Source organism: Pseudomonas sp. efr-133-TYG-5, assembly GCF_030209175.1.
In the GTDB taxonomy this organism is placed as follows: Bacteria; Pseudomonadota; Gammaproteobacteria; order Pseudomonadales; family Pseudomonadaceae; genus Aquipseudomonas.
Genome location: NZ_JARVSM010000002.1, coordinates 228181 through 285357 on the forward strand (window position 1 = coordinate 228181; position 57177 = coordinate 285357).

Genomic DNA, 57177 nt, shown 5'->3' on the forward strand with positions numbered 1-57177 from the left:
TGATGGTCGCGACCATGTACACGTGCTTTATCTTCAGTTTCACCGAACTGACCACCGCAATTCCCCACGCCGGCGGGCCGTTTGCCTACAGCCGGCGCGCATTCGGCGAAAAAGGCGGACTGATTGCCGGCATCGCCACGCTGATCGAATTCGTCTTCGCCCCGCCGGCCATCGCCATGGCCATCGGCGCCTACCTCAACGTGCAGTATCCGGAGCTGGATCCGAAGGTCGCCGCCGTCGGCGCATATTTCGTGTTCATGACCCTGAACATCCTCGGCGTCAGCATCGCCGCGACCTTCGAACTGGTGGTCACCGTGCTGGCGGTCGCCGAACTGCTGGTGTTCATGGGCGTGGTCGCGCCGGGCTTCAGCTTCAGCAATTTCGTGCTCAACGGCTGGTCGGGTGCCAACGAGTTCAGCCTGGGCTCGATTCCCGGGATCTTTGCCGCGATTCCCTTTGCGATCTGGTTCTTCCTCGCCATCGAAGGCGCTGCCATGGCGGCCGAGGAAGCCAAGGACCCGAAACGCACGATTCCCAAGGCGTACGTCAGCGGCATCCTGACCCTGGTGTTCCTCGCCATCGGCGTGATGGTGATGGCCGGCGGCGTCGGCGACTGGCGGCAGCTGTCGAACATCAACGATCCGCTGCCGCAGGCGATGAAAGCCGTGGTCGGCAACAATTCGTCGTGGATGCACATGCTGGTGTGGATCGGCCTGTTCGGCCTGGTGGCAAGTTTCCACGGCATCATTCTCGGCTACTCACGGCAGTTCTTCGCTCTGGCCCGCGCCGGTTACCTGCCGAAGAGCCTGGCCAAGCTGTCGCGCTTCCAGACGCCGCACCGGGCGATCCTGGCCGGTGGCGTGATCGGCATCGCGGCGATCTACAGCGATGGCCTGGTCAACCTGCAAGGCATGACCCTGACCGCCGCGATGATCACCATGTCGGTGTTTGGCGCGATCGTCATGTACATCATCAGCATGCTCAGTCTGTTCAAGCTGCGCAAAACCGAACCGAACCTGGAACGCACCTTCCGTGCCCCGGGCTATCCAGTGGTGCCGGCGATTGCGCTGTTCCTGGCGCTGGTGTGCCTGGTGGCGATGGCCTGGTTCAACACCTTGATCGGTTGTGTGTTCCTCGGTTTCATGGCCGCTGGTTATCTGTACTTCCAGCTGACCGCCAAGCAACGCTCCGAGGCCCCGACAGACGCTATGCTCGAAGGTATCTAGTTGCACCGGCAGCGGGCCGAATGCCCGGTGCCCGCTATATAGAAGTGCATGAAGATCCCCTGTGGAGGCGAGCAGGCTCGTCCCCACAGAGGCTCATCTGCGGCACAACAGCAAATTGCAGTAAATGACTGGAGAACACCGCCCCATGGCCGCATTTGCCCATTCCGTCGGCGCCCAGACCTACCGTTTCGACAGCCTCAAGGAGGTCATGGCCAAGGCCAGCCCGGCGCGCTCCGGGGACTTTCTGGCCGGGGTCGCCGCGCTCAACGACGGCGAACGCGTCGCCGCGCAGATGGCGCTGGCCGACATCCCGCTCACGCATTTCCTGCAGGAAGCGCTGATCCCCTACGAAGCCGATGAAGTCACCCGGCTGATCATCGATAGCCATGACCAACAGGCCTTCGCCGTGGTCAGCCACCTGACCGTCGGCGGTTTCCGCGACTGGCTGCTCAGCGACGCCGCCGATGAAACCAGCCTGCGCGCCCTCGCCCCTGGCCTGACCCCGGAAATGGTCGCTGCCGTGTCGAAGATCATGCGCGTGCAGGACCTGGTGCTGGTGGCGCAGAAAATCCGTGTGGTGACGAAATTTCGCGGCACCCTCGGCCTGCGCGGACGCCTGTCGACCCGCCTGCAGCCGAACCACCCCACCGACGAACCGGCGGGTATCGCCGCGAGCATTCTCGACGGCCTTCTGTACGGCAACGGCGACGCGATGATCGGCATCAACCCGGCCACCGACAGCATCGCCTCGATCTGCGCAATGCTGGAAATGCTCGACGCGATCATCCAGCGCTACGACATCCCGACCCAGGCCTGCGTGCTGACCCACGTCACCACGTCGATCGAAGCGATCAACCGTGGCGTGCCGCTGGACCTGGTGTTCCAATCGATTGCCGGCACCGAAGCGGCGAACGCCAGTTTCGGCATCAACCTGAACATTCTCCAGGAAGGCTACGACGCCGGCCTGAGCCTCAACCGCGGCACCCTTGGGCAGAACCTGATGTATTTCGAGACCGGTCAGGGCAGCGCGCTGTCGGCCAACGCCCACCACGGCGTCGACCAGCAGACCTGCGAGACCCGGGCCTATGCCGTGGCGCGGCATTTCAAGCCGTTTCTGGTGAACACCGTCGTCGGCTTCATCGGTCCGGAGTACCTCTACAACGGCAAACAGATCATCCGCGCCGGCCTCGAGGACCACTTCTGCGGCAAGCTGCTCGGCGTGCCGATGGGCTGCGACATCTGTTACACCAACCACGCCGAAGCCGACCAGGACGACATGGACACCCTGCTGACCCTGCTCGGGGTCGCCGGGATCAACTTCATCATGGGCATCCCCGGTTCCGACGACATCATGCTCAATTACCAGACCACCTCGTTCCACGACGCGCTCTACGCGCGCCAGACCCTGGGCCTGAAACCGGCGCCGGAATTCGAGCAATGGCTGGCGAACATGGGCATCTTCACCCAGGCGGACGGCAAGATCCGCTTCGGCAACAACCTGCCGCCGGCCTTCCGCCAGGCCCTGGCGCAACTGGGATGAGTCGCATGGAAAAACCCCCTGTCGATCCACAGAACCCATGGCTGCAGCTGCGCCGCCTGACCCCGGCGCGGATCGCCCTCGGCCGTACCGGCACCAGTCTGCCAACCAGCGCCCAGCTGGATTTCCAGTTCGCTCACGCGCAGGCGCGAGATGCGGTGCATCTGCCGTTCGACCATGCCGGGCTCAGCGCGCAATTGAGCGAACGCGGGCGCGAGACTTTGTTGCTGCATAGCGCGGCGACCGATCGCAACAGCTATCTGCAACGCCCGGATCTGGGTCGCAAGCTCAGCGACGCCTCGGCGCAGACCCTGCGTGACTACGCTGCGGCGCACCCCGGCGGGGTCGACCTGGCGATTGTGGTGGCTGACGGTCTGTCGGCGCTGGCGGTGCATCGGCATACCCTGCCGTTTCTGACCCGCCTGGAGGAGCAGATGAGCGCCGACGGCTGGTCGCTTGCCCCGGTGGTGCTGGTGGAACAGGGTCGAGTTGCTATCGGTGACGAGATCGGTCAGTTGCTGGGTGCAAAAATGGTCGTGATGCTGATTGGCGAGCGTCCGGGCCTCAGTTCCCCGGACAGCCTCGGTTTATATTTCACCTACAATCCCAAGGTCGGGCTGACCGATGCCTTCCGCAACTGCATCTCCAACGTCCGGCTCGAGGGCCTGAGCTACGGCATGGCGGCCCATCGCTTGCTGTATCTGATGCGCGAAGCCTGTCGACGCCAGCTGTCGGGGGTCAATCTGAAGGACGAGGCGCAGGTGCAGACGCTGGAGTCGGCGGACGGCGCCGATATGAAAGGCAATTTCCTGCTCGATCCGCCCCCTGCCTGAACCGTTTCCGCATTGCCTTTGAGCGCCGGTTTGAGGCAGGATCGACGCACGGCCGCAGGGTTTCCCATCGCCGTCAGAGCAGTTGAAGACAGCCACTTGAAGACGAGACCTATCATGCGGATTATTCAAGCGACCCTCGAACACCTGGATTTGTTGACCCCGTTGTTCGTCAAATATCGCGAGTTCTACGGTTCCCTGCCTTATCCCGATTCGTCCCGCGCCTTTCTGGAAAAACGCCTGCGACGCAAGGAATCGGTGATCTACCTGGCCCTGGCCGATGACGACGACAAGAAACTCATGGGTTTCTGCCAGCTCTATCCGAGCTTCTCCTCGCTGTCGCTCAAGCGCGTGTGGATTCTCAACGACATTTACGTCGCCGAAGACGCTCGCCGCCAACTGGTCGCCGACCACCTGATCCGCACCGCGAAGAAAATGGCCAAGGAAACCCAGGCCGTGCGCATGCGTGTGTCCACCAGCAGCAACAATGAGGTGGCCCAGAAAACCTACGAGTCCATCGGCTTCAAGGAAGACACCGAGTTCAAGAACTACGTGCTGCCGATCAGCGACGAGCTCTGACCCCAGCAGCTCGCAGCCGCCGGCAGTGCCTGCGCAAATGCAGGCGCTGCCGAGACTCGGGCCGCGTTCGGACAATCTTCCGGTCTTTCATCAAGCCGAACGCCTGCCTGACATTTGTTCACACCCCGACATCCCCCGCTACAAAACCAACGCGCTTTTCACCTCTCAGACCGTATAATCCCGAGCTTTCCGACTTGTAAGAAAAACTACACCCCGCTGTAGGCTTACACGACGTCATCCGCACAGGCCTGCCGAGTCGGGCCATCACCACAGGTGCCCCCATGGATTTCAACCCGCTCGACCTAATCCTGCATCTCGACGTTTACCTCGACTTGCTGGTAACCAACTACGGGCCGTGGATCTACGCCATCCTGTTTCTGGTGATCTTCTGCGAAACCGGGCTGGTGGTGATGCCGTTCCTGCCGGGCGACTCGCTGCTGTTCATCGCAGGTGCCGTGGCGGCTGGCGGTGGTATGGATCCGGTGCTGCTGGCAGGGCTGCTGATGCTCGCGGCGATCCTTGGCGACAGCACCAATTACGTGATCGGACGAACGGCGGGGGAAAAACTCTTCAGCAACCCGAACTCGAAAATCTTCCGTCGCGATTACCTGCAACAGACCCACGATTTCTACGACAAGCACGGCGGCAAAACCGTGACCCTGGCGCGCTTCCTGCCCATCATCCGTACCTTCGCGCCGTTCGTCGCCGGTGTGGCGAAGATGCCCTACCCGCGTTTCTTCGGGTTCAGCGTGTTCGGGACGGTGTTGTGGGTCGGCGGCCTGGTCACCCTGGGCTACTTCTTCGGCAACGTGCCATTTATCAAGAAAAACCTGTCGTTGCTGGTGGTCGGGATCATCCTGCTGTCGCTGGTACCGATGATTATCGGCGTGATCCGCAGCCGTCTCGGCGGCGCCGGTTCCAAAGCCGAAACGCGCTGAACCGATGTGGTCACTGAGCGCCTGGCGACGCCGGCGCATCCTGGCCAGGCACCCGATTGCCGATGACCTGTGGCAACGGGTGCGCCATCACCTGAGTTTCCTCGATGGCCTCAGCGCGGCCGAAGACCAGTGGTTGCGCGAAGCCTGTGTGCTGTTCCTCGAAGACAAACACCTGACCGCCCTGCCCGGCGTCGAGCTGCATCAGGAACAACGCCTGCTGCTCGCCGCCCAGGCACAATTGCCGCTGCTGCACCTCGGCGATCTGAACTGGTATCAGGGTTTCCACGAAATCATCCTCTACCCCGACGACTTCCTCAGTCCGCAGCGGCATCGCGATGCCAGCGGCGTCGAGCACGAGTGGGACGGCGAGCACAGCGGCGAGGCCTGGCAACAGGGGCCGGTGATTCTCGCCTGGCCGGGAGTGATGGCCAGTGGTGGCTGGGAAGGCTACAACCTGGTGATCCACGAACTGGCGCACAAGCTCGACATGCTCAACGGCGACGCCAATGGCCTGCCCCCGCTGCACGCTGACATGCGTGTCAGCGACTGGGCGACGATCATGCAAGCGGCCTACGACGACCTCAACCGCCAGCTCGACCGCGATCCTGACGCCGAAACCGCCATCGATCCCTACGCGGCGGAAAACCCCGCCGAGTTCTTCGCGGTGACCAGCGAATACTTCTTCAGCGCGCCGGATCTGCTGCAGCAGAGTTATCCACAGGTGTACGCGCAACTCGCCTTGTTCTATCGCCAGGATCCATTGGTGCGACTCAAGCAACTTCAGGCCAGCGACCCGGTCTATCAGGCACACGACTAAGGTCTGGACGACCTTCGGTGCATGGCATCGCAGGTGGAATATGCCTATAATCGCCGCCACTTTTTGGTCAATCCGGCCAAGTGTCTTTGGTCAACTAACGGGGGCAACGCCCAATGAGCTACAGCAAGATTCCGGCTGGCAAAGACCTGCCGAACGACATCTACGTCGCGATCGAGATCCCGGCCAACCACGCGCCGATCAAATACGAAATCGACAAAGACAGCGATTGCCTGTTCGTTGACCGTTTCATGGCCACCCCAATGTTCTACCCGGCCAACTACGGTTACATCCCGAACACCCTGGCTGACGACGGTGATCCCCTCGACGTGCTGGTCGTGACCCCTTACCCGGTTGCACCAGGCTCGGTGATCCGCGCGCGTCCGGTCGGCATCCTGAACATGACCGACGACGGCGGCGGCGATGCCAAAGTCATCGCCGTGCCGCACGACAAGCTGTCCCAGCTGTACGTCGACGTCAAGGAATACACCGACCTGCCAGCGCTGCTGATCCAGCAGATCGAGCACTTCTTCGCGAACTACAAAGATCTCGAAAAAGGCAAATGGGTCAAGATCGAAGGCTGGGACGGCGCTGACGCCGCTCGCGCTGCGATCACCAAGTCGGTCGCTGCCTACAAGGGCTAAGCGACACGACCTGCCGAACGCTTGAAGAAACCCCGGTTGATCCGGGGTTTTTTTATGTCTGCCGCGCCGCTTTAAACAATCCGTTTAAATAACAGGCACAAGTGTTTTGCTTTGTTTAATTTCCCACAGGAAAGCCTTACATCCCGTCGCAAATTTAGCCCGAGTTTTGAACGCCCGGTTTATTCAAACCGCTCTGGCCCGCGCTTAGACTCGTGTTTATGAGAAAGAACACTAGCGGTCCACGATTCAAGGCACTCCTGGAAGCAGCGAACATCACCACCACCGGTTTCGCGAAGTTCTGGGGCACGGAAGCCCAAAATATTCATAACTGGTACACCCGGGGTGTCCCGGCCTACCGCATGGAAGAAGTCGCACGCCTGCTCTCGGTCAACAGCGAATGGCTGAAAACCGGCGAAGGCCAGAAGGACTCACCCCGCCTGCTCGCCAGCGATCCGGGCGGCGACACCTTCGACGCCCAGTCCATCCGCGGCGTCTATACCGTTCCCGCATCCAGCGACATCGAACTGCCGTTCTACAAGGAAGCGCCGATTGCCAGCGGCTGCGGCAAAACCCATGTCATCCAGGACCCGGACCAGTCCATCCGCCTGCCCCGCGCGCACCTCGACGCCTTGGAAATCCGCCACACCGACGCCATCTGCACACACATGATCGGCAACAGCATGGCCGAGAAGATCGAGGACGGTTCCACCCTGGCCATCGACCGCGGCCTGACCCAGGTGGTCGACGGCGAAATCTACGCCATCGAACACGACGGCATGCTGCGCATCAAATACCTGCACCGCATGCCCGGCAATGCCCTGCGTCTGCGCAGCCACAACAGCGCGGAATACCCGGACGAAATCTTCCGCGCCGCGCAGATCGATGAGCAACGCATTCATGTTTTGGGCTGGGTGTTCTGGTGGTCAACGCTGAACAAGCGCCGGCCGGTGCTGCCGTTTCTCTGAACCACACAGCACCCTGGGCAGACCGGCCCGCCCGCGCCGGGGCGCGAACGGTCAGCACAACGGGCGGACTTTTAGCGGATAGATCGCTCTATTCCGCACTCCAGACTGGGAATCCGCGGAAAAAATCAGTATCCTGCGCCGCACATTCGCGCATCCACCGCACTGCGGCCCGGATGACGCCTGACGCGGCAGAACACTGTCTGACCAAGTCCCACAGCCGGACGCAAGATCCGGGTGTACGTTTTGAAGGCTGGCGCGGTTTACCAAAAATAAACCAAGCCCGTCCCCGAGAAGCCGGCCACAAGCCGGCTTTTTAATGCCTGTTAAAAAATGTCCTTAGCCACTCCATAGCTAACGCTCCCCCACTTAGCAGGCGCTAAAAAGTGGCGGTTGATAGTGACTGCGTGAAGCTCCCCGCACGCCAGACGCAGAACTTAATATGCAGGGATGTTGTGTTGCACACAGTCCTTCCGTCAGCCGTTTTACATATGAGTCAGCCGATACATAGCAGCTTACGCTTTCGCGGCACCAACATGGACGTCGATGGCATCCTCATGCGAGCGTTAACTTATACTCGCCCGCCGATCCGTTCAAAAACGCCCATCAGCACAGGGATGCGCCCATGTCCGTTCCAACCTACGATCAGTTCATCGAACCGATTTTGCGATTTCTCGCCACAAGACCCGAGGGTGCGATCGCTCGGGATGCCCATGAAGCGGCAGCCAAAACTCTGCAATTAACAGAAACACAGCGTGAAGAACTGATCGCCAGTGGTCAGGCTACCTATAAAAACCGATCTGGTTGGGCACACGACCGTCTTAAGCGTGCTGGACTTTCGAGCAGTGCCAAACGTGGTTATTGGAAGTTGACTGATGCAGGAGTGCAGTACGCCAAGGAACATGCGTTTCCACTTTCGGCCAAGGATGTGGAGCATCTAGCAATCGGCTACATGAATGTGAAACTGAAAGTCGCGCCTGATGCCGAGCCACTGGATGACCAACCAAATGTGGAACCAGATCCGGCCTCCGCCACCGAAAGCCCTGACGACAGACTGGAGCGAGCGCTAAAAGAATTGCGCGATGCCACGGCGGCCGACCTTTTGGACAACTTGCTGCAAGTCAGCCCCAACCGTTTCGAAGTGATTGTGTTGGATGTGCTTCATCGCCTAGGTTACGGCGCCAGTCGCAACGATCTGCAACGCGTTGGCGGTTCCGGGGATGCCGGTATCGACGGCATTATCTCGCTCGATAAATTGGGGCTGGAGAAGGTTTACGTTCAGGCCAAGCGCTGGCAGAACACAGTTGGTCGGCCTGAACTGCAGGCGTTCTACGGAGCGCTCGCAGGGCAAAAAGCCAAGCGCGGCGTTTTCATCACCACCTCTGGCTTTACAGCGCACGCCGTCGACTTCGCCAAATCGGTAGACGGTATTGTGTTGGTAGACGGGACGCGACTGGTGCACCTGATGATGGATCATGAGGTGGGCGTGACATCCCGTTTGTTGCGGTTGCCGACGCTTGATCGCGATTATTTTGATGAGGAGTAGTGCTATTGACCCCACTAGTCGATTCCCATATTGGGCTTGTGGTTAAAAAAAATGGCACACTAAAATCACAGAGTCTGTTCTACCAACCCCCACGGATCGAGGGTTACATCAGCACGGGGCGAGGCCGGGACTGAATTCAGTTTAGGTTGATGTGTTGGTCAAGGAGACCACTATGTCGGACGTCAGAAACATTAAGGAACAGAAGCTTCTCTACCATCTCACTTCGGTTGAAAACCTGGATGGCATTTTCAAGGACGGTCTTAAACCTCGGGCGACACTTTCCGGATTCACAGATGTAGCCGATCCTGAAATCCTGAAAAAACGCCAACTCCAGCAACTCGACGACTACGTTCCTTTCCATTGGTTTGCTGGAAACCCATTTGAGGGAGCCGTGCAACGCCGCATGCCGGACGCGCAGTTCGTACTGATCTCGGTTTACAGGTCAACGGCAAAGCAGAACGGGTGGAAAATCGTCCCCCGCCACCCCTTGGCAGGCGACTCTATCCAGCTACTCGATTATGAGCAGGGATTTGAGGCGATCGAGTGGGACATCATGAGCTGTCGCGAATACCACGACCCCAATTGCAAGAGCATCTGCATGGCGGAGTGCCTCGCTCCTGGGGGAGTTAAGACCGATGATTTCTTTAAAATCTTCACGCCAAACGAAAATGTCGATGCGCTTTGCCTGGCAAAGATGCAAGCGGCCGGTGTTAAGGTGCTCACGGGCGTGAACCAGAGAATGTTCTATCAATGATCTACACCAACCTGAATCCAGAGAAAGCTCTGATTTGGCGTATCGTCCATCGCGATAACCTGCCCTGGATTCTGGACAACGGTCTGCATTGCGCAAACTCCGACGTACAGGCGCCTCAATACGTAAACATCGGCAACGTCGACTTGATCGACAAGCGCCGCTCTCGTCAGGTGCCTATCCCCCCCCAAGGCGTGCTGGCCGACTATGTGCCTTTCTATTTCACGCCCTTCTCGGTGATGATGCAGAACATTCACTCTGGCTGGAGTGTTCAGCAACGCAGCAACGACGAGATCGTGATTCTGGTCTCGAGCCTGTATCGCGTTGAAGAGCTCGGCCTACCGTTTGTCTTCACAAACGCACATGCCTACCCGAGTTGGACAAACTACTACAGCGACCTGGAGAATCTTGATCAGATCGATTGGTCTATCCTTCAGCGGCGCGACTTCAAGCGCGATCCTGACGACCCTCGTAAAATGGAGCGTTATCAGGCTGAGGCACTGATCCACCATCACTTACCGATTACGGGACTACTCGGCATCATGTGCCACACCGATGCAATGAAAGTACGCATAGAAGCAGACGTCGCAGCTAGAGGCCTGAAGTTGCCCGTCCATGCGCGCCCCAAATGGTATTTCCAATGATCAGATTCACCCAAGGCAATCTGCTTGAAGCCAAAACCGAGGCCCTCGTCAACACGGTCAATACCGTGGGCGTGATGGGTAAGGGCATCGCGTTGATGTTCAAAGAGCGCTTTGCACAAAATTACCGCGTGTATGCAGCGGCGTGTAAGGCCGGGGAAGTAGAAACCGGCAAAATGCACGTGACCGCCACCAACGAACTCGATGGACCGCGCTGGATTGTGAATTTTCCCACCAAGCGTCACTGGCGGAATCCATCGCAAATGGCGTGGATAACCGAAGGTCTACATGATCTACGGCGTTTTTTGCTTGAAAACGACGTGAAATCGGTAGCTGTTCCTCCGCTGGGCGCTGGTAACGGTGGTTTGAAGTGGCCTGAAGTGCGCGAGCAAATTGTAGAAGTGCTGGGTGACCTAGATGTCGATGTATTAGTGTTCGAACCCTCCAATCAGTATCTGAATGTCGCTAAGCGCGATGGCGTTGAGCAACTCACTCCGGCACGCGCATTGATTGCTGAACTGGTCCGGCGTTATTGGGTTCTAGGCATGGAGTGCAGCCTGCTCGAAATTCAGAAACTGGCTTGGTTTCTCGAGCGTGCAATCGAGAAAATTCCAGGTACTGAGAATCCGCTAAACCTCAAATTTGCCGCTCATAAATTCGGCCCGTATGCCAATCGATTGGAGCATCTGCTCAACAATCTGGATGGCAGCTATCTACATTGCGACAAGCGCATCAGTGATGCTGGAATTACCGATGTCATTTGGTTTGATCAGAATCGCAAAACGTTTTTGCAGACCTACCTCAAGACCGAAGCCAAGGAATACTCCCAAGCGTTAGAGCGAACGGCTGAATTGATCGATGGTTTTGAGTCACCCTTCGGCATGGAGTTGCTGGCGACCGTTGATTGGTTGCTGATCCGGGAAAAGATTGCTCCAACCGTTCCTGCGGTACGTAACGCACTGAAGAACTGGAACGGTGGATCCAAAGCTGCGGTGCGTAAAAACAAGTTATTCGATGATCAGGCACTAGGAATCGCGATCACTCGTCTGACATCCAGCAGTTTCAGCCCGGAAATAGCGGCATGACATCGTTATGAAATGGGGCAAGAAGTACTTGCCCCCTTACCGTGCCCTGACTGAAACGCGCATCGCAATAAGCCATTAGCACATCCGCCCTAATTGCCCTACGCCCAACCTCGCCACTAAATTTCCATTCTGTTTTTGTGCATTACAAAAGCGCCAAGGAATGGAGCAACACCATGTCTTCGTTTTTCAAATTCACTCAATCCGTTGTTCTGCTGACCGCACTCCTGACGGCTACCACTTCAGCCATGGCAGAGGAGCAGAAGCTCGTTGGTGACTGGTGGATCATTTACGGCAACGGCATTCCCAACAAGAACATCATGTATGTAGCCGACAGCACTTCAGTCGTGCCGTCGAAGCAGACCAAGGGAGCCAAGTTGGTCGCCGTGACGCTGGTCTACGAGGAACCCGGCAAACCGATGATCGATGCCTACAACCTCGAGGTTCAGTGTTCGACGAACAAGGTCCGAATGCTCAATGGCCAGTCGGTTGATCGCATCGCCTACATGATGCGTAACCTCAAAGTTAACGACCAATGGCAGCAGCCGAAGGAGTTCTGGGTGCAGCGCACCAGCGAGTTTGTTTGCTCACCGGCCAAAAAGGACATGATCGCGCTGGGCAAGATGGAGTACTTGCAGATGATTCAGGGTCTGCAGCAGATGTTCTTCAAACTGGCGCCGATTCAGGAGAAAGGCCAGATGATGGACAACCTCGACTCGATCCTGGGCAACAAGTAAGCGGCGGGAATCACGATGAACCCATGGACTAAAACGTTATTGGCGCTGCTGATAACGCCCGCTGTTTTGCTGATCAATGGTTGCCACTTGATAGCCCAGTCGCGTTGGGAAGGACGCGATGTGCAGGAAGCGCTCGATCTGTTTGGCAAACCCGACTCGATGAAAAAACAGACCGGGGCCAATGGCGAGAATCTCGCTGTGCTCACCTGGTATAAATCGTCCAGTTGGACCACCACGGAAGCCGCCGGTACGTCAATGAATCACACCGGCAACGGGATGGTTTACACCGAGTACTACGAGACGGTCGGACACAGTTCCGATTGCAAACTCGAAGCCACCGTCAACAAGGCGAAAAAGATCGTGCTGTTCAGAATCGAGGACGGAAAGATCATTCACGGCAAGTGCATCAACGTACCGTTCGTGCCCGGATATATTCCGCCGGGATTCTAGTGCAACCCTGAGCCGCTACCTGCTCAGGGATAACTGAACGATTTGACCAACGTCAGCTCACCCACCGCCCGCATCGGCACCATGAACGTTTCCATCTTCTCGCTCGGTGTGCCTTCCTCAGTAATCACCGTCACCTGGGCGGTGGTCAGTGGCTGCACGGCCTCGTCGCCACCGTCGTCATCGGCGCGATAGCCGCCGCCGTAGTAGTTCACATACACCAGGTACTGGCCCTTGATCGGCGCCGGCATGGCGAAGATTTCCGGGCCGTAGCCGGTGGTGACGTCGACGTCGAGGGCGGCGCCGTTGGCAGCGATGCGGTTGCCGTACCAGATGTGCGCGCCGTCGGGGGTGACCAGGTGCAGGTCGAGGTCGGTGCCGTCGCTGTCCCAGGCCAGCAGCACGCGCAGTTTGGCCGGTGTGGCGCCGCCGCGGGCGTTGAGGAACTGCGTGCGGTGGCGTTGCTGGCCGTCGGGGCTGCGCACTTCGACGCTGTTGCTGCCGTTGGGAAACGAGAACGGACGGTCGAAGCGGCCCGCTTCGTCGATTTTCAGCGGCATGCTGACGCCATTGACGATCAGGCGACCTGGTTCGTTGTTCTTCGGTGTGGCGCTGATCTGGCCGCTGATGCGCGCGGTGTTGGCCTGGCCGGGCGGGGTGTTAACCGAAGACGCGGGATAGTTGACGGTCTGGCTGAAGTTTTCGTCCTCGCCTTGCGGTGCGCCGTTGCGCCAGCCGCCGATCGGAGTGTCGAGTTTGACGCCACCTGCGGCCATCGCCGGCGATATCGCGGCGAATGCGCAGAGCAGCAGCAAGACCTGTGGATAACGAGAAGTCATGGTCTATTCCAGCAAGAGGTGACGGGCGAGCCCTTCGATGTAGGTTTCATCCTGGCCGTTGGGGTGTGCCTCAAAGGCCAGGTGCAGATATTCGTGAGTCAGGTCGAGGCGATCCTGCAGGCTGAGTACGCCGCGCACGTAGATGCGCTGACGCTCGCGGTCGACGAACGGTCGGCCGAACGCCAGTTTGCACACGGCGAACGTGCTGACTTCGTTGTAGCCGGTTTCGCTTTCCAGCGTCGGACGCCAGCCGCGACGCTGCTTTTGCAGCCAGTCCTGAGCGGCGGGCAACGCTTCGCAGGACGCCACCGGGTTGTCCCAGCGGCTGAGGCTGGCGCGCGGATACGCGTGCAACAGAATCGCGTCGTAGCGCTGGCCGGCGTTGGCTTGCTCGACGGCTTGCTGCCAGGCCAGTCTGTCCGGGCCGGGCTGATCGGAGTGATAGGTGACGGTGCTGCCAGCCAAAACCAGATCTGCCGTCCACGCGGCGATGTTGCGCGATTCGGCGGAAGCCGGGCGCGGGGCGACGCGCTGGCGGGTGCTGCTGTCGTCGATGCTCAAACATTCGCCGTTGCGCGTGGCGTTCTGCAGCAGATACGTGCGGATCGCCACGGCGAGGGCTTTGGCAGCTTCGGCGGGTTCGGGTTTGACTTCTCGCTGCAACACGCGGGCGACGTACTCTTCACGATCCAGTCGAGCTACAAGCTTGTCGTTGAGCAGAAACAGCTCGCCGTCGCTGTGGATATCCAGCGCATTGCCGTTGGCAAATTCGACGCGATAATCGCCCTGCAACGGGCCGGAGCCGACAACCTGCTGCCCCGTCAGCACGCGGCTGAGCGGATAGCGCGAGAACAGGCCGACCTCGACACAACGCCCCGCCTCTGCCGGCCATGCCGTTGGCAACGCGCTCGCCAGTGCCTGGCCGTAATGGCGCAGGACCATCTGACTGGTGCCGCGCCCACCGGCCCAGATCGGCGTGCCATCCACCGTCCACCCGGCAAAACCGCCCTGCCGCGAATGCCGGTCCTGGTCGCCGAGCCAGCTCCAGGTTTTTACCCGCAGGCGCCCGCCCAGCTCGCCGACGACATTGCCGTCCGCCGCATTCAGCACGACGTCGAGCAAAACCCGGCGCATCTGCTCCTGCGCCGGCAGCAACGCCAGGACGCGCAATAACTCAGGCACCGACACCCGTGTCGCCGGTTGCACGGAAGGCAAGTCCAGCAACCACGACGGCGCCTGCCGCGCCTGCCAATAGCTACGCCAATCAGCCGCGGCAATGCCCAGGCGCGCAGGCTCGAAGTACAACCCGCAGGATTTCACCAAGGCCTGGTCGCGCTCGATGCGACCACCCGCCGCGCAGCAATACACCTCTTCTTTCGATTGCCCGCGACACTCATACGCCGGCTCGCGCGCACCGCTATCCACCAGCCACGCGTAGACGAACAATTTCCACAGGCTGCCCAGCGGCGTATCCAGCGTCGGCGGCAAGGGCTCGCGGGCGATCAATTGCGTGTGATTCAACGACAACAATTCGCCCTTGTACGCCAGCCGCAGCGGCTCATCCTGCGCCGTCGCCAGCGCAGGAATCACACACATCAGCAGCCACAGCAGCGGCCGGCTCATGTCAGTTGACCGTGACCTGACCGAGGGCGGCTTTCGCTTCCTGGGCCTGATGCTGCGGGGCGTAGACCTGAGTGAAACGCACCGGCGGCAGATTGAACTGGCCCTTCTGCGAGAAACGCACCAGATGACGCAGACGCAACTCGCCGCTCAGCGCATCCACCGGCACCGCATACGCCAGTTGCCCCGGCTCGAAGCGGGCCTTTTCCAACGCGGTCGGCTCGGTGCCGTCCTTGCCCTGCAACTTGATGCCCCAGGTGGTGCGCTCGACATCGGCGCCCGGCGGCAGCGGCACTTCGAGCATGCCGTAGCGCAGCGGTTTCGCGGCTTTGCCGGTGAGGATCACTTCGTCCAGATACAGGCTGTCACTGGACAGCGGTTTATTGCCCACCGGCTCCAGTTTGAAGGTGAACGCTTCGTCGCCCGGCACCAGCCGCGACAGGCGCCGGGTAATGCTGACCGGCATTGCCTCGACCGGCGGTTGCTGAGTCTGGAAGCTCAGCGCCGCGCGCAACGGCCGCTCCTGCGTACCGGCCACCGACAACACGCTCGGCAGCGGCGTCGCGCCTTGCCACGTCCAGAACATCTCACCGCTGGCCGCGTAGTTTTTCTTCCAGCCTGCACCCGGCTGCAGCGCGATAGTCGGCGAAGCCTGGGCGATGCTGCGTTGCAGCCAGGTCAGCGCCAGGGCGCGCTCCAGGGTCGATTGCTGGGGCAGCAGACGCTGCAGCAACGCCGTCGCACGTGCCTGATCGAACGGTTGCAGGGATAGGTTCAGCGCCTCGGCGAACGGCTGCGAGCTGACCGCCAGACGCTGTTGCGCCGCGCCCAACTGCCGATTGAAGGCATCCGGCAGAGCCACTTTCGCCTGGGTCGCCAGCGCCGCGGTCAACACCCGTGCCGCCGCCAGGCCCAGCGCCGAATCCGGATCGCTCATCACCAGGCTGTCTTCGCCGCCGTCCATCAGGGTGTCGGCATTGCCTTCACCGGCCTTCGTCAGATCGTCGATCAAACCGCTGAGCAAGGTGTTCACCGGCAGGTGCATCTGTCTGGCGAACGACAGGATCAGCGCCCGCTGCAGCAACGGCGTGTTCGGCGCTTGTTTGGCGTAGACCTCCAGCACCCGCTGCCAGTGCTCTGGCGGCAGGGTCAGGTCCAGCACGTGACTGGCGTTCCAGTCGGCGTAGTAGGCGTACGCGGTGAGGAAGGCATCCGGCTCGCCATCGTAGCCCCACCAAGTGAAGCTCGCCGACGGTCCGGCCATCTGCACCAGGCGCAGACGGCTGTTCTGCATGATCAGACGCAGGCGATCACGGATCTGCGGGCTCGACGCCAGCGACGGGTAAGCGATGCTCAACGGCAGCAAACGGCTGGCGGTCTGCTCGACGCCGCCGTACGGATAGCTGAGCAGATCATCCAGAGCGGCACGGAACAGCGCTTGCGGACTGTCGTCCAGGCGCAGGCGGATATCCGTGGCATCCGCCGGCAGGCTCAGCGGTGTGTCGCCGCTGACCACATCGAGACTTTGCGTCTGCGTGACTTGCCAGCCTTCGCCGGTGGCACTCAGGCGCACCGCCAGGGCATCGGCGATTTTGCCGTCCTGTACCAGTTCGGCCGTCCACTCCCCCGTGGCCAAGGCAAACGCTGGCAGCGGCACGTAGTTGATGCCGTTGTTCAGGGTCACCGGCACGCGCTGTTCAGCACCGGCGTAATGGCTGACCAGTTCGGCTTTCACCGGTTTCTCGGCCTGGCTGAACGCGAACACACCCAGTTGCGGCTGATCGCCCTTGCGGAATCTGCTCGGCCCGCTCCACTTCAGGTACAGCGGTTTTTCCGAACGGACGAACTGCTTTTTCTGCCCGACCTGACCGTCATCGGCAATCGCCCGCGCGGTGATGCGCCAGCGAGTCAGCGAGTCCGGCATCTTGAAGGTGAAGCGGGTCTTGCCGTCGGCGTCGGTCAGCAGTTCCGGCTGCCATGCGGCGGTGTCGACGTCTTCGCGCCGCGGCCGTTCCAGCACTTTCACCCCACGCTCGCTGCGGTTGGCCTTGCCCGGCGCGCCAGGGCTGCCCGGCAGCGCCACGTCGTAGCTGATGAACGACAGGCTGGCGCTGGTGCGCACGTTGTTGCGCCGTGGGTGGTAGAAGAACTGGTCGATGGTCGGTGCGACTTCCGGTTGCAGTGCGTAGACCATTTCGTCGACCACGCTGACCGTCAGGTGCGCCGGTACCGCTTTGCCGGCGAACTGCGTGGTCAGGTCGACGGTGACGGTCTCGCCCGGTTGATAGACCGCTTTGTCGGTGCTGATTGCCACGTCGATCTGCGGCGCGATCACCTTGATCCCGGCATTCTGGAAGCTGTACTGGCCGCCCTTGGTGTACAGCACGGAGAAGGTCAGGTTGGGCGCGAAGCTGTCCTTCACCGGGATGCGCGCGCGGTACTGGGTGTCGCTGAGTTTTTCCAGCTTCAGCCAGTCGCCACCCTTGGCCAGCAGCGCGGTGGCTTCGACCTTGTCGCGCTCCAGCGACAACAGGGCATCGCTGACCGGCTCGGGAAAGGTAATCAGTGCCAGTGCTTCGTCGCCAGCCTTGTACTCCGGCTTGTCGAGGACGATTTCCACCGTGCCCGGCACCGCTTTGACGCCTTCGCCCGTCACCGAATGCCCCGTGGCACCCAGCACCCGGCCGTGCTGATCTTTCAGCGAGAGGTTGTAAGTGCCCGGGCGTTCGAAGGTCAGGCTGAAGCCTTTGTCCTTCGCCGCCAGTTTGCCCTCGCCGGTCGTCTGGTCTTCGAGGCGCACCCAGCTGTAACTGGCGGGGACGACGGCCTGCGCTTGCGCGCTGCCACCCTCGTTGGCGTAGCTGAACGCGACTTTGTCGTTGACCGCACTGAAGCGCTGCGGTGCGCTCAGACGGAAACTCGCGGCGCCCCGGTCGATGAGGATTTCCTTGGTGGTCTTGACCCGATACGCCGCGCCATCGCTGGCGAATACGGTGAGCATGTAGCGGCTCGGTTTTTCCGCGGCCGGCAGATCCAGCGTCGCGTTGCCCTTGCTGTCAGTGGTCAGTTCGCTGCTGGTCAGCTCCACCGGGAATTGCCCGAGGTATTGCAGCTCGTTGTCGACCATCGACAGCTGCTGGGCGCGCAGGCTCAGGCTGAGTTTGGCATTGGCCACCGGTTTGCCGTCCGGGTACAGCAGCACCAGGCTGCCCTTGACCGGCTCGCCGGTGCGGTAATCCTGCTTGGCCAGGTTCAGCGAAATCTCGAAGTGCGGCTTGATGTACTCGGCCACACGGAAGGCGCTGCTGTAGGCCTGCTCCTTGTAGTTGAAACGGATCTCGTACCCCCCGGCCACGGCGTTGTCCGGCAACTGGAAGCGGCCCTGGGTACCGGCCTTGGAATCGAGTTTCAGGTCGAGGTGTTGCAGCTCGGTGCCGGTGGCGTCGAGGACGCTGACGCTGACATCCGCCGCACCCGGCAGCACCGAGTCCCGCGCGTTCTTGAATTCGCGGCCGACGATTTTCAGCGCCACCCAGTCACCCGGGCGATACAGCGGCCGGTCGGTGAACGCGTAAAGCTTGGTGTCGTAGATTTCGCTGTCGTAATAGAAGTTCTCGGAGACGAACACCCCGCCCTCTTCGTCCTCGCCGATGACGAACGAACGCTCGGGGCTGACGTGTTTCAGGCGCAGCAGGCCATCGGCGTCGGTAGCGCCACTGCTCATCACGCCGAGGCCGTCGGTCCACAGCACGTTGACCTTGGGCACCGAGCTGCCTTCGTGTTTGCGCGCCGCCCAGACCAGCAATTCGTCACCGGCAATCTTGCTCACCGCCACGGTGTTGGAGACGAAAACCATGGTGGTCGCGCGGTACTTGCCGATCAGCGCCTCGACCAGATACAGGCCCGGCTTGAGGTGACCCAGCGGGATATAGACGTTGCCCGGCGCGACACTGACAAACTCGCTCGACGACCCGGCCAGGTTCACGCCCGCCGGCGGCTGGATGGGTTTGGCCTGCCACAGCGGATAGCGGAACTGGCTGACCACCGGCAGGCCCGGGATCAGGGCAAACTGCGCCGGCGCCTCGTACGGCGTCGGCGCAGCCATGGCGTCGCCCATTTTCAGTTCCGGCACTTGCTCGGTGACTTGCTGACGCGACTCGTAGGAAAACGCCCGCTGCATCACCCGGCGCGACTTGCGATACCAGTTGTCCCACAAATACGCGAGGGTGTTGGACAGGCCTTCACCCTTGAACTGACCGTCACTGACCACGCGGTGCAGGTTCTTCTGGCGCTTGAGGAAATCCAGCGGCTTGTCGATGCGGTACACGCGGATGTCGGCGCCGCCATAGGGCTCCATGCGAAAGCGGCGATAGTCGCGGCCCGGCGCTTCGAGCCGGACCATCGCCTGCTCGTCGGCGGCGAAACTGCTGTCGGCGAGCAGGAAGAAGCTTTCCCCCGACACCGGCGTGTAGCCGCTCGGCGCCACGGAGTCTTCAGCGTTGACGGTCGCCAGTGGCAGCAACAGCGCCAGCAGCAGAGGAATTCGAGCGCAGAGTCGCAGCATGCGGGCACCGGTCATTGGGTGAGAAAGTTCAGTCGATAGACGCCGATGAAGTTGGGGTTGGCTGCGTCGGGTATCCATCGGGTGTCCTTCCATGTCATGAGTTGTTGCAGGCTTGCCGAACGCATGCCGTTGTCAGTGGGGGTGGTGGTGCCGGTGTGATAGGCGATGTAGCGGCCCATCCAGATCATCAGGTGCTGGTCGTCGCCCTGATCGAAAAACATCAGGTCGCCGGGGCGCGCCTGGGACACGTCGCGGCTGACCAGATGGCTGTTGAACTGGATCAGTTTGATCGCATTGACGTAGGGCCCGACCTTGCCGCCGCCCTGCTGCCATTGCTGGGCGAGCTTGCGCTGTTTGGCACTGAGGGCCAGTTCCGGCGGCAGGTAACGATTGGACAGGCCATTGCTGCGCAGCCATCTGTCGTCGTGGACTTTCAGCGCTTCGTTGGCGGCGAAGCGCACCAGCCCGGCGCAATCCTGCTGGTACCAGCGCGGGCTCGGGCCCTGGCTCAGTTGCTCCTGGGCGATGCGCACGAACCAGGCGCGGAATACCTGCGACTGCGCCGGATCCAGCGCCGGCGCGTCGACCGCGCGGGCGCCGGCGCTGAGCAGCAGCGCCAGCAGGCCGAGGCTGCGGATCAATGCCGTCACAGCGCTTTCCATTCCAGCGGCAGCCATTGCCAGTGGCCGTCGGGCTCGCTGCTTTCGGGCAGGGTCAGGGCGTATTTGCCATAGCCGCCGAGGGTGCGCAGCTTCGGCATCAGGTAGGTTTGCGCGGCGTTGTAGAACACCGGTTCCATGTCCTGCGGCAGGCTGTCGAGGGTTTCCTGCTGCATCAGTTGCGCCATCGAATCCGGACCGAAGTAGATCGGCATCAGCACATCCTTGGGCAGCACATCGGCCATCGGCGGGAAGCGTTTGTCGAGGGTGCCGAGGGCCTTGTCGACCAGTTTGTCGTCGAGGGAGAAGAGCAGCGTCGAACCGTGCCGCGCGAGGCTGACTTTCATGAACGCGCGGCCGCTGATCGCGTCCGGGTTCTCGGCAGTCTTCGCGGCGTACGGGCCGAAGCTGGAGCTGACCTGACGCTGCCAGACGTGGCTCTGGCCTTGCTGCTTCTCGACCACCGGGAACGCGTGTTCATCGACGTTAGGTTCGTAGGCACCCACCATCGAACCGAACAGCGTGCCGAGATCGCCATCGAGCTGGCCGTTGTCCTGGTCTTTCAGACTGGCCACCAGCAGCGGCGTATACAGGCGCGAATCGGCGTACCAGCACAGGCCCGCTGCGCCGGCCACGTGTTCGGTGAGCTTCTGCGCCACCGCTTCTTCGGCGCCGAGTTTCACCAGCAGCGGTTTTTGCGGTTCGGCCGCCACCGGCAGGGTCACGCAGGCACTGGCGCCCAGCGGCATGGCCTGCCAGACCGGTTTGAAGTCGAAGTCCGGCTGGTTGTCCAGTTCATCCATGGCCAGGAAGCTGTGCCAGCCGGTGTCGTCCATGTCGAAACGCAGTCCGGCGAAATTCGGGATGAAGCGCTGATAGCCCATGGCCAAAACACTGGCATTGACCGACAGGCGCTGTTTGATTTGCGGTGCCTTGGCCTGCAGACCGAAGGCCTCGGGGAACAGTTTGTCGCCGTTGAGCAGCGCCGCGAGCGCTTGAGGCGAGACGTGCGCGGGTTCTTCGGACTCGCCGTTGGCCGGGTCGTAGAACTTGTTCGGATTGGACAGCACCACCAGTTTGTCGCCCCGCGAGGCGAACAGCAGCGATTTGCTGGCGTTGTAGCTCAGTTGATACAGCGGCACCTCGTCACCCGCGACTTTCAGCGTGCTGAACACGCTCAGTTGCGCGTCATCCAGCGCCACCTTCGCCAACGGCTCCAGCACCTTGGCCAGCCCGCCGCGATCCATCACCAGGAGGAAATCCCGCAGGCGCCCGTCGGCCCCGCGCCACAGCGCCACATCCGCCGGTTGGTCAAACAACTGCTCGATCAGGCTGTCCTGCAGTTTCAGGTCGTGCTCGTAGATGATCCGCCGCAGACTGCCGATCAGGCCGAGGCGGTCGGCGTGGGTTTCGTAATAGAAGACGAAATCTTCGGTGAGGGTGGCCTTGAGGAACGGCACCGTCAGCAAGTCCTTGGGCAACTGGCTCAGGGAGCGGGTTTCCAGCAGCGCATCGGGACGGCTCAGGCCGAGTTTGTCGCTGGCCAGCTCTGCCGGCGGCGCCTTGGGTTTGTGCAGCCACCAGCCGAGCCCGCCCGCCACACCGGCCACCAGGCACAGTCCGGCCAGCAGCAACGGCCAGCGCCGGGGAGTTTGACCGGCCGGTGTCGGAACGGCCGGAGAAGCAGCGTTATCACTCATGTTCACAAAACCCGAAGTTCATCCGTGGAGCGGGATGCTTAATAATTGAAAGTCTTGACCAGCAGCAGATCACCGATGGCCCGCAGGGGCACGATGAACGTTTCGCGTTTTTCGTCGACGGTGTTTTCGTTGAGCACCAGGGTGATCTGCGAGGTGATCACCTCGTTCTGATTGCTGGCCTCCTCGAAGTTATAGCCGCCGTCACCGAAGTTGCCCCAATAGTTGACGTAAACCAGGTAGGTGCCGTGCAGCGGCGCCGTCATGGTGAACATCTCCGGGCCGGGGCCGTCGACGCCATCCGGGTCGAGGCCGCCGCCGTTGGTCAGCGCGGTGTTGGCGAAGAACGCATGCTGGCCGTCGGGGGTAATGATGTGCAGGTCGAGTTCGGCCTTCGGATCATCCCAGCCCAACACCACGCGAATTCTTGCCGGTGTGCGCAGGTTGTTCGCTTCATAGAACTGCACACGCTTGAGCGACTGACCCTCGGCGCTGCGCACTTCGACGCTGTTGGAACCGGCGCCGAACGCATACGGCCGGGCGAAGCGACCGTCGTCATCGGTATACAGATTGAGCGGATTGCCATTGACCGCCAGCGTATGCGGCCCGCGCTGGTTGCCGATAGCCTTGAGCTGGCCCTGGATCATCGTGCGATTGCGCTGGATGCCGCGATCGATGGGCGGCGTCGGGTAGGCAACTTGCGGGTTTTCGCTGCGATCGAGCAGGCCGTGATAACGCCAGCCGGCCGACGGTTCCGTCAGTTCGGCGCTCGGCGCCGCCAGCAGCGCAGGCGCGCACGCCAAGCCGATCAGCAGCCAAAGAAATGAACGCATGTGATGCCTCCTGCCATGCCTGAACGAAACCTTGCACCCGATCCTCGGTACTTCACAGCGGTGAAAACTGCGTTTCGTCTGAAAGACCCGTGACTATCGGGTCGTAGAAGGCGCGAAGGTTAGCGATTCGGCAGTTTTTTAACAATCGGATACATCTTGAAATGCGGCGGCAATCACGCACTTTTACCGGGTATGAGCCGAATAGCGGACTTATTCGGCTCACAAAATGAGCCGAATAATTTCCATAACGTTGAAAACCTGTTTCCCATACGCCGGCCATGCCCGAGAACCCGCCGCTCATTTGCCCATAAACCCCCTATCTGCTAGTGTCGCGCCGGTTTAACGTCAACCGGAAATCGCCGCCATGGCCCGCAAAAAAGCTGCACTGGATTTCGAACAGTCCCTCGCCGACCTGCAAACATTGGTCGAGCGTCTGGAGAACGGTGAATTGTCGCTGGAAGACTCGCTGACCGCTTTCGAGCAGGGCATCGGCCTGACCCGTGACTGCCAGGCGGCGCTGGCCCAGGCCGAGCAGAAAGTCCAGGTGCTGCTGGAACGCGACGGCGAACTTGCCGAAGAGCCCTTCGACGCGGATCAGCCAGAATGATTGCAGCGTATTCGGCCTCCAGCCAGGCGCGGGTCAACGCCGCCCTGGAAACCCTGTTCCACGCGCCGCTGCCGGAACTGGCGCGGCTGTATGAAGCCATGCGCTACAGCGTGATGAACGGCGGCAAGCGCGTGCGCCCGCTGCTGGCCTACGCGGCGTGTGAAGCGCTGGGCGGCAAAGCCGAGCAGGCCAACGGCGCAGCGTGCGCAGTGGAGCTGATTCACGCCTATTCGCTGGTGCACGATGACCTGCCGGCGATGGACGACGACGATCTGCGTCGCGGCCAGCCGACCACCCACAAGCAATTCGACGAAGCCTGCGCCATCCTCGCCGGCGACGGTTTGCAGAGCCTGGCCTTCAGCGCCCTGCTCGACCCGCGCCTGAGCAGCCTCGACGCCGCCATCCGCCTGCAACAGGTGACGGCCCTGGCCCACGCGGCAGGCCCGGCGGGCATGGTCGGCGGCCAGGCCATCGACCTTGGCTCGGTCGGCCTCAAGCTCGACCAGAAGGCCCTCGAACAGATGCACCGGCACAAGACCGGCGCGCTGATCGAAGTCAGCGTCAGACTCGGCGCCCTCGCCAGCGGCCGTGCCGAGCAGGATGAACTGAAATCCCTGCAGAGTTATGCACAGGCCATCGGCCTGGCGTTCCAGGTGCAGGACGACATCCTCGACGTCGAAAGCGATACCGAAACCCTCGGCAAACGCCAGGGTGCCGACATCGCCCGCGGCAAACCGACCTACCCGGCCCTGCTTGGGCTGGACGCGGCCAAGGCCTACGCCCTGGAACTGCGCGATCAGGCGCTGCACGCCCTGCGACCGTTTGACGCGGCCGCCGAGCCTTTGCGCGAGCTGGCCCGGTATATCGTCGACCGGCGCAACTGACGGCGAATCCGCCAAAAAAGACCAACGCGTGGGCAGGGGGCGATGCATCAGGTAAACTGCCGCATCTTCTATACCTATAACGATTCGCCTGATGCCCACGACGTTTCATGAGATTCCCCGCAAGCGCCCGACCACGCCCCTGCTCGACCGCGCGAACACGCCGGACGGTCTGCGCCGGTTAGGCGAAGCCGAGCTGGAAACCCTGGCCGATGAGTTGCGCCTGGAATTGCTCTACACGGTCGGCCAGACCGGTGGGCATTTCGGTGCCGGCCTGGGCGTGATCGAGCTGACCATCGCGCTGCATTACGTCTTCGACACCCCGGATGACCGGCTGGTGTGGGACGTCGGCCATCAGGCGTATCCGCACAAGATCCTCACCGGCCGTCGCGAGCGCATGGAAACCCTGCGCCAGAAGGACGGCATCGCTGCGTTCCCGCGGCGCTCGGAGAGCGAGTACGACACCTTCGGCGTCGGTCACTCCAGTACCTCGATCAGCGCCGCGCTGGGCATGGCCATCGCCGCCCGCCTGCAAAACAGCGAGCGCAAGGCCATCGCGGTGATCGGCGACGGCGCGTTGACCGCCGGCATGGCCTTCGAGGCGCTGAACCACGCGCCGGAAGTCGACGCCAACATGCTGGTGATCCTCAACGACAACGACATGTCGATCTCGCGCAATGTCGGCGGCCTGTCCAACTACCTGGCGAAAATCCTTTCCAGCCGCACCTACGCGAGCATGCGCGAGGGCAGCAAGAAAGTCCTTTCGCGCCTGCCCGGCGCCTGGGAAATCGCCCGCCGCACCGAAGAATACGCCAAGGGCATGCTGGTTCCCGGCACCCTGTTCGAAGAGCTGGGCTGGAACTACATCGGCCCGATCGACGGCCATGACCTGCCGACCCTGATCGCCACCCTGCGCAACATGCGCGATCTCAAAGGCCCGCAGTTCCTGCACATCGTCACCAAGAAAGGCAAAGGCTTCGCCCCGGCGGAGGTCGATCCGATCGGTTACCACGCGATCACCAAGCTCGAACCGCTCGATGCCCCGGCCGCGGCGCCGAAGAAAGTCAGCGGGCCGAAATATTCGGCCGTGTTCGGCCAATGGCTGTGCGACATGGCGGCGGCCGATCCGCGTCTGGTCGGGATCACCCCGGCCATGAAGGAAGGCTCCGATCTGGTGGCGTTCAGCGAACGCTTCCCGCTGCGCTACTTCGACGTGGCAATTGCCGAACAGCACGCCGTGACCCTCGCGGCCGGCATGGCCTGCGAAGGCGCGAAGCCGGTGGTGGCGATCTACTCGACCTTCCTGCAGCGCGGCTATGACCAACTGGTTCACGACGTGGCCGTGCAGAATCTCGACGTGCTGTTCGCCATCGACCGCGCCGGCCTGGTCGGCGAGGACGGCCCGACCCATGCCGGCAGCTTCGACCTGTCGTTCCTGCGCTGCATCCCGGGCATGCTCATCATGACCCCGAGCGACGAAAACGAACTGCGCAAGATGCTCACCACCGGCCACCTGTACAACGGCCCGGCGGCGGTGCGTTACCCACGCGGTACGGGGCCGAACGCGAGCATCGAGCAAGACCTCGAACCGATCGAAATCGGCAAGGGCATCGTCCGCCGTCAGGGCAGCCGAGTCGCCCTGCTGGTGTTCGGCGTGCAACTGAGCGAGGCGCTGAAAGTCGCCGAGAAGCTGGATGCGACCGTGGTCGACATGCGCTTCGTCAAGCCACTGGATGAAGCCCTGGTGCGCGAGATCGCCGGCCGCCACGAACTGCTGGTGACCGTCGAAGAGAACGCCGTCATGGGCGGCGCCGGCGGTGCGGTCAGCGAGTTCCTGGCGCGCGAGAACATCCTCAAGTCGATGCTGCACCTGGGCTTGCCGGACACCTACGTCGAGCACGCCAAACCGGCGCAGATGCTTGCCGAGTGCGGGCTGGACGAGACCGGAATCGAGGCGTCGATTCGCGAGCGCCTGGAGCTGTTGAACCGCTGACTCGCTAAACACACGATCCCTGTGGGAGCGGGCTTGCCCGCGAAGAGGCCGGCACATCCAACATCATTGTTGATTGTGCCGACGCTTTCGCGGGCAAGCTCGCTCCCACAGTGTTTTGTGCGGCTACAAAATCTGTGTACACCCGAAAGACCTACGGATCCCCCATGAACCTCTCGCGCCTCGCCCTGCCCCTCCTCCTGCTGCCAACCACCAGCGCCCTTGCTGACAGCTTCGAACGCGACGAAGCCCTGAAGCTGCCGGATGTACTGATCAGCGCCAATCGCCAGGTCGAAGCACGCAACGACAGCAGCGCGGCGAATACCGTGTTCACCCGCGAAGACATCGAGCGCCTGCAAGCGCGCAGCGTCACCGACCTGCTGCAGCGGGTGCCGGGCGTACAAGTGGCGCAGACCGGCGGCCGCGGCAGCCTGCCGGGGATTTACATTCGTGGCACCCAGTCGGCACAGAGCCTGGTGCTGGTCGACGGCCAGCGCATCGGCAATTCGACGTCCGGCGACAGCAACCTGCAACACCTCAACATCGAGCAGATCGAGCGGGTGGAAGTGCTGCGCGGTTCGCGCTCGGTGATCTACGGCAGCGATGCGATCGGCGGGGTGATCCAGATCTTCACCCGCCGCGGCACCGAACAAGGCCTGCAACCACGCCTGCACGTCGGCTTCGGCAGCAACCAGACCTGGGAGCGCAGCCTCGGCCTGTCAGGTGGCGACGAGCAGACCCGCTTCAACCTCGGCGCCAGCCTCGATGACACCGCTGGCCTCGACCGCACTCACGAGTCCTACCCCAGCGACAGCGACCACGATGCCTACCGCAACCAATCCATCAGCCTGAGCCTCAGCCATGCGCTGAGCGATGACATCGAAGTCGGCGCCACCTGCTGGATAACCGCGGCAAGAGCGAGTTCGACAACCCGTTCGGCCGCTTCGACATGAGCACCTTCGAGTCGGTCCAGCAGCAGCCCTACAGCGATTTTGATGTCAGCGGCGTCAGCAGCTACCTGGATGCACGGGTCAACGACAGCTGGAAAACCCGCGTCGAACTGGGCCACAGCGAAAACCGCGAGAAGACGTTCGACAAGCTCAGCGCCGAGCGCACGGTGTTCAACACCTACCGCGACTCGCTGACCTGGCAGAACGACCTGACCCTGGACGCACGCAACAGCCTGATGCTCGGCGGCGATGCGTATCAGGATCGGATCAACAGCAGCACCGCGTTCGACGAGGACAGCCGCTGGAACCGCGCGGCGTTTATCCAGCATCGCTTTCAGGGCGACAGTTTCTCCACCGAGCTGGGCCTGCGCCACGACGACAACCAGCAGTTCGGCAGTCAGAACACCTGGAGCGGCACCCTCACCGTGCCACTGAATCCCGACAACGACGTGCTGTTGAGTTACAGCGAAGGCTTTCGAGCGCCAACCTTCAACGACCTCTATTACCCGGATTTCAGCAACCCGGACCTGAAGCCGGAAACCTCGAAAAGCTACGAGCTGCAATGGCGCAGTCAGCTGAGCGATAGCGCACGCCTGGAAACCTCGCTGTACCGCACCGTTCTGCAGGACGCGATCATTTTCGGCAGCAATTCACGCCCGCAGAACGTTGCCTCGGCACAGATCAATGGCTTCGAAACAGCGCTGAAACAGGAACTGTTCGGCTGGCAGAGCAACCTCGGCATGGCCATCATCGACCCGCGCGACCGCGACAGCGGCCACACACTGGCGCGGCGTGCGCGGCGGACATTGAGCTGGGATCTGGATCGGCAGTTTGAGCAGATCGGCGTCGGTGCCAGTTGGCAGGCCGTCAGCAGCAGTTATGACGACCTGAAAAATGAAAACCCGCTGGGTGGCTACGCCTTGTTCGGCTTGCGCAGCAGCTGGGCGCTGAACCGCGAGATCAAGCTGGATCTGAAGGTCGATAACGTTTTCGACAAAGGCTACAGCCGGGCGAATTACAGCCATGACGGCAGCCAGTATGGCTATCGCGAGGAAGGTCGGGCGTGGATGTTTGGGGTCACCTGGACTCCCCAGCTTTGATTTGAATCTTCGCTGATTTGCCTGGCCTGCTCGGCTTCAGCGGTCAGGCGCGATCAATTCGCAGAGTTTGGCGGTGGCATCGAGCATTTGGCCGCTTGGGCGCTCAAGGCCTTTATCGGTAACCAACAGTAGTTTCCCCTGCTTCACTGCTGCTACCCGCGGCCAGTCTTTCCACGCATCGAGCTGGGCCTGATCTCCCGCCAGAATCACCTGCGGATCGCGCTGCAGCACCGCTTCGATACTCACCTGCGGGGCCGGCAAACTCAGGTCGGCAAACACATTGCGTGCGCCGCAGACCTCGAGCGCATCGCTGATGATCTGCCCGCCACCGACGGTGTACAGCGGCTTGTCCCAGACTTGATAGAACACCTTCAGCGGCGTGTCCCGGCGATAGCGTTGGCGTAACTCGGTGAGTTGCTTGCGCAGTTCGCTCGCTCGCACCACCCCGCGCGAAGGTCGCCCCAGTTGCGCGGCAATGGCTTTAATCTGGGTGATGAGTTGTTCAAGGGAATGCGGTTCGGCGACAAAGATCGGGAGGCCCAGACGCTGCAACTGATCGCGCTGCGCCGGGCCGACACTGCCGGGCCACAGCAACAGCAAATCCGGCTTGAGGCTCAACAACCGCTCCATGTCGAGCTGACCATAGCGACCTACAGACGCAACCTGAGCAATCGCTGCCGGCCGCTCGCCGGCGTCCAGCACCCCGACCAGCAGGTCAGCCGAGTCCAGCTCGACGACGATTTCAGACAGCGACGGGGCGAGGCTGACCACGCGCAATTGCGCCAGCGCGGGCCCCGTGATGGCCAGCAACAGCAGCGCCAGCCCGAAACGCCGCATCAACCGAGTTGACGCGGGATACGGTAGAGGTAGAACAGTACCGCCGTGGACAACGCCAGCAGCATCAACGGTACCGCTTCAAGGCCGACGAACACCGCCAGCGCGCCGATCCATGCTGGCAGTGCGGCCGCGAGGAATGCACTGCGCCGCCGGGCCGCCAGGGCAATCCACGCCGCAGGTTCGTCAGGGGTATCGAGGGCTTTTTGCGTAGCGATCAGCGCGTGTTTGTAGCGGCCGAAAAACTTCAGGCTGACAAACATCGAGGCGACGCCGGCAATGAACAATGGCATCGCCAGCACCGGCAGAATGCCTTCGCCCTGACCGAACAACGCGTTGAGGACGAACAGCGGCAGCAGCGCCAGCGCCAGGTATTTCCACCAGTCGACCGACAACCGGCGCCGCACCTGACCCCGCGTCACGCGCGATCTACCTCGCCCTGATGCTCGTTGCCCATCATGTGGTCGAGCTTGCTGGCCTTGGTCGCCAGGTAGAGTTTGTTGTGCGGGTTATGGCCGGTGTGCAGCGGCACGCGCTCGGCGACGACGATGCCCATGTCGGTCAACGCCTTGACCTTGCGCGGGTTGTTGGTCATCAGGCGCAGCGACTTCACGCCCAGGTGCTCGAGCATCGGCAGGCACATGGCGTAGTCGCGCTGATCGGCGGCGAAGCCCAGACGCTCGTTGGCTTCAACGGTGTCGGCGCCACCATCCTGCAATTCGTAGGCACGGATCTTGTTCAGCAGACCGATACCGCGGCCTTCCTGGCGCAGGTACAGCAACACGCCACGCCCTTCGCGGGCGATGGCTTTGAGCGCGCCTTCGAGTTGCGAGCCGCAGTCGCAACGCTGGCTGAACAGGGCGTCGCCCGTCAGGCATTCGGAGTGCAAGCGGCCGAGCACCGGGGCTCCGTCGGCAATCTCACCCAGGCTCAGCACAACGTGCTCGCGGCCGGTGGCTTCATCGAGAAAACCGTGCATGGTGAATTGCGCAAAAGGCGTTGGCAGCTTGGAAGCGGCGACAAAAACGACAGGCACCGGTGTGCTCCTGATCTAAAAGTCTGAAGATTCGCAGGCCGGCATTGTAACAGCAGGTTCCTGGCGACGCTTAGGCTGAATTATCGGGGATAACGATCAAAAAGTTTGATGACTCCCGGCCAGTGCAGATCGCTGTGAGAGAGAGCCTGCTCGCGAAGGCATCGGCACGTTCAAGCTCTGCGGGCCTGACCCGGCGCTTTCGCGAGCAGGCTCGCTCCCACAGGGAGAACCGTGCTGGGCGCAACCTAAGTGTTCAGTTCGCCTCGAACGGATACGGCTGCTTCCATTTCTCGAAAATCGGTTTCAGCTCGCCGCTTTTCACCAGTTGCGCCATGCGCTGATCGTACAGCGCCATCAAGGCGCGGGCCTGCGGGGTATCGGCGAAGCCGAGGAACAGCGGCAGCTCCGCCAGGTGCGAGTGGCGGTACTGCGTCGGATCCGCGGCATCCCTCAGCACCGCTTCGATTTCCGTCAGCGCATCGATGTAGTAATCCGCCCGGCCCTGCTTGAGCATCGACAGAATGCCGGTGCGCCGCTCGATCTGATTGTAGCGTTTGATGTTCGGCAGATAGTTTTCATAGCGATAGCCACGCACCCAGGCCAGCCGGTACTTGCCCAGCGTGGCCAGGGTGGGCGGCGGATTGCTGGCCAGGCCGAGGGCATAGATGTGGTCGGAGTCGAAATTCCAGTGCGGGTACAGCACCTGAGCGGCTTCGTCGCGATAGGAGCCGACCAGTGCGTCGACTTCCTTCAACTGCACCAGTCCCACCGAGCGGGTGTACGGCACGCTGCGGATGTCGAGTTTCACCCCGGCCGGCTCGAACACCTTGCGCAGGACGTCCCAGCCCAGGCCGTGGCCGTCGGCGGCGGTGTAGTCTTCCCAGTCTTCGCTGGCCAGGTGAATCACCGACGGTGGCGCATCCTCGGCCAGGACCTGCGCACTGCTCACGACACCGAGCAAGGTCAAAACCAGCACCGCCAACCAGCGTCGAGCCATCCCCAGTCCCTCAGCTACGCCCCGATATCAGGTGAACATCCACACCAGGCCCTGCATGGCCAGCCAGGCGAAGACGCCGGCCAGGACGTCGTCGAGCATGATGCCGACACCGCCGTGCACATGCCGGTCGATCCAGCGGATCGGCCAGGGCTTGAGGATGTCGAAGAAGCGGAACACCAGGAACCCGGCCAGCAACCAGTACCAGCCTTCCGGCACCAGCCACAGGGTGATCCACATCCCGACCATCTCGTCCCAGACGATGCCTTCGTGGTCATGCACGCGCAGATCGTCGGCGACCTTGCCGCACAGCCAGAAGCCGAACAGCATGGTGATGCCGAGCATCAGCCAGTAGCCCCAGTCGGGCAACATCTGCCATAACGGAATAAAGGGTAGCGCAACCAACGAGCCCCAGGTGCCCGGCGCCTTGGGCAGCGTGCCCGAGCCGAAACCGAAGGCGAGGAAATGCCAGGGATTGCGCCAGACAGACGGCGGTACGAATTCGGCCGGAACCTGTTTCGGGTGATCTGTCACGGTGTCTCCTGAAAATGTTGATAGCCGCGGATTTGCGGGGTGATGTCCTGTCCGTCGCGGTCCAGCAGCACCACGCCCTGCCCTTCGGCCACGCGCCCGATCACATGGATCGGCCAGCCGCCGGCCAGCAGCGCCGGCAATTCGACGGCCGGCAGGGTGAAAGCCAGCACGTAATCATCGCCACCGCTCAGCGCCGCACGTTCGGCGCCGCGTTGGCCGAGAAACGCCACCAGTGCATCCGACAACGGTACACGCTCGCGTTCAATTTCCAGGCGCACCCGCGACGCGAGGGCGATATGGCCGCAGTCGGCGAGCAGGCCGTCGGAGATGTCCAGCGCCGCGCTGGCCTTGCCGCGCAGCGCCTGGCCGAGGGCCAGTTGCGGTTGCGGCGACCAGTAATGCTCGAGCAATGGCTGGGCGACCGGCGCGTCGGCGCTGCGCTGACCGAGCACCAGCGGCAAGGCGCCGGCGGCATTTCCCAGCTCGCCGCCGACGCACAACAGATCGCCCGCTCGGGCGCCGCTGCGCATCAGGGCCTGGCCGGCCGGGACACGGCCGAAGACGGTAACGGTCAGGCTCAACGGCCCGCGTGTGGTGTCGCCGCCGACCAGCGCCACACCACAGCCCTGCGCCATGCGGTTCAAACCACCGGCATAGGCTTGCAGCCAATCGGCGGTGACCTTGGGCAGTGTCAGGGCAAGGGTAAAGGCGACGGGCGTGGCGCCCATGGCGGCCAGATCGCTGACCGCCACGGCCAGCGAACGCTGACCGAGCAGATACGGATCGCAGGGGTCGGCGAAATGGACACCGGCCACCAGCGTATCGGTGGAAATCGCCAGCTGCTCCCCCGGGGGAAGCGCCAGCAGGGCGCAATCGTCACCGATCCCCAGGGCAACGCCCTCGCCGCCCTGCGCACAAGGCGCGGCGGCGAAGAAATTGCGGATCAGCTCAAACTCGCCCATTGGGTATCAAGCGCATTTCAGCGCTTGAACGCCTTCACTTCAGCTTCACGCAGACGCGGGGCCAGCTTGTCGAGCACGCCGTTGACGAACTTGTGGCCATCGGTGGAACCGAAGACCTTGGCCAGTTCGATACCTTCGTTGATGACAACGCGGTACGGCACGTCGACGCGCTTGAGCAGCTCCCAGGTGGACAGGCGCAGAACCGCCAGTTCAACCGGGTCCAGCTCTTCGATCGCCAGGTCCAGGCAAGGCTTGAGCGCGGTGTCGATTTCCGTCTTGAACTGCGGAACCCCGTGCAGGATCTCGCGGAAGTAGGCGCCATCGACATCGGTGAAATCGTTATCAACGCGGAACTGCGCTTCGATCTCGTTCAGCGACTGCCGGGCCATGTGCCATTGGTACAGGGCCTGGGTCGCGAGCTGACGGGCTTCGCGGCGCTTGGCGCTTTTCGATGGCTTGCCGGCATCCGCAGGTTTCGGATCGCGCGGGTTGAAACGATCGCTATCGTCGCTAATCACTTGGCCTCCAACTGCGCCAGCAGGCTGACCATTTCCAGAGCGGACAGGGCAGCTTCAGCACCTTTGTTGCCGGCCTTGGTGCCGGAACGTTCGATGGCTTGCTCGATGGAATCGACGGTCAGGACGCCGAACGCGACCGGTACGCCGAACTCCATGGACACCTGGGCCAGGCCCTTGGTGCATTCGCCCGCCACGTATTCGAAGTGCGGAGTGCCGCCACGAATGACCGCGCCGAGGGCGATGATGGCTGCGAACTCGCCTTTCTGGGCGACTTTCTGCGCAACCAGCGGGATTTCGAAGGCGCCAGGTGCGCGGATGATGGTGATGTCGCTTTCGCTCACGCCGTGGCGAACCAGGGCATCAACTGCACCGCTGACCAGGCTTTCAACCACGAAGCTGTTGAAACGGCCCACTACCAGAGCGTAGCGGCCTTTAGGGGCGATGAAGGTACCTTCGATGGTCTTCAGGGTCATTCGTCAGATCTCTTAAAGAGCCGGGACGCGTCTGCTACGCGTCCCTCAGTGATTTATTTGCCGCGAATTCGGGTCCGGAAACAACCGGTCATTATTCGGAGGGCACGTATTCTACAACTTCCAGATCGAAACCGGATATCGCATTGAATTTCATCGGTGCCGACATCAGGCGCATTTTGCGCACGCCGAGGTCGCGCAGGATCTGCGAACCGGCACCGACAATGCTGTAGGTGGTCGGTTTTTTCACCGCGGCCTGATCGGCGGTTTCGCGAATGTGCGCCAGCAGCACGTCACCGTCGAGCGGGTGACCGAGCAGCAGCACCACCCCGCTACCGGCCTCGGCCACCGCTGCCATGGCCGCGCGCAGGCTCCAGCGCCCCGGTTGCTTGACCATCAGCAGGTCGCGCAGCGGATCCATGTTGTGCACGCGCACCAGGGTCGGCTCTTCGGCGCAGACAGTGCCCAGGGTCAGGGCCATGTGCACGTCGCCTTCCACGGAATCACGATAGGTCACCAGGTTGAATTGGCCCAGTTCGCTGTCCAGTGGCTGCTCGGCAATCCGCTGAACGGTACGTTCGTGGATCATCCGGTAGTGGATCAGGTCGGCGATGGTGCCGATCTTGATGTTGTGTTCGGCCGCGAACGCTTCCAGTTCGGCGCGCCGGGACATGGTGCCGTCGTCGTTCATCACTTCGCAGATCACACCGCTCGGCTCGAAACCGGCCATGCGCGCCAGATCGCAAGCGGCTTCCGTGTGGCCGGCACGGGCCAGGGTGCCGCCGGCCTGCGCCATCAGCGGGAAGATGTGGCCCGGGCTGACGATGTCTTCAGCCTTGGCGTCTTTTGCTGCAGCCGCCTGCACGGTGCGCGCACGGTCAGCGGCGGAGATACCGGTGGTCACGCCTTCGGCGGCTTCGATCGATACGGTGAACTTGGTGCCGAAACCGGAGCCATTGCGCGGTGCCATCAGTGGCAGCTTGAGCAGTTCGCAGCGTTCGCGGCTCATCGGCATGCAGATCAGGCCGCGGGCGTGCTTGGCCATGAAGTTGATGTGCTCGGCCTTGCAGCATTCGGCGGCCATGATCAGGTCGCCTTCGTTCTCGCGGTCTTCGTCATCCATGAGGATGACCATCTTGCCTTGGCGGATGTCTTCAACCAGTTCTTCGATGCTATTGAGCGCCACAAGGCACCCCCTTCGGTCAGGATTTGAGATAGCCGTTGGCGGCCAGAAAGCTTTCAGTGATCGTGCCAGCGGATGCAGGCTCTGCGGCCTTGTCACCCATCAACAGGCGCTCCAGATAACGCGCCAGCAGGTCGACCTCCAGGTTCACCCGGCGGCCCGGTTTGTAGGACGCCATGATGGTTTCGCTGAGGGTGTGCGGAATGATCGTCAGGAGGAATTCGGCGCCATCGACCGCGTTCACCGTCAGGCTGGTGCCGTCGACGGTGATCGAGCCTTTGTGGGCGATGTACTTGGCCAATTCCTTCGGCGCGCGAATGCGAAATTCCACGGCGCGGGCGTTATCGCTGCGCGCTACCACTTCGCCGACACCGTCGACGTGACCGCTGACCAGATGCCCGCCGAGACGGGTGGTCGGGGTCAGGGCCTTTTCCAGGTTGACCGGGCTGCCGCTTTTCAGGTCATTCATGGCCGTGCAGTCGAGGGTTTCGCGGCTGACGTCGGCGGCGAAGCCGTCGCCCGGCAGCTCGACGGCGGTCAGGCACACGCCGTTGACCGCGATGCTGTCGCCGAGTTTGACGTCGCTCAGGTCGAGCTTGCCGGTTTCGACATGCACCCGCACGTCACCGCCCTTGGGGGTCAGTGCGCGGATACTGCCGATGGATTCGATGATGCCGGTAAACATGGGGTTCTCCTCGAGAACAAGGCCAGCGCAAATACGATGGCCGGGAATTATACGCTCGCCGAAACGACTGGCGTCGCAGTGACTCGCCAGTCATCGCCAACCGCGCGGATTTCAGTGATTTTCAGCTCAGGCGCGTCCTTCATGTACGCCAGCGGCCAGTCCAGCAGCGGCCGCCCCGTGGAGCCAAGGAACCTGCCGGCCATGAAGATCACGAACTCGTCGACCAGACCGCGCTGGGCAAACGCGCCGGCCAGTCGCGGACCGGCCTCGACCAGCACTTCGTTGACGCCGCGGTTGGCCAGTTCGATGAGCAGTTGGTGCAGGTCGACCTGGCCGTCATCACCCGGCACGATCAGGCATTCCGGGCCATTGGCGTATTGCTCTTCGACCGCCATGCACGTCGCGACCAGCGCCGGTCCGGCCTTGAAGAACGGCGCGTCCAGCGGCACCCGCAGGCGCCCGTCGATCAGCACCCGCAGCGGCGGACGGCTCATGGCCAGTGCGGTCTGTTCGGCATCCAGGCCTAGTTCGTCGGCGCGCACGGTCAGGCGTGCGCCGTCGGCCAGCACGGTGTCGGCGCCGGTCAGCACCACGGCGGCCTGTGCGCGCAGCCGCTGCACTGCGGAACGCGCGGCCGGGCCGGTGATCCACTGGCTCTCGCCGCTTTCCATCGCCGTGCGACCGTCAAGACTCATCGCCAGTTTGACCCGCACGAACGGCAAGCCGTGTTCCATGCGCTTGAGGAAGCCTTGATTGAGTTTGCGCGCCTCGGCTTCGAGCACGCCGCTTTCGCTGGCGATCCCGGCATCCGCCAGCCGCTGCAGACCGCGCCCGGCCACCTGCGGGTTCGGGTCGCGCATCGCCGCCACCACGCGAGCGACCCCGGCATTCACCAGCGCATCGGCACACGGCGGCGTGCGGCCATGGTGGCTGCACGGTTCGAGGGTGACGTAGGCGGTAGCGCCCCGGGCCTGTTCGCCGGCGGCGCGCAGGGCGTGGACTTCGGCGTGCGGTTCGCCGGCGCGCTCGTGCCAGCCTTCGCCGACGATCTGTCCGTCGCGCACGATCACACAGCCGACCCGCGGATTGGGGTGCGTGGTGTAGTGACCCTTGCGCGCCAGCTCCAGGGCACGGGCCATGAAGTGCGCGTCGAGGATGGCCTGCTCGGCGGTGGTGGTCATTCTTTCACCGGCTCGCGGGCGAGACGGTCGATCTCTTCGCGGAACTCGTTGAGGTCCTGGAAGCGCCGATACACCGAAGCGAAACGGATATAGGCGACTTCATCGAGTTTCTGCAGCTCGGCCATCACCAGTTCGCCGACCACGAGGGACTTGACCTCGCGCTCGCCGGTGGCGCGCAGCTTGTGTTTGATGTGAACCAGCGAGGACTCGAGACGCTCGACGCTCACCGGACGTTTTTCCAGGGCGCGCTGCATGCCGGCGCGGAGTTTTTCTTCGTCGAACGGCTGGCGGCTGCCATCGGTTTTGATCAGGCGCGGCAACACCAGTTCGGCCGTCTCGAACGTCGTGAAACGTTCGCCGCAGGCCAGGCATTCACGCCGGCGGCGCACCTGTTCGCCCTCGGCGACCAGACGCGAGTCGATGACCTTGGTGTCGTTGGCACCGCAGAAGGGACAGTGCATGGTGGCTGGCAACAAAAAATGGGAGGGCCATGGTAGCGCATCCCGGTGGCAAGACAAGCCATAGGGTTTGCGGTATACAGACTGGCATGATCGTTTGATCCATGGATTTCATTCTGCCGGAGCCGCCAATGCCTTTACGTCCGCTCGTTTTGCTCAGCCTTTGCACCTTGCTGGTGGCCTGTGGCAGCGACGCGCCCAAGCCCCAGCCGCCGACACCCGGCCCGGCGCCGCAGCAGGCGCAGAAAAAAGCCAGGGAGGCCGCCGACCTCGGCCCGCTGCCGGCCTATCAACGCGAACTGAGCGGCACCCTGCAAGGCGTCCCGGCCGGCGCCGAAGTCGAACTGGCGCTGCTGGTCATCGACGACAAGGATCGCCCGCAGCAATTGCTCGCCAGTTCCAGCCTGATCGGCACCAACCAGGTCCTGCCGTTCCGCCTGCGTTTCAATCCGGAAGCGTTCCCCGCTGGCGCACGGGTCGAGTTGCGCGGTCGTGCCACGCAGTCCGGCCAGCTGATTCTGCACCTGCCGTCGCAAACCATCACCCAGCCAACCACCCAGGCGCTGGGCCAGCTGCAGTTTGTCAAAGCCCCATGACGGCACCGCTCGACCTGCAGCAGGCGTTAGCTGAATTGCTCGGTGACGCGCGGCTCAAGGCCTGCGCGTTGCCGGGCACCGATTTGCAGTTGTGGCTGATCGACGGCGACAACATGGCTCGCGAATTCAGCCCCGACGAAACCCGACGCATCCTCCACGAGCCGCCGTACTGGAGTTTCTGCTGGGCCAGCGGCCTGGCGGTGGCGCGCTACCTGGCGGCGTTTCCGCAGTGGGTGCGCGGCAAACGCGTGCTGGATTTCGGCGCCGGCTCCGGGATTGCCGGGATCGCCGCGGTCAAGGCCGGTGCGCTGGAAGTGGTGGCGTGTGATCTCGATCCGCTGGCGATTGCCGCGTGCCGGGCGAATGCCGCGCTCAATGGCGTGCAGATGAGCTATTCAACAGACTTCTTCGCCGAGCGCGACCGCTTCGATCTGATCCTGGTCGCGGACGTGTTGTACGACCGTGAGAACCTGCCGCTGCTCGATGCCTTTCTCAGCCGGGGGCGCGAGGCGCTGGTGGCGGATTCACGGGTGCGGGATTTCCGCCATCCGCTGTACGAGCGCATCGAAATGCTCGAGGCGATGACCTTGCCGGATCTGGCGGAACCGGAAGAGTTTCGGCATGTGAGCCTGTATCACGCACGGCGTAACTGAAATGGTTGAAAGATCGCAGCCTTCGGCAGCTACTGCAGTGGCCGAGTCGAACCGAGGTTTTGCGCACAACACAGCCCCCCCCCGTGGGAGCGGGCTTGCCCGCGAAGGCGTCCTGTCAGGCAACATGTCTCTAAACTTGCCCGCGCTTCCGGCCACCCCCCGCCAAGCCGTATAGTTGCCCCATCCACGCTTCTACGAGATCCCCCATGAGTCAGCAAACGCCGTACATCTTCGACGCCACGACTGCCGATTTCGACCAGTCGGTGATCGAGGCTTCCTTCAGCAAACCGGTACTGGTGGATTTCTGGGCCGAATGGTGTGCGCCGTGCAAGGCGCTGATGCCGATGCTGCAAGGCATCGCCGAGAGCTATCAGGGCCAGTTGCTGCTGGCCAAGGTCAATTGCGACATCGAGCAGGACATCGTCGCCCGCTTCGGCATCCGCAGCCTGCCGACCGTGGTGCTGTTCAAGGACGGCCAGCCGGTGGACGGCTTCGCCGGGGCGCAACCGGAGTCGGCAGTGCGCGCGCTGCTCGAACCGCATGTGCAGATGCCGCCACCGGCCGCTGCCGATCCCTTCGAACAGGCCCAGGCACTGTTCGACGAGGGACGTTTCGCCGATGCCGAAGCGGCGCTGGTGGTGCTGCTCGGTGAAGACAACACGAATGCCAAGGCGCTGATCCTGTATGCCCGCTGCCTGACCGAACGCGGTGAGCTGGGCGAAGCGCAGACTGTGCTCGACGCGGTCAAGAGCGACGAACACAAGGCTGCACTGGCCGGGGCCAAGGCGCAGATCCAGTTCCTCGGCCTGGCCCGCGACCTGCCGGACGCCGCCGACCTGAAAGCCCGCCTGGCGAAAAACCCGCAGGACGATGAAGCGGTGTATCAACTGGCAATCCAGCAACTGGCGCGCCAGCAGTACGAGGCGGCGCTGGACGCCTTGCTCAAGCTGTTCATCCGCAACCGCAGCTACGGCGAGGGCCTGCCGCACAAGACCCTGCTGCAAGTGTTCGAGTTGCTGGGCAACGATCATCCGCTGGTGACCGCTTACCGCCGTAAAGTGTTTGCGGCGCTGTACTAAGCGCTTACTCGATCCAGCTGTAGAGCGGCGTATCCCCGCCGCTCGCCACTTTCACCTGTGAACTGTGGCGCAACCGCACCAGCAACCGCTTGCCCGCCGCCGCACTGCCCGTCAGTCCCTCTAGCTGCTCCAGCAGATCCGGTCCGCTGAGTTGCCCGGCCTTGCGCAACAGATCCTGGGCCACCTGCCACACCGCATCGTCCTGGCTCTGCGGTTTCGCCGCCGGCGTCAGCGATGCCGCTGCAGGCTGATCAGCCAACGACTGCGCCCCCAGGGCAGCGCCGAGCTTCGCCCAATCGCTGTCATCCAGCTCCACCGTCAAATCCACCGGCGTCGCGCCGACCGTTCCGCGTATCCGCAACATCGAGTTCACTCCCGCACATTTCTGACCTGCATGCTCCCATGGGACTTGTGCAACGCCAAGCGCACGGGCAAACTCTGCGCACTTTCGTTATAAGATTACATAACAAACTCTTCACTTTACTTCCCGGAGACCGTCATGCGTCGTCTGCTCCTCGCTTTGCCATTTGCCCTGTTGCCGCTGGCCCTCGTCCATGCCGCCGATGAGCACGACCATGACCATGAGCACGGCAGCCTCGGCGCGCACGAGCATGGCGTCGGGCGTCTGAATGCCGCCCTCGACGGCCAGACCCTGGAACTTGAGCTGGAAAGCCCGGCGATGAACCTGGTCGGTTTCGAGCACGCCGCCACCAGCGACGCCGACAAGGCCAAGGTTGCCGCCGCCCGCGCGCAACTGGAGAAGCCACTGGCGCTGTTCAGCCTGCCGAGCGCTGCCGCTTGCAAAGTGGTCAGCCAGGAACTGGAAAGCCCGCTGTTCGGTGACAAACCGGAGGCCGACGACCATGACGACGATGAAGCGGACAAGGACGGTCATGAACACCACCACGACCACAGTGAAATCCACGCCCATTACCAGATCAGCTGCGCGGCGCCGGGCGCGCTGCAGACACTGAATCTGGCGAACATTTTCAATACCTTCCCGGCCACGCAGAAAATTCAGGTACAACTGATCGGCCCGAGTGGCCAGCAAGGCAGCGAAGTGACTTCCAAGGCTGCGGCCCTGAAATTCTGATAACACCGAGCATCCCCTGTGGGAGCGAGTCTGCTCGCGAATGCATTCGAACAGTCACCATCGATTTCGACTGATCCAGCGCTTTCGCGAGCAGGCTCGCTCCCACAAGGGTTCAGTGTCCAACCACGAAACCGGCGCCATGACCCAAGCACTCATCGAACTGTCCGACCTCGGCTTCAACTGGCCCGGTCACCCGCCGCTGCTGGATATCCCGGCGTTTCGCCTGGAACCGGGAGAAACCCTGTTCCTCAAGGGCCCCAGCGGCAGCGGCAAGACCACCCTGCTCGGCCTGCTCGGCGGCGTGCAGAAGCCCGGACGCGGCAGCATTCGCCTGCTCGGCCAGGAACTGAGCGAACTCGGCGCCGGCGCCCGTGACCGCTTTCGCGTCGATCACACCGGCTACATCTTCCAGCAGTTCAACCTGCTGCCGTTTCTCTCGGTGCGCGAGAACGTCGAGTTGCCGTGCCACTTCTCCAGGCTGCGTGCAGAGCGCGCGAAACAACGTCACGGCAGCGTCGATCAGGCCGCGGCGACTCTGCTCGCCCACCTCGGCCTGAAGGATGAAAACATGCTCGGCCGTCGCGCCGATTCGCTGTCGATCGGTCAGCAGCAACGGGTTGCCGCCGCGCGCGCGTTGATCGGCCAACCGGAACTGGTGATCGCCGACGAACCGACCTCGGCGCTGGATTACGACGCCCGGGAAAATTTCATTCGCCTGTTGTTCGCCGAATGCCGCGAGGCCGGTTCCAGCCTGTTGTTCGTCAGCCACGACCAGAGCCTGGCGCCACTGTTCGACCGTCACCTGTCCCTGGCCGAGCTGAATCGCGCCGCCACGTCTGCCGAGGTCTGAGATGTATCTGCTCCGTCTGGCCATGGCCAGCCTGGCCAACCGCCGCTTCACCGCCCTGCTCACCGCATTCGCGATTGCCCTGTCCGTGTGCCTGTTGCTCGCCGTCGAGCGCGTGCGCACCGAGGCCAAGGCCAGTTTCGCCAGCACCATCAGCGGCACCGACCTGATCGTCGGCGCCCGTTCGGGCTCGGTGAACCTGTTGCTGTACTCGGTGTTCCGCATCGGCAACGCCACCAACAATATCCGCTGGGACAGCTTCGAACACTTCGCCAGCAACCCGAAGGTGAAGTGGGCGATTCCGATGTCCCTCGGCGATTCGCATCGCGGTTACCGGGTGATGGGCACCACCCAAGCGTATTTCGAGCATTACCAGTACGGTCGGCAGCAACACCTGGAACTGGCCGATGGCCGCGCCTTCGCCAGCGATCCGTTCGAAGTGGTGCTCGGTGCCGAAGTGGCCGAAGCGTTGCACTACAAGCTCGGTGACCAACTGGTGCTGGCCCATGGCGTGGCGGCGATCAGCCTGGTCAAGCACGACGACAAACCGTTCACGGTGGTGGGTATTCTCAAGCGCACCGGCACGCCGGTCGACCGCACATTGCACATCAGCCTCGGCGGCATGGAGGCGATTCACATCGACTGGCACAACGGCGTACCGGCGCGGGGCAATGGCCGCATCAGCGCCGACCAGGCGCGCAACATGGACCTGACGCCGCAAGCGATCACCGCCTTCATGCTCGGCCTCAACAGCAAGATTTCTACGTTCGCCCTGCAACGCGAGATCAACGAATTCCGTGGCGAGCCGATGCTGGCGATCCTCCCGGGCGTGGCCCTGCAGGAACTGTGGAGCCTGATGAGCACTGCCGAAAAAGCCCTGTTCGTGGTGTCGCTGTTCGTGGTGCTGACCGGGTTGATCGGCATGCTCACGGCGATTCTCACCAGCCTCAACGAGCGGCGGCGGGAGATGGCGATCCTGCGTTCGGTCGGGGCGCGGCCGTGGCACATCGCGAGCCTGCTGGTGCTGGAGGCCTTTGCCCTGGCGTTGACCGGCGTGATCGCAGGATTAGCCTTGCTGTACCTCGGTATCGCCGCGGCCCAGGGTTATGTGCAGGCCAATTACGGTCTGTATCTGCCGCTGGCGTGGCCCAGCGAGTATGAATGGACGCTGCTCGGTGGCATTCTGGCGGCCGCGCTGCTGATGGGCAGCGTGCCGGCCTGGCGCGCGTATCGCCAATCCCTGGCCGATGGCCTGTCGATCCGTCTATGAGGATGTTCACCATGCCCCGCGCCGTGCTCGCGCTGTTGTTGCTGGTCGCCCTGCCCGTGTGGGCCGCGACGCCGAAAGACCTGACCTGGTCGGAGATGATCCCGCCCGACGCCGCACCGGAAGTGCCGAACATGACGCCGCTGCATGACCTGTCGAAAATGGGTGATGCGTTGTCCGCCGAATCGGCACCCGCGGCGAAACAGGACATGCCCAACGCGCCGGTGGTGCAGAGTCTCGACGGCCAGAACATCCGCCTGCCGGGCTACATCGTGCCGCTGGAAGTCAACGAAGCGGGGCGCACCACCGACTTCCTGCTGGTGCCGTACTTCGGCGCCTGCATCCACGTCCCGCCACCGCCGTCGAACCAGATCGTGCACGTGAAAAGCGAACTGGGGGTCAAGCTCGATGAGCTGTACCAGCCGTACTGGGTCGAGGGACCGTTGCAGGTCAAACCTTCCAGCAGCGAACTGGCCGACGCTGGTTATCAGATGGATGCGGACAAGATTTATGTGTATGAGCTGCCGGAGTAACTCCGACAATTCTGTGTTGTTTTCCATGGCCCCATCGCTGGCAAGCCAGCTCCCACAGTGATCGAGTCGTTCAGCAGTGTTGTGATTACCAACGAAACCTGTGGGAGCTGGCTTGCCAGCGAAGGGGTCGGCCAAGGTTCCACAAACAACCACCCCTTCACTGTTTCATTGAGCTGAGTCAAAAGACCGTATCAGACGGATTCGTACCATAGGACATCAAACATTTTTAACGTCCTTTGGGAGCTTCCATGAACAAGTCCTTGCTCAGCGCCTCGCTGCTGGCCCTCGCGCTCGCAGCCCCGCTCGCCCACGCCCACGAAGCCGGCGACATCATCGTTCGCGCCGGCGCGATCACCGTCAACCCGAAGGCCGACAGCTCCAGCGTCAAGGTCGACCAGGGTCCGTTGAGCGGCACCAATCTGGGCGGCAAGGCGACCATGAGCAGCGACACCCAACTGGGCCTGAACTTCGCCTACATGCTGACCAACAACATCGGGATCGAGTTGCTGGCGGCCTCGCCGTTCGAGCATGACGTGAAGATCAAGGGCACCGCCCTGCCGGCTGCCAACGGCAAACTCGGCACCCTGAAACACCTGCCGCCGACCCTCAGCGTCGTCTACTACCCGCTCGACGCCAAGTCGCCGTTCCAGCCGTACATCGGCGGCGGCATCAACTACACCTGGATCTACGACGAGCACGTCGGCAGCGAAGCGCAGTCCAACGGCTTCAGCAATTTCAAGGCGAAAAACTCCTGGGGCCTGGCCTGGCAGGTCGGCGCCGACTACATGCTGACCGACAACATCATGCTCAACGCCCAGGTGCGCTACATCGACATCGACACCCGCGCCACCGTCGAGAACAACGCCGTGGCACCGGGCACCCGCGCCAAGGTGAATGTCGATGTCGATCCGTTTGTGTACATGGTCGGCCTGGGCTACAAGTTCTGAGAACGTTCACGTGGTGGTGAATGAGGCTGGGTGGCGGGCAGGCTGAAACTGACGGCGATTGCATTGCGCAGCGCACGGGGACAATGTTCCCCGCCACAGAAATTTCGCCAGTTGCAGGGTGAATTTCGGCCGTGAAAAAGGCGCCTGTCAAAGGGCGCCTTTTTCATGCTTGCTCGAAACAGGTTGTGTGCTTGCGGTCGCTCCCCTCACCCTTTGAGCGGCCCCGACTTTTCGGCAGGGTCAGGGTGAGGGAGCCTTTCAGCCGCGCCCCAACAGCCGGCTCAAGCCAACGCTCATCGGCGTCTGCGCCGGCAGCGCAAAGCGCTCGAGCAGGCGCCGGTTGTTGGCCCGCGAATGGCGGATATCACCGGAACGCGCCGGACCGTAGCTGACCGGCGGCAGCTGGCCAACGACCTGTTCCAGCACGGCCAGCATCTGCTTGAGATTGGTCGCCTGGTTCCAGCCGACATTCACCGCGCCGACCGCCACTTGCGGTGCTTCCAGCGCCTGCACCAGCACGTCGACCAGATCCTCGACATAGAGGAAATCCCGCGTCTGTTCGCCATCGCCGAACACGGTGATCGGCAAGCCTTTCTGCGCTCGCTCGCTGAAAATGCTGATGACCCCGGAGTACGGCGAGGACGGATCCTGGCGCGGCCCGAAGATATTGAAGAAACGGAAGATCACCGGCTCCAGACCATGCTGGCGGCGGTAGAAATCGAAGTAGTGCTCGCCGGCCAGTTTGTCCGCGGCATACGGGGTCAGCGGGGCTTTGGGCGTGTCTTCGTCGATCGACTCACCCTCGCCGTTGTTGCCGTAGACCGCCGCGCTGGAGGCGAACAGCACCCGCTTCACGCCCGCCTCGCGCATGGCTTCGCAGACGTTGAGGGTGCCGATGAAATTGCTCTGGTGGGTCTTCACAGGATCATCCACCGAGGCCTGCACCGAAGCCACGGCGGCCAGGTGGGCGACCGCGCTGCAGCCGTGCATCGCGCGGCTGACCAGCGCAGCGTCGGCGACATCGCCGACCACCAGTTCGACCTTGGGATTGGCCAGCGGCAGATTGCTGCGCTTGCCGGTCGACAGGTCATCGAGAATGCGCACCGAATGGCTCTTGGCGAGCAAGGCGTCGGTCAGGTGCGAGCCGATGAAACCGGCGCCGCCGGTGATGAGAACGGGGCCTTCAGCCATGACGGTAAAACCTGTCCAGTAAGCCCGGGAGCGCGGCACGCCAGGCGCGCGGCTTGATCCCGAAGGTGTGGAGAATTTTCTTGCAGGCGAGCACCGCATGCTGCGGCTCTTCGGCGGCATCCGGACGCGCGGCGTGGGCCTGCGCGGTCGGTTCGTCGATGGCCAGCGGATGCAGGCTGCGTGCTTCGGTGAGAATTGCCTGGCCCAGCGCCAGTGGCGTGGTCGCCTCGTGGCCGGCGTAGTGATAAGTGCCCCACAGCGGCGCCGCGCAATCGAGTTGCTTGAGCACCGAAATGATCACCCGCGCAGCGTCGTCGACCGGCGTCGGATTGCCTCGACGGTCATCGGCCAGAAGCAATTGATCCGGTTGCTCGGCACGGGCGAGGAAACGCCCGAGGGTGCCGTCCGGGCTGTCGTCGAGCAGCCAGCCGAAGCGCAGCAGCACATGTTGCGGGCAGGTCGCGCGCACGCTCTGCTCGATCCGCCACAGCGCCTGACCGCGCAGCCCCAGCGGCACCGGCTCGTCTTTCTCGCTGTAGGCGGTGGCGCGCGAGCCGTCGAACACCCGATAGCTGGAAGGCTGGACAAGGATGATGTTGTGGTGCTGGCACAGCTCGGCCAGACGCTCGATGGCGCGTTCCTGCCCGGCGAGACGGGTTTCGCTGACAGTCTCGGCCTGGAACCAGTCGAAATAGTAGGCAAGGTTGATCAACGCATCGGGACGCGTGTCGTCGAGCAGTTGTGTCAGGCTCGCGGCATCCCAGCCGTCTTCTGGCGGGCGGGGGGCGAGGAAGCCGATGTCTTCCTCCGCACCGAGGCGAATCAGCGCCTGCCCAAGGGCATTTCCGCCGCCCAGTAACATAAGGCGCATTCGCATAGAGTCAGCAGGCCCAGTCTGATTGGAACGATGGCTTTGGCGACGGCACCTGGGGCGCCGTCGTCGATAATTGCCGGAATCGTTGCATTTTGCGGGTTTAGTGCGCAACCGTCACCCGTAAAGTGCAGATCGCCTGGAAATGTGCCGATTCAACCGGCCCTTTCCCGCGCAGGCTCACTGACTACACGCCCCGTGGGCGCGAGCCTGCTCGCGAAGAGGCCCGGCTGAACGCTGGAGAACCGAGCGGTACTTGCATCTTCGGATGACCACCCGCATAACTGCAGGATGAATCTGCCCATCCTCGAGGACGCGGCCCTGGCAGGCTTTCATCCCGCCGTCAGCGCCTGGTTCAGCAGCACCTTCCCGACGGTCACCGCCGCCCAGGCCCGCGCATGGCCGTTGATCCGCCAGCGCCGCTCGACGCTGATCGCCGCGCCCACCGGCTCCGGCAAGACCCTCACCGCGTTTCTCGCCGTGCTCGACGATCTCGTCCACCGTGGCCTGGAACACCCCGACGGCCTGCCGGACGAGACCCTGGTGGTCTACGTCTCGCCGCTCAAGGCCCTGTCCAACGACATCCGCATCAACCTGCAGAATCCACTGGCAGGCATCACCGACCAGTTGCAGCAGATGGGCCTGCCGGCACTGCACATCACCACCGCCGTACGCACCGGCGACACGCCACAGAAGGACCGCGCCGCGATGCGCAAGCGCGCGCCGCACATTCTGGTGACCACCCCGGAATCGCTGTACGTACTGCTCGGCTCGGAATCCGGGCGCACCCTGCTCGGCAGCACGCGGACGGTGATCATCGATGAGATCCACGCCATCGCCGCCGGCAAGCGCGGCAGTCACCTGGCGCTGAGCCTCGAACGCCTGCAGGCGCTGTGCGCCGAACCGCTGACCCGCATCGGCCTGTCGGCAACGCAGAAACCCATCGCCGCCGTGGCCCGCTTTCTCGTCGGCCATGGCCGGCCCTGCGAAATCATCGACATCGGTCACGCCCGGCCCCGCGACCTGGGCATTGAAGTGCCACCCGTGCCGCTGTCGGCGGTGATGGCCAACGACGTCTGGGAACTGGTCTACGACCGCCTCGCGGCGTTGGCCCGCGAACACCGCACGACGCTGATATTCGTCAACACCCGACGCCTCGCCGAACGCCTGAGCCGGCACCTCAGCGAGCGTCTGGGCAAACACGCGGTGGCCGCGCATCACGGCAGTCTGGCCAAGGAGTTTCGCCTTGATGCCGAACAGCGCCTCAAGCGCGGCGAACTGCAAGTGCTGATCGCCACCGCCTCGCTGGAACTGGGCATCGACATCGGCGAAGTCGACCTGGTCTGCCAGATCGCCTCGCCGCGCTCGATTGCCGGGTTTCTGCAACGGGTCGGGCGCTCCGGGCACCAGGTCGGCGGCACGCCGAAGGGGCGCTTGTTCGCCACCACCCGCGATGACCTGATCGAATGCGCGGCCCTGCTCGATTGCGTGCGCCGTGGCGAACTCGACACGTTGCACATCCCCGAAGCGCCGCTGGATGTGCTGGCGCAGCAGATCATCGCCGAAGTCAGTTGCCAGGAGTGGGCCGAGGACGCCCTGCTCGCCCTGTTCCGCCGGGCCGAACCCTACGCCAGCCTCGACGAAAAGCATTACCAGGCGCTGCTGACGATGCTTGCCGAAGGCTACAACGGGCGCCAGGGCATCCGCAGCGCCTACCTGCACCGCGACGCCGTCAGCCGCACTCTGCGCGGGCGGCGGGGCGCGCGGCTGACGGCGGTGACCAGCGGCGGCACCATCCCCGACAACGCCGACTACAGCGTGCTGGTCGAACCACAAGGCCTGAATATCGGCAGCGTCAACGAAGACTTCGCCGTGGAAAGCATCGCCGGCGACGTGTTCCAGCTCGGCAATACGTCCTATCGCATCCTGCGCGTGGAAACCGGCAAGGTGCGGGTCGAGGACGCCCAGGGCCAGCCGCCGACCATTCCGTTCTGGCTCGGCGAGGCCCCGGGGCGCAGCGCCGAGCTGTCGGCGGCGGTGGCGCGCCTGCAGGCGCAGCTCGATCAGTTGCTGAGCGCCAGTCCCGGCGACCTGCAACCGGCGCTCGACTGGCTGACCACGACCCTGGGCCTCAACCTCGCCAGCGCCGAACAACTGGTCGACTACCTGGCCCGCGCCCGCCTCGCCCTCGGCGCCCTGCCGTCCCAGGACACGCTGCTGATGGAGCGTTTTTTCGACGAGTCCGGTGGGACGCAACTGATCATCCACGCGCCGTTCGGCAGCCGCATCAATCGCGCCTGGGGGCTGGCCCTGCGCAAGCGTTTCTGCCGCACCTTCAATTTCGAACTGCAGGCCGCCGCCAGCGAAGACGCCATCGTGCTGTCGCTGTCCACCAGCCACAGCTTCGAGCTCGACGAGGTCTGGCGCTATCTGCACAGCAACAGCGCCGAGCACATCCTGATCCAGGCCGTGCTCGATGCGCCGTTGTTCGGCGTGCGCTGGCGCTGGAACGCCGGGGTGGCACTGGCCCTGCCGCGCTTTACCGGCGGACGCAAAGTCGCTCCGCAGTTGCAGCGGATGAAAAGCGAAGACCTGATCGCCAGTGTCTTTCCCGACCAGATCGCCTGCCTGGAAAACCTCGCCGGCGAACGCGAAATTCCCGCGCACCCGCTGGTGGAGCAGACCCTCGACGATTGCCTGCACGAAGCGATGGACAGCGAAGGCTGGCTCAATCTGCTGCGGCGCATGGAGCGCGGTGAAGTGCGCCTGATTGCCCGCGACCTGCCGGCACCGTCACCGCTGGCCGCGGAAATTCTCAGCGCCCGCCCCTACGCCTTTCTCGATGACGCACCGCTGGAAGAACGCCGCACCCAGGCCGTACTCAACCGGCGCTGGAGCGACCCGCAGTCCACCGATGACCTCGGTGCGCTGGACACCGAGGCCATCCGTGCCGTGTGCGAAGAGGCCTGGCCGACACCGCACAACGCCGATGAAATGCACGAAGCGCTGATGAGCCTGGGGTGCATCAGCGCCCGCGAAGCCGAGGCCAACCCGCACTGGCCGGGCTGGCTGCATGACCTGGCGCAAAGCGGTCGCGCCTGCCGTCTGCAGATCGACGCGCAGCCAATCGTGTGGCTGGCCCGGGAACGCCTGAGCTGCCTGCAGGCGCTTTATCCACAGGCCGCCGTGCACCCGGCGGTGGCGCCCCTGCCGGGTTTCGACGAGCCGTGGACGTTCGAAGAAGCGCTGCTTGACGTCATCCGCGCGCGGCTCGCGGCGCTCGGGCCGCTGCCGTTTCCCACCATCGCCGCTGCGCTGGCACTGGACAGCGCACAGGTTCAGCAGGCCCTCGCCCGCCTGGAACGCGAAGGCTACGTGCTGCGTGGCCAGTTCACCCCGGGGCTGGGGCTCGAAGAATGGTGCGAGCGGCATCTGCTGGCGCGCATTCATCGCTATACGGTCAAGCGTCTGCGGCGCGAAATCGAACCGGTGGCGTTGCAGGATTTCCTGCGCTTCCTGTTCGACTGGCAGCACCTGTCCAACGCCACCCGCGGTCAGGGCCAAGCCGTGTTGCCGGCGATCGTCGGCCAGTTCGAAGGCTACCCGGCCGCGGCGTCGGCGTGGGACAGCGACATCCTCCCGGCGCGCCTCAAGGATTACTCGCCGAGCTGGCTGGATGATCTGTGCCGCAGCGGCAAACAGGTGTGGATGCGCCTCAGCGCCCGGCAGAAAGTCAGCGCCACGGCGTTGCGCAGTACGCCGATTGTGCTGTTGCCGCGCAGTCAGGTCGGGTTGTGGAGCGCGCTGGCCGAGCAGACGCCGTCCAGTGAGTTGTCGGCCAAGGCGCAGAAAGTCTTCGCGGCGCTGAGCGAGCACGGCGCGCTGTTTTTCGATGAGCTGGTCCACGAGGCGCACCTGCTGCGCACCGAACTGGAAATCGCCTTGCAGGAACTGGTCGCCGCCGGCCTGGTGAACGCCGACAGTTTCGCTGGCCTGCGCGCGCTGATCACCCCGCCGAGCAAACGCCAGCAACGCAGCAGCCGGCGTGGCCGCGGGGCGTTTGTCGGCGGCATGGACGATGCCGGGCGCTGGGCGCTGTTGCGCCGCGGGCCGCTGCTGGAAAGCACTCGGAGCACTCCTGCGGAAACCCTCGAACACGTCGCCATGACTTTGCTGCGGCGCTACGGCGTGGTGTTCTGGCGCCTGCTGGAACGCGAAGCGGACTGGCTGCCGAGCTGGCGCGAATTGCTGCGCACGTTTCATCGATTGGAGGCCCGTGGCGAGATTCGCGGCGGACGCTTTGTCAGTGGTCTGGCGGGGGAACAGTTCGCCTTGCCGGAGGCGATTCCACTGCTGCGTGAGGTACGCCGACGTCCGCATGACGGCAGCCTGATCGCGGTCTGCGGCGTCGATCCGTTGAACCTCGCCGGGACGCTGCTGCCGGGGGCGAAAGTGCCGGCGCTGGCGAGCAATCGGCTGGTGTATCGGGACGGGGTTCCGGTGGCGGCCGCGATTGCCGGCAAAGCGATTTTCTGGACAGAGCTGGATCAGGTGGCCATGGAACAGGTGCGCAGCAAGCTGATCCGGCACTGATGTGAACTGGACTGACGCCTTCGCGAGCAAGCTCGTTGCCACAGGAAATCTGCGGCGTTCACAAAGCCAACGTGGGAGCGGGCTTGCCCGCGAAGAGGCCGGCCATCCCACTACAGAATCCGGCAATCAAGTACTCGACTTCTGCGGCGCCTCGCTCGCCACCAACTCCCCCTCACCCTGACGCTGCGGCAACAGCACCTGCTGTGGATAAGTCTGCGCGAAATGCACCAGCGGACTGTTATCCACAAGCTTTTTCAAACGCTGGTTGAACGCCCGGCTCACCGCATATTGCCCACCTGAAACGGTACGGAACTGCGCCGTCAGCACCACGCCATTCAAGTCCATCTTGTCCACCCCGAAGACGTCCAGCGGCCCTTGCAGGTTGTACTTGAGGAACGGGTCTTCACGGATCGAATCACCGGCCTCGCGGATCAGTTCGATGGCCTTGTCGACATCGGTGTCATAGGTGAACTGCACCGAGAAGAACGCGAACGCAAACTGCCGCGACTGGTTGGTCACGGCCTTGATCTGGCCGAACGGCACCGAGTGCACGAACCCCTTGCCATCGCGCAGGCGCAGGGTGCGAATGGTCAGGCCTTCGACCGTGCCGGCGTGCCCGGAATCGAGCACCACCCAGTCGCCGATCGACAGCGTGTCTTCGATGATGATGAACAGCCCGGTGATCACGTCCTGCACCAGTTGCTGCGAGCCGAAACCGATGGCCAGGCCCACCACCCCGGCACCGGCCAGCAGCGGTGCGACATTGATCCCGAGGTTGGCCATGGTGGTGATCGCGCAGATCACCACCAGGATGATTTTGATCGCGTTGCGCAGCAGCGGCAGGATGGTTTTTACCCGCGTGCTCGGCTGGCGCGTCGAGCGTTTGCTGACCGGCGGTTTCAGCGCTTCCTGGATCGCCGTGTCGAGCACCACCCACAACAGCCAGGTGACGAGGAAGATCAGGCCGATGCTGCTCAGGGCGTTGCTGATCGCCCGACCGATGCTGCTGCTCTGGGCGAAATCCAGCAGCGACACGCCCCAGATCCTGCCGAGGATATCGATGAAGGCAATCGCCATCACGATCCGCAACAGGGCGTGCAGCAGGCTGAGAAAGCGCGCCTTGTAGGCACTGCTGCGTTGCACCGCCTCGGCCCGGCGGGACTTGAACAGATGCTGCAGGATGGTGCTGAGGAACACCGTGCCGATCAGCAGCACGGTGGTGAACAACGCACAGCGCAGGGCTTTCTGGTTGTCCTCGCCGATGCCGATCAGGTTCACCGCCGAGACCAGCACCATCAGCACGATCGGCCAATACCAGAGCCCGGAAAAGATCCGCAGCGATTCCTGCAGCGACGGCTGTTTCAGGCGTTGCGCCAGCGGCCGGTTGCGGATCAGATGCGCCACCGGCCGGCGCAGGCGGATCACCAGCAGACCGAAAATGATCGACGCCAGCAGACCGGTGAATACGGCAATGCTGCTGGTGATGTTGCCGCCCAGCTGACGGGCGATCTGCGGACTGGTCAGGGCATCGCTGAGAGCGGCGAGAAAGCCGATCAGGAACAGCGGTTTCGGGCAATAGTCGCGAATGATGTGCACCGCCGGGCGCTTGTGGCCGATGTTGAACATCACCACCACGCACAACAGTATCGACGTAGAAAAGATGCCGCTGCTGGTGGCATAGGCCAGACACAGCGCCAGCGCACGGCCGACAGAGGTCGGCAGGAAGTGACTGACGTACAGGGTCAGCGGCAGGCAGATCAGCGCCGGCAGCGTGTAGGGCAGCAGGTAGCCGAGCAGGTCCTGGCTGCGCTGACGGGTGCGCAGCCAGCGCCCTTCGCGCAGGCGTTTGCACAACACGCTGCCAAGCACGGTCAACACCGCGAACGCGCCGAGCCACACCCCCGAGAGCATCAGGAAGTCCCCGGCCACGCTCCACGCCGAGCGATCAGACGGCTGGTTGACCAGCCTGTCCACCTCATCCGCCGCGCGGTCGGCGCGCAGGCGCCAGGCGTCGACCAGATGCTCGTTGAGATCGAGTTTGTCCTGCACGTCGTCGATGCCGGAGCTGATCGCACCGAGCAGTCCGCCCTGCACCAATGGCTCGGGTTCGGCGGCCTTGTCGCTGGCGGCCGGGACACCCGGCACCGGCGCGGCTTGCACAATCTGGCTACCGCCCAACAGCAGCGCCCCCAATAGAATCGCGATCCTCAACCTGGTCAAAACGCAGAGCTCCCTCGGCTGTACCTGTAAGGAACTGATCGGCAAATGCCCGGCAAGTTCAGCGCCACTCCCCAGGCCTCGCCAGGAGTGAGCAGGCGCCGGCAATACCGTCCGTAGCTCCACCGAAACTTTCCCGAACTGCCGGCAGTCATCAACTGACACAGGCAAGACGAGGACAATCATCGGAGGACGGCATGGCGGCGATTCACATCGGTATTTCAGGCTGGCGCTACGCCCCGTGGCGCGGCGATTTCTACCCGAAAGGACTGGCGCAGAAACGCGAATTGCAGTTCGCCTCGCGGGCGGTCAACAGCATCGAAATCAACGGCTCGTTCTATGCCCTGCAACGGCCGGAACGCTACGCCCAGTGGTACGCCGAAACCCCGCAGGGGTTCGTGTTCAGCGTCAAGGCGCCGCGCTTTATCACGCACGTGCGCCGTCTGCGCGACATCGAGACACCGCTGGCGAATTTCTTTGCCTCGGGGCTGCTGGAGCTGAAGGAAAAACTCGGCCCGATCCTGTGGCAATTCCCGCCCAATTTCACCTTCGACCGCGAACGGTTCGAACACTTTCTCGCCCTTCTGCCCCACAACACCGCAGCAGCCGCCGCCCTCGCCCGCCAGCACGATGCGCACCTGCACGGTCACGCCAGCCTCAAGGCCTACGGCAAAAAAAACCTGCGCCACGCCGTGGAAATCCGCAACGAGAGCTTTATCGATCCCGACTTCGTGCGCCTGCTCAAGCGCTACAACACGGCGCTGGTGATCGCCGACACCGCCGGCAAATGGCCGTATCGCGAAGACCTCACCAGTGACTTCGTCTACCTGCGCCTGCACGGTGCCGAAGCGCTCTACGCCAGCGGCTACACGGCTCCCGCGCTCAAGCGCTGGGCCGAACGCATCGACGCCTGGCACCACGGCCGGCAACCGGGTGACGCGCACCTGATCGCGCCCCGCCTGAAACCACGGGCGCGCAAGTCTCGCGAAGTGTTCTGCTACTTCGACAACGACATCAAAGTCCGCGCGCCCTACGACGCGCGCAGCCTGTTGCATCGCTTCGACCTCGATAAAGACCTCGCCACCGCCCCCGGCGAGCCGGCCAACGAAGGAGTGCTGTCATGAGCATCCGCGAGCCCATCGGTGTCACCGACGAACAGACCGAAGTCGTCAGTACGGTGAACCGTTTTACCGTGCTGACCATCAATACCCACAAGGGCTTCACCGCACTGAACCGGCGTTTCATCCTGCCGGAACTGCGCGAGGCCGTACGCAGCGTGTCCGCCGACGTGGTGTTTCTGCAGGAAGTCCACGGCACCCACGAACACCACCCCAAACGCTACAACAACTGGCCGACCATGCCGCAGTACGAATTCCTCGCCGACAGCCTGTGGCCGCAATTCGCGTACGGGCGTAACGCGGTGTACCCCGACGGCGACCACGGCAATGCCCTGCTGTCGAAATTCCAGATCGTGCGCCACGACAACCTCGACGTATCGATCAGCGGCCATGAAAACCGCGGCCTGCTGCATTGCGTGTTGCGCCTGCCGGGCGATGACCGCGAACTGCATGCGATCTGCGTGCACCTGGGCCTGCGCGAGAGTCACCGCAACGCTCAATTGCAACTGCTGGCGGCGCGCCTGCGGGAACTGCCCGCCGACGCGCCGGTGATCGTCGCGGGCGACTTCAACGACTGGCGCCAGCGCGCCGATGCCCTGCTCGAACCCAGCGGGCTGCACGAAGTCTTCGCCGTCCACCAGGGCAAACCGGCACGCAGCTTTCCCGCCCGTCTGCCGACGCTGCGCCTCGACCGCATCTACGTCCGCAACCTCAAGGCCACCCAGCCCAAAGTGCTGGCCAATCGGCCCTGGTCTCACCTTTCCGACCATGCACCGTTATCGGTGGAGATCGAACTATGAGCAGCGCCCCCCTGGAAAAAACCGCCGTTGAACCGATCGCCATCAACCCGCCGGTCCGTGAGCCCGGCGCGGTCGATGTCGAGTACGGCTGGCAAGGCAACAATCGCGTCGAACTGCTGGAAAACGGCGAGGAATATTTCCCCCGGGTGTTCGCGGCGATGCGCGCGGCCAAGAGTGAAATCCTCCTGGAAACCTTCATCGTGTTCGAAGACAAGGTCGGCGCCGAGTTGCAGCAGATCCTGATCAACGCCGCCCGGCGCGGTGTGCGCACCACGGTCAGCCTCGACGGCTTCGGCTGCGGTGAGTTGAGCACCGCTTACCTCACCGCGCTGAGCGACGCCGGTGTGCATCTGCAGATGTTCGATCCGGCGCCGAAACACCTGGGCATTCGCACCAACTGGTTCCGCCGTCTGCACCGCAAGATCGTCGTGGTCGACGGCACGCTCGCCTTTATCGGCGGGATCAACTTTTCCGGCGATCACCTCGGCGATTTCGGCCCCGAGGCCAAACAGGATTATGCGGTGGAAATCGAGGGCCCGGCGGTGGCCGACATCCATCACTTTGCCCTGCTGCAGAGCGGTCGCCCGGGCCGGGCGCGGTTCTGGTGGCAACGCCGCCGGCAACGCCGCGAACAGATGAGCCTCAGCGATCATGACGGTCAGGTGCGCCTGGTGTTTCGCGACAACGACCGCCATCACACGGACATCGAAGAGGTCTATCTCAGCGTACTGCGCAGCGCGCAACGGCGGGTGGTGATCGCCAACGCCTACTTTTTGCCCGGTTACCGCTTGTTGCGCGAGATGCGCAACGCCGCTCGGCGTGGCGTCGATGTGCGCCTGATCCTGCAGGGCCAGCCGGACATGCTGGTAGCCAAACTCGCAGCGCGCATGACCTACGATTACCTGCTCAAGGCCGGCGTGCAGATCCATGAATACTGCGAGCGCCCGCTGCACGGCAAAGTGGCCCTGGTGGACGAGGACTGGAGCACCGTCGGCTCGAGCAATCTCGATCCGCTGAGCCTGTCGCTCAACCTCGAAGCCAACGTGCTGATCCGCGACCGCACGTTCAACCGCAAGCTGTTCGATCGCCTGGAGGATCTGAGCCTCAACCATTGCAAGGCGATGGACCCGGACAAGGCGCCCAAGGGCCGTATCTGGCACATGACCGTGGGCTTCCTGGTGTTCCACTTCCTGCGCCACTTCCCGGCCATGGCCGGTTGGCTGCCGGCGCACAAGCCACGGCTGAAACCGGTGTTGCGCACCACCGGGAGCGATGCCTCATGAGCCATTCCGAAGCCCCGGTCGCGACGCAGGCGGCCACCCCAGGCAAATCCCGCTGGAGCCGCTGGAAGCGCCCGCTGACCGTGCTGTTCTTCCTCGCCCTGATCGCCCTGCTGACGATGTTCGCCCAGCGCATCGAGTGGGCCGAGGTGCTGCAGACCCTCGCCGACTTCAAGGTGCGCACGCTGATCATTGCCTCCGCCCTGACGCTGCTGAGCTTCCTGGTGTACGCCAGTTTCGACCTGATCGGCCGCACCTACATCCGCCAGGACCTGACCTGGAAGCAGATCCTCCCGGTGGGCGTGATCAGCTACGCCTTCAACCTCAACCTCAGCGCCTGGGTCGGCGGCATTGCCATGCGTTACCGCCTGTACTCGCGCCTCGGGGTGAGCAAAAGCAACATCGCCAAGATCCTCGGGCTGAGCCTGGCAACCAATTGGTTCGGCTACATGACCATCGCCGGTGTGGTGTTCAGCAGCGGCCTGGTGCGCATGCCGCCGGGCTGGAAACTCAGCAGCGATGCGCTACAAGGGGTCGGGGTCCTGCTGTTGCTGCTGAGCGCCGGCTATCTCGCTGCGTGCCAGTTCTCCCGACGCCGCGAGTGGTCGATTCGCGGGGTGGAAATCAACCTGCCGTCGCTGCGCATGGCGGTGTTGCAATTGCTGCTGGGGGCACTGAACTGGTCGTTGATGGCGGCAGTGATCTTCACCCTGCTGCCGAGCAAACTCGACTATCCGCTGGTGCTTGGCGTGCTGCTGATCAG

Annotated in this window: 52 protein-coding genes and 1 pseudogene (2 of these 53 cut by a window edge); 31 read left to right on the plus strand and 22 right to left on the minus strand. The window is 63.1% G+C overall.

What is annotated here, in order from left to right; translation table 11 throughout:
* From eat to QRN70_RS13315, 14 genes are all read left to right on the plus strand, one after another.
* A protein-coding gene (eat, locus tag QRN70_RS13250; RefSeq protein WP_285418431.1) for an ethanolamine permease crosses the window boundary here: on the plus strand, positions 1-1226 show its 3' portion. 145 nt of this gene lie to the left of the window's left edge; the window shows 1226 of its 1371 coding nt (coding positions 146-1371); the start codon falls outside the window, past its left edge; its stop codon occupies positions 1224-1226.
* A gap of 145 nt (positions 1227-1371) precedes the next feature.
* On the plus strand, positions 1372-2766 hold the full coding sequence (locus QRN70_RS13255) for an ethanolamine ammonia-lyase subunit EutB (protein ID WP_285418433.1): 1395 nt from the start codon (positions 1372-1374) through the stop codon (positions 2764-2766).
* A gap of 5 nt (positions 2767-2771) precedes the next feature.
* Positions 2772-3596 (plus strand): ethanolamine ammonia-lyase subunit EutC, encoded by an 825-nt coding sequence (gene eutC, locus QRN70_RS13260; protein WP_285418435.1) that lies wholly within the window; start codon positions 2772-2774, stop codon positions 3594-3596.
* A 114-nt stretch (positions 3597-3710) separates the two neighbouring features.
* The gene (locus QRN70_RS13265; RefSeq protein ID WP_285418437.1) at positions 3711-4172 is read left to right on the plus strand and encodes a GNAT family N-acetyltransferase; all 462 of its coding nucleotides are present in this window, start codon (positions 3711-3713) and stop codon (positions 4170-4172) included.
* A gap of 281 nt (positions 4173-4453) precedes the next feature.
* Positions 4454-5110, plus strand: a complete 657-nt coding sequence (locus QRN70_RS13270; RefSeq protein ID WP_285418439.1) for a DedA family protein — start codon at positions 4454-4456, stop codon at positions 5108-5110.
* A 4-nt stretch (positions 5111-5114) separates the two neighbouring features.
* Positions 5115-5927 (plus strand): M90 family metallopeptidase, encoded by an 813-nt coding sequence (locus QRN70_RS13275; RefSeq protein WP_285418440.1) that lies wholly within the window; start codon positions 5115-5117, stop codon positions 5925-5927.
* Positions 5928-6040: 113 nt separating this feature from the next.
* Positions 6041-6568 carry an inorganic diphosphatase gene (ppa, locus tag QRN70_RS13280; RefSeq protein ID WP_007933577.1) on the plus strand — a complete coding sequence of 176 codons (528 nt, stop codon included), beginning with the start codon at positions 6041-6043 and terminating at the stop codon, positions 6566-6568.
* A gap of 218 nt (positions 6569-6786) precedes the next feature.
* Entirely contained in the window at positions 6787-7533 is a 747-nt protein-coding gene (locus QRN70_RS13285; protein WP_285418443.1) for a S24 family peptidase, read from the plus strand.
* 622 nt (positions 7534-8155) lie between these two features.
* On the plus strand, positions 8156-9076 hold the full coding sequence (locus QRN70_RS13290) for a restriction endonuclease (RefSeq protein WP_285418445.1): 921 nt from the start codon (positions 8156-8158) through the stop codon (positions 9074-9076).
* 172 nt (positions 9077-9248) lie between these two features.
* A complete protein-coding gene (locus QRN70_RS13295) occupies positions 9249-9830 on the plus strand; it encodes a DarT ssDNA thymidine ADP-ribosyltransferase family protein (protein ID WP_285418447.1) in 582 nt (193 codons plus the stop codon).
* Positions 9827-10471: a type II toxin-antitoxin system toxin DNA ADP-ribosyl transferase DarT gene (gene darT / locus QRN70_RS13300; protein ID WP_285418449.1), complete on the plus strand. Its 645-nt coding sequence runs from the start codon at positions 9827-9829 to the stop codon at positions 10469-10471. The genes QRN70_RS13295 and darT overlap by 4 nt, the downstream gene beginning before the upstream one ends.
* Complete coding sequence (gene darG / locus QRN70_RS13305; RefSeq protein ID WP_285418451.1) at positions 10468-11553, plus strand: type II toxin-antitoxin system antitoxin DNA ADP-ribosyl glycohydrolase DarG; 1086 nt, start codon at positions 10468-10470, stop codon at positions 11551-11553. The genes darT and darG overlap by 4 nt, the downstream gene beginning before the upstream one ends.
* Positions 11554-11726: 173 nt before the next feature.
* Positions 11727-12287, plus strand: a complete 561-nt coding sequence (locus tag QRN70_RS13310; protein WP_285418453.1) for a hypothetical protein — start codon at positions 11727-11729, stop codon at positions 12285-12287.
* A gap of 15 nt (positions 12288-12302) precedes the next feature.
* The gene (locus tag QRN70_RS13315) at positions 12303-12737 is read left to right on the plus strand and encodes a hypothetical protein (protein ID WP_027612917.1); all 435 of its coding nucleotides are present in this window, start codon (positions 12303-12305) and stop codon (positions 12735-12737) included.
* Positions 12738-12760: 23 nt separating this feature from the next.
* On the opposite strand, the gene QRN70_RS13320 is transcribed toward QRN70_RS13315, so the two are convergent.
* Genes QRN70_RS13320 through QRN70_RS13345 form a run of 6 tightly spaced genes read right to left on the minus strand, consistent with a single transcriptional unit; the run spans position 12761 to position 22946 of the window.
* Positions 12761-13573 (minus strand): YfaP family protein, encoded by an 813-nt coding sequence (locus tag QRN70_RS13320; RefSeq protein WP_285418455.1) that lies wholly within the window; start codon positions 13571-13573, stop codon positions 12761-12763.
* A gap of 3 nt (positions 13574-13576) precedes the next feature.
* The gene (locus tag QRN70_RS13325; RefSeq protein WP_285418457.1) at positions 13577-15196 is read right to left on the minus strand and encodes a DUF2300 domain-containing protein; all 1620 of its coding nucleotides are present in this window, start codon (positions 15194-15196) and stop codon (positions 13577-13579) included.
* Between the two features lies 1 nt (position 15197).
* Positions 15198-19772 carry an alpha-2-macroglobulin family protein gene (locus QRN70_RS13330; RefSeq protein WP_285418459.1) on the minus strand — a complete coding sequence of 1525 codons (4575 nt, stop codon included), beginning with the start codon at positions 19770-19772 and terminating at the stop codon, positions 15198-15200.
* Positions 19769-20419, minus strand: a complete 651-nt coding sequence (locus tag QRN70_RS13335) for a DUF1175 domain-containing protein (RefSeq protein WP_285418461.1) — start codon at positions 20417-20419, stop codon at positions 19769-19771. The genes QRN70_RS13330 and QRN70_RS13335 overlap by 4 nt, the downstream gene beginning before the upstream one ends.
* A complete protein-coding gene (locus QRN70_RS13340; protein WP_285418463.1) occupies positions 20404-22116 on the minus strand; it encodes a DUF2138 domain-containing protein in 1713 nt (570 codons plus the stop codon). The genes QRN70_RS13335 and QRN70_RS13340 overlap by 16 nt, the downstream gene beginning before the upstream one ends.
* Positions 22117-22154: 38 nt before the next feature.
* Positions 22155-22946 (minus strand): YfaP family protein, encoded by a 792-nt coding sequence (locus QRN70_RS13345; RefSeq protein ID WP_285418465.1) that lies wholly within the window; start codon positions 22944-22946, stop codon positions 22155-22157.
* Positions 22947-23310: 364 nt separating this feature from the next.
* Between QRN70_RS13345 and QRN70_RS13350 the strand changes: the two genes are divergently transcribed.
* The 4 genes and pseudogenes from QRN70_RS13350 (at position 23311) to QRN70_RS13365 (ending at position 28474) form a co-directional block, all read left to right on the plus strand.
* Positions 23311-23553 carry an exodeoxyribonuclease VII small subunit gene (locus tag QRN70_RS13350; RefSeq protein WP_007894317.1) on the plus strand — a complete coding sequence of 81 codons (243 nt, stop codon included), beginning with the start codon at positions 23311-23313 and terminating at the stop codon, positions 23551-23553.
* Positions 23550-24437, plus strand: a complete 888-nt coding sequence (ispA, locus tag QRN70_RS13355; protein WP_285418467.1) for a (2E,6E)-farnesyl diphosphate synthase — start codon at positions 23550-23552, stop codon at positions 24435-24437. Before QRN70_RS13350 ends, ispA begins: the two co-directional genes overlap by 4 nt.
* 91 nt (positions 24438-24528) lie before the next feature.
* Positions 24529-26427 carry a 1-deoxy-D-xylulose-5-phosphate synthase gene (gene dxs, locus QRN70_RS13360; protein WP_285418469.1) on the plus strand — a complete coding sequence of 633 codons (1899 nt, stop codon included), beginning with the start codon at positions 24529-24531 and terminating at the stop codon, positions 26425-26427.
* Positions 26428-26591: 164 nt separating this feature from the next.
* A pseudogene (locus tag QRN70_RS13365) lies at positions 26592-28474 on the plus strand (TonB-dependent receptor domain-containing protein).
* A 36-nt stretch (positions 28475-28510) separates the two neighbouring features.
* On the opposite strand, the gene QRN70_RS13370 reads toward QRN70_RS13365, so the two are convergent.
* The 12 genes from QRN70_RS13370 to nrdR form a co-directional block, all read right to left on the minus strand.
* Positions 28511-29311, minus strand: coding sequence for a cobalamin-binding protein (locus tag QRN70_RS13370; protein ID WP_285418471.1), 801 nt, complete (start codon positions 29309-29311; stop codon positions 28511-28513).
* Positions 29311-29730 (minus strand): MFS transporter, encoded by a 420-nt coding sequence (locus QRN70_RS13375; protein ID WP_285418473.1) that lies wholly within the window; start codon positions 29728-29730, stop codon positions 29311-29313. The genes QRN70_RS13370 and QRN70_RS13375 overlap by 1 nt, the downstream gene beginning before the upstream one ends.
* Positions 29727-30344: a GTP cyclohydrolase II gene (gene ribA / locus QRN70_RS13380; RefSeq protein WP_007955551.1), complete on the minus strand. Its 618-nt coding sequence runs from the start codon at positions 30342-30344 to the stop codon at positions 29727-29729. The genes QRN70_RS13375 and ribA overlap by 4 nt, the downstream gene beginning before the upstream one ends.
* 253 nt (positions 30345-30597) lie before the next feature.
* Positions 30598-31341, minus strand: a complete 744-nt coding sequence (locus QRN70_RS13385; protein ID WP_285418475.1) for a substrate-binding periplasmic protein — start codon at positions 31339-31341, stop codon at positions 30598-30600.
* Positions 31342-31368: 27 nt separating this feature from the next.
* Positions 31369-31872, minus strand: coding sequence for a phosphatidylglycerophosphatase A family protein (locus QRN70_RS13390; protein WP_285418477.1), 504 nt, complete (start codon positions 31870-31872; stop codon positions 31369-31371).
* Positions 31869-32834, minus strand: a complete 966-nt coding sequence (gene thiL, locus QRN70_RS13395) for a thiamine-phosphate kinase (RefSeq protein ID WP_285418479.1) — start codon at positions 32832-32834, stop codon at positions 31869-31871. The genes QRN70_RS13390 and thiL overlap by 4 nt, the downstream gene beginning before the upstream one ends.
* A gap of 17 nt (positions 32835-32851) precedes the next feature.
* Positions 32852-33352: a transcription antitermination factor NusB gene (nusB, locus tag QRN70_RS13400; protein ID WP_285418481.1), complete on the minus strand. Its 501-nt coding sequence runs from the start codon at positions 33350-33352 to the stop codon at positions 32852-32854.
* Positions 33349-33825: a 6,7-dimethyl-8-ribityllumazine synthase gene (gene ribH / locus QRN70_RS13405; RefSeq protein WP_003228649.1), complete on the minus strand. Its 477-nt coding sequence runs from the start codon at positions 33823-33825 to the stop codon at positions 33349-33351. Before ribH ends, nusB begins: the two co-directional genes overlap by 4 nt.
* A gap of 91 nt (positions 33826-33916) precedes the next feature.
* Positions 33917-35008 (minus strand): bifunctional 3,4-dihydroxy-2-butanone-4-phosphate synthase/GTP cyclohydrolase II, encoded by a 1092-nt coding sequence (ribBA, locus tag QRN70_RS13410; RefSeq protein WP_007966103.1) that lies wholly within the window; start codon positions 35006-35008, stop codon positions 33917-33919.
* A gap of 16 nt (positions 35009-35024) precedes the next feature.
* Positions 35025-35690 (minus strand): riboflavin synthase, encoded by a 666-nt coding sequence (locus QRN70_RS13415; RefSeq protein WP_285418483.1) that lies wholly within the window; start codon positions 35688-35690, stop codon positions 35025-35027.
* Positions 35691-35737: 47 nt separating this feature from the next.
* The gene (gene ribD, locus QRN70_RS13420) at positions 35738-36871 is read right to left on the minus strand and encodes a bifunctional diaminohydroxyphosphoribosylaminopyrimidine deaminase/5-amino-6-(5-phosphoribosylamino)uracil reductase RibD (RefSeq protein WP_285418485.1); all 1134 of its coding nucleotides are present in this window, start codon (positions 36869-36871) and stop codon (positions 35738-35740) included.
* The gene (gene nrdR, locus QRN70_RS13425) at positions 36868-37332 is read right to left on the minus strand and encodes a transcriptional regulator NrdR (protein ID WP_003228656.1); all 465 of its coding nucleotides are present in this window, start codon (positions 37330-37332) and stop codon (positions 36868-36870) included. Before nrdR ends, ribD begins: the two co-directional genes overlap by 4 nt.
* Before the next feature lie 128 nt (positions 37333-37460).
* Here nrdR and QRN70_RS13430 point away from each other — a divergent pair, with 128 nt between their 5' ends.
* The 3 genes from QRN70_RS13430 (at position 37461) to trxA (ending at position 39657) form a co-directional block, all read left to right on the plus strand.
* Positions 37461-37925: a YbaY family lipoprotein gene (locus QRN70_RS13430; protein ID WP_285418487.1), complete on the plus strand. Its 465-nt coding sequence runs from the start codon at positions 37461-37463 to the stop codon at positions 37923-37925.
* The gene (locus QRN70_RS13435) at positions 37922-38578 is read left to right on the plus strand and encodes a class I SAM-dependent methyltransferase (RefSeq protein WP_285418489.1); all 657 of its coding nucleotides are present in this window, start codon (positions 37922-37924) and stop codon (positions 38576-38578) included. Before QRN70_RS13430 ends, QRN70_RS13435 begins: the two co-directional genes overlap by 4 nt.
* A 206-nt stretch (positions 38579-38784) precedes the next feature.
* Positions 38785-39657: a thioredoxin gene (gene trxA, locus QRN70_RS13440; protein WP_285418491.1), complete on the plus strand. Its 873-nt coding sequence runs from the start codon at positions 38785-38787 to the stop codon at positions 39655-39657.
* Positions 39658-39661: 4 nt separating this feature from the next.
* Here trxA and QRN70_RS13445 read toward each other — a convergent pair whose 3' ends face one another.
* A complete protein-coding gene (locus QRN70_RS13445) occupies positions 39662-40021 on the minus strand; it encodes a hypothetical protein (RefSeq protein ID WP_285418493.1) in 360 nt (119 codons plus the stop codon).
* Between the two features lie 135 nt (positions 40022-40156).
* Here QRN70_RS13445 and QRN70_RS13450 point away from each other — a divergent pair, with 135 nt between their 5' ends.
* The 5 genes from QRN70_RS13450 (at position 40157) to QRN70_RS13470 (ending at position 44344) form a co-directional block, all read left to right on the plus strand.
* Entirely contained in the window at positions 40157-40750 is a 594-nt protein-coding gene (locus tag QRN70_RS13450; protein WP_285418495.1) for a DUF2796 domain-containing protein, read from the plus strand.
* A gap of 139 nt (positions 40751-40889) precedes the next feature.
* Entirely contained in the window at positions 40890-41600 is a 711-nt protein-coding gene (locus QRN70_RS13455; RefSeq protein ID WP_285418497.1) for an ABC transporter ATP-binding protein, read from the plus strand.
* Position 41601: 1 nt separating this feature from the next.
* Complete coding sequence (locus QRN70_RS13460) at positions 41602-42867, plus strand: ABC transporter permease (protein ID WP_285418499.1); 1266 nt, start codon at positions 41602-41604, stop codon at positions 42865-42867.
* Positions 42868-42878: 11 nt separating this feature from the next.
* Complete coding sequence (locus tag QRN70_RS13465) at positions 42879-43397, plus strand: DUF3299 domain-containing protein (protein ID WP_285418501.1); 519 nt, start codon at positions 42879-42881, stop codon at positions 43395-43397.
* A gap of 248 nt (positions 43398-43645) precedes the next feature.
* Positions 43646-44344: an OmpW/AlkL family protein gene (locus QRN70_RS13470; protein ID WP_285418503.1), complete on the plus strand. Its 699-nt coding sequence runs from the start codon at positions 43646-43648 to the stop codon at positions 44342-44344.
* Between the two features lie 258 nt (positions 44345-44602).
* On the opposite strand, the gene pgnE is transcribed toward QRN70_RS13470, so the two are convergent.
* Positions 44603-45535 (minus strand): UDP-N-acetylglucosamine epimerase PgnE, encoded by a 933-nt coding sequence (gene pgnE / locus QRN70_RS13475; RefSeq protein WP_285418506.1) that lies wholly within the window; start codon positions 45533-45535, stop codon positions 44603-44605.
* Entirely contained in the window at positions 45528-46412 is an 885-nt protein-coding gene (locus QRN70_RS13480) for a sugar nucleotide-binding protein (RefSeq protein WP_285418508.1), read from the minus strand. The genes pgnE and QRN70_RS13480 overlap by 8 nt, the downstream gene beginning before the upstream one ends.
* A gap of 285 nt (positions 46413-46697) precedes the next feature.
* Here QRN70_RS13480 and QRN70_RS13485 point away from each other — a divergent pair, with 285 nt between their 5' ends.
* Entirely contained in the window at positions 46698-50999 is a 4302-nt protein-coding gene (locus QRN70_RS13485) for a DEAD/DEAH box helicase (protein WP_285418510.1), read from the plus strand.
* A 126-nt stretch (positions 51000-51125) separates the two neighbouring features.
* Here the strand turns inward: QRN70_RS13485 and QRN70_RS13490 are convergent, their stop codons facing one another.
* On the minus strand, positions 51126-53219 hold the full coding sequence (locus QRN70_RS13490) for a mechanosensitive ion channel family protein (protein WP_285418512.1): 2094 nt from the start codon (positions 53217-53219) through the stop codon (positions 51126-51128).
* A 194-nt stretch (positions 53220-53413) separates the two neighbouring features.
* Between QRN70_RS13490 and QRN70_RS13495 the strand changes: the two genes are divergently transcribed.
* The 4 genes in view from QRN70_RS13495 to QRN70_RS13510 are tightly spaced (each overlapping or abutting the next) and all read left to right on the plus strand, a layout consistent with a single transcriptional unit that may run on beyond the window.
* The gene (locus tag QRN70_RS13495; RefSeq protein WP_285418514.1) at positions 53414-54340 is read left to right on the plus strand and encodes a DUF72 domain-containing protein; all 927 of its coding nucleotides are present in this window, start codon (positions 53414-53416) and stop codon (positions 54338-54340) included.
* Positions 54337-55134 carry an endonuclease/exonuclease/phosphatase family protein gene (locus QRN70_RS13500; protein ID WP_285418516.1) on the plus strand — a complete coding sequence of 266 codons (798 nt, stop codon included), beginning with the start codon at positions 54337-54339 and terminating at the stop codon, positions 55132-55134. Before QRN70_RS13495 ends, QRN70_RS13500 begins: the two co-directional genes overlap by 4 nt.
* A complete protein-coding gene (clsB, locus tag QRN70_RS13505; protein WP_285418518.1) occupies positions 55131-56417 on the plus strand; it encodes a cardiolipin synthase ClsB in 1287 nt (428 codons plus the stop codon). Before QRN70_RS13500 ends, clsB begins: the two co-directional genes overlap by 4 nt.
* On the plus strand, positions 56414-57177 hold the 5' portion of the coding sequence (locus QRN70_RS13510) for a lysylphosphatidylglycerol synthase domain-containing protein (RefSeq protein ID WP_285418520.1). 226 nt of this gene lie beyond the right edge of the window; only the first 764 of its 990 coding nucleotides appear in the window; it begins with the start codon at positions 56414-56416; the stop codon falls past the right edge of the window. Before clsB ends, QRN70_RS13510 begins: the two co-directional genes overlap by 4 nt.

What these genes read in the sequence shown, in the direction of transcription:
- nrdR (WP_003228656.1), bottom strand. Translation starts at nt 37,332, where the DNA reads ATGCACTGTCCCTTCTGCGGTGCCAACGACACCAAGGTCATCGACTCG.
- ribD (WP_285418485.1), bottom strand. Translation starts at nt 36,871, where the DNA reads ATGACCACCACCGCCGAGCAGGCCATCCTCGACGCGCACTTCATGGCC.
- QRN70_RS13295 (WP_285418447.1), top strand. Translation starts at nt 9,249, where the DNA reads ATGTCGGACGTCAGAAACATTAAGGAACAGAAGCTTCTCTACCATCTC.
- QRN70_RS13370 (WP_285418471.1), bottom strand. Translation starts at nt 29,311, where the DNA reads ATGCGGCGTTTCGGGCTGGCGCTGCTGTTGCTGGCCATCACGGGGCCC.
- QRN70_RS13495 (WP_285418514.1), top strand. Translation starts at nt 53,414, where the DNA reads ATGGCGGCGATTCACATCGGTATTTCAGGCTGGCGCTACGCCCCGTGG.
- QRN70_RS13335 (WP_285418461.1), bottom strand. Translation starts at nt 20,419, where the DNA reads ATGGAAAGCGCTGTGACGGCATTGATCCGCAGCCTCGGCCTGCTGGCG.
- QRN70_RS13465 (WP_285418501.1), top strand. Translation starts at nt 42,879, where the DNA reads ATGCCCCGCGCCGTGCTCGCGCTGTTGTTGCTGGTCGCCCTGCCCGTG.
- ribH (WP_003228649.1), bottom strand. Translation starts at nt 33,825, where the DNA reads ATGACCCTGAAGACCATCGAAGGTACCTTCATCGCCCCTAAAGGCCGC.
- QRN70_RS13320 (WP_285418455.1), bottom strand. Translation starts at nt 13,573, where the DNA reads ATGACTTCTCGTTATCCACAGGTCTTGCTGCTGCTCTGCGCATTCGCC.
- trxA (WP_285418491.1), top strand. Translation starts at nt 38,785, where the DNA reads ATGAGTCAGCAAACGCCGTACATCTTCGACGCCACGACTGCCGATTTC.
- QRN70_RS13345 (WP_285418465.1), bottom strand. Translation starts at nt 22,946, where the DNA reads ATGCGTTCATTTCTTTGGCTGCTGATCGGCTTGGCGTGCGCGCCTGCG.
- QRN70_RS13460 (WP_285418499.1), top strand. Translation starts at nt 41,602, where the DNA reads ATGTATCTGCTCCGTCTGGCCATGGCCAGCCTGGCCAACCGCCGCTTC.
- pgnE (WP_285418506.1), bottom strand. Translation starts at nt 45,535, where the DNA reads ATGGCTGAAGGCCCCGTTCTCATCACCGGCGGCGCCGGTTTCATCGGC.
- QRN70_RS13315 (WP_027612917.1), top strand. Translation starts at nt 12,303, where the DNA reads ATGAACCCATGGACTAAAACGTTATTGGCGCTGCTGATAACGCCCGCT.
- QRN70_RS13325 (WP_285418457.1), bottom strand. Translation starts at nt 15,196, where the DNA reads ATGAGCCGGCCGCTGCTGTGGCTGCTGATGTGTGTGATTCCTGCGCTG.
- QRN70_RS13270 (WP_285418439.1), top strand. Translation starts at nt 4,454, where the DNA reads ATGGATTTCAACCCGCTCGACCTAATCCTGCATCTCGACGTTTACCTC.
- QRN70_RS13480 (WP_285418508.1), bottom strand. Translation starts at nt 46,412, where the DNA reads ATGCGAATGCGCCTTATGTTACTGGGCGGCGGAAATGCCCTTGGGCAG.
- dxs (WP_285418469.1), top strand. Translation starts at nt 24,529, where the DNA reads ATGCCCACGACGTTTCATGAGATTCCCCGCAAGCGCCCGACCACGCCC.
- QRN70_RS13350 (WP_007894317.1), top strand. Translation starts at nt 23,311, where the DNA reads ATGGCCCGCAAAAAAGCTGCACTGGATTTCGAACAGTCCCTCGCCGAC.
- QRN70_RS13340 (WP_285418463.1), bottom strand. Translation starts at nt 22,116, where the DNA reads ATGAGTGATAACGCTGCTTCTCCGGCCGTTCCGACACCGGCCGGTCAA.
- QRN70_RS13450 (WP_285418495.1), top strand. Translation starts at nt 40,157, where the DNA reads ATGCGTCGTCTGCTCCTCGCTTTGCCATTTGCCCTGTTGCCGCTGGCC.
- darT (WP_285418449.1), top strand. Translation starts at nt 9,827, where the DNA reads ATGATCTACACCAACCTGAATCCAGAGAAAGCTCTGATTTGGCGTATC.
- QRN70_RS13330 (WP_285418459.1), bottom strand. Translation starts at nt 19,772, where the DNA reads ATGACCGGTGCCCGCATGCTGCGACTCTGCGCTCGAATTCCTCTGCTG.
- QRN70_RS13275 (WP_285418440.1), top strand. Translation starts at nt 5,115, where the DNA reads ATGTGGTCACTGAGCGCCTGGCGACGCCGGCGCATCCTGGCCAGGCAC.
- QRN70_RS13290 (WP_285418445.1), top strand. Translation starts at nt 8,156, where the DNA reads ATGTCCGTTCCAACCTACGATCAGTTCATCGAACCGATTTTGCGATTT.
- QRN70_RS13255 (WP_285418433.1), top strand. Translation starts at nt 1,372, where the DNA reads ATGGCCGCATTTGCCCATTCCGTCGGCGCCCAGACCTACCGTTTCGAC.
- QRN70_RS13265 (WP_285418437.1), top strand. Translation starts at nt 3,711, where the DNA reads ATGCGGATTATTCAAGCGACCCTCGAACACCTGGATTTGTTGACCCCG.
- QRN70_RS13415 (WP_285418483.1), bottom strand. Translation starts at nt 35,690, where the DNA reads ATGTTTACCGGCATCATCGAATCCATCGGCAGTATCCGCGCACTGACC.
- QRN70_RS13445 (WP_285418493.1), bottom strand. Translation starts at nt 40,021, where the DNA reads ATGTTGCGGATACGCGGAACGGTCGGCGCGACGCCGGTGGATTTGACG.
- darG (WP_285418451.1), top strand. Translation starts at nt 10,468, where the DNA reads ATGATCAGATTCACCCAAGGCAATCTGCTTGAAGCCAAAACCGAGGCC.
- clsB (WP_285418518.1), top strand. Translation starts at nt 55,131, where the DNA reads ATGAGCAGCGCCCCCCTGGAAAAAACCGCCGTTGAACCGATCGCCATC.
- QRN70_RS13470 (WP_285418503.1), top strand. Translation starts at nt 43,646, where the DNA reads ATGAACAAGTCCTTGCTCAGCGCCTCGCTGCTGGCCCTCGCGCTCGCA.
- QRN70_RS13485 (WP_285418510.1), top strand. Translation starts at nt 46,698, where the DNA reads ATGAATCTGCCCATCCTCGAGGACGCGGCCCTGGCAGGCTTTCATCCC.
- QRN70_RS13430 (WP_285418487.1), top strand. Translation starts at nt 37,461, where the DNA reads ATGCCTTTACGTCCGCTCGTTTTGCTCAGCCTTTGCACCTTGCTGGTG.
- QRN70_RS13435 (WP_285418489.1), top strand. Translation starts at nt 37,922, where the DNA reads ATGACGGCACCGCTCGACCTGCAGCAGGCGTTAGCTGAATTGCTCGGT.
- eutC (WP_285418435.1), top strand. Translation starts at nt 2,772, where the DNA reads ATGGAAAAACCCCCTGTCGATCCACAGAACCCATGGCTGCAGCTGCGC.
- QRN70_RS13285 (WP_285418443.1), top strand. Translation starts at nt 6,787, where the DNA reads ATGAGAAAGAACACTAGCGGTCCACGATTCAAGGCACTCCTGGAAGCA.
- ispA (WP_285418467.1), top strand. Translation starts at nt 23,550, where the DNA reads ATGATTGCAGCGTATTCGGCCTCCAGCCAGGCGCGGGTCAACGCCGCC.
- QRN70_RS13455 (WP_285418497.1), top strand. Translation starts at nt 40,890, where the DNA reads ATGACCCAAGCACTCATCGAACTGTCCGACCTCGGCTTCAACTGGCCC.
- QRN70_RS13385 (WP_285418475.1), bottom strand. Translation starts at nt 31,341, where the DNA reads ATGGCTCGACGCTGGTTGGCGGTGCTGGTTTTGACCTTGCTCGGTGTC.
- QRN70_RS13500 (WP_285418516.1), top strand. Translation starts at nt 54,337, where the DNA reads ATGAGCATCCGCGAGCCCATCGGTGTCACCGACGAACAGACCGAAGTC.
- ppa (WP_007933577.1), top strand. Translation starts at nt 6,041, where the DNA reads ATGAGCTACAGCAAGATTCCGGCTGGCAAAGACCTGCCGAACGACATC.
- thiL (WP_285418479.1), bottom strand. Translation starts at nt 32,834, where the DNA reads ATGGGCGAGTTTGAGCTGATCCGCAATTTCTTCGCCGCCGCGCCTTGT.
- QRN70_RS13310 (WP_285418453.1), top strand. Translation starts at nt 11,727, where the DNA reads ATGTCTTCGTTTTTCAAATTCACTCAATCCGTTGTTCTGCTGACCGCA.